Below are 57671 nucleotides of genomic sequence, written 5' to 3' on the forward strand. Positions count from 1 at the left end.
CATGACACAAGAAAAGCTCCCTCACAGGAAGGAGCTTTGTCTACAGTCTGAGGCATACTCGCGTATGCCTTTTTCTACCGTATCATCCTATAATCAACCTTTCATCTGAGCGGCAACTTCTGCTGCGAAGTCTTCGTTCTTCTTTTCCATGCCTTCGCCAACTTCGAAACGAACAACCTTAGCGATGGTCAGAGCCTTGTTAACGCTCTCCAGGTACTTAGCTACGGTCTGCTTGCCATCCTCAGCCTTAACGTAGGTCTGATCTAACAGGCAGATCTCCTTCAGCTGCTTGGATACACGACCGTCTGCCAGACCCTTGAAGATCTTGTCAGATACGATAGCGTCCTTGTCAGCCATAGCCAGCTCAGCCAGAGCAGCTGCAGCTTCTTTGGACAGAAAGTTGAACAGGTAATTCATGTTGCTCTTCTTCTCTTCGTAGATAGCCTTGTCCTCATCGCTCCATGCAGAACTGTTCATAGCCTTGTCGATCAGCTTGTTCAGAATGGGCTTAGGCAGGGATGCAGGATCGTTCAGAGCTGCGTCAACAGTGATCTCCTGTAACTTAGCCAGCTCTTCTGCGGAAATATCATTTCTGCTGATGTAGGTAGGATTCATAGCTGCTACCTGCATAGCGATGTTGGTCAGTGCTTCTCTTGCTGCGTCATCAGATGCGCCGTTAGCTGCAACGATAACACCGATACGGCCGCCACCATGGATGTAGGATACTGCTACATCTCCGGCTACCTTCTCGAAACGGCGAATGGACAGCTTCTCACCGATGGTAGCAGTCTTCTCTACCAGAGCATCCTTAACGGTTGCGCCTTCGAAAGGAACTGCTAACAGTGCTTCAATATCTTCGCCATCCTTGCCACCCTGTAAATCGGAAGCAAGTGCTGCTGCATTAACAGCCTCTACGAAAGAAGTAAAGGTCTCGTTCTTTGCAACGAAGTCGGTCTCGGAGTTTACTTCGATTACGCAAGCGGTCTTGCCGTCTGCGGAGATAGCTGCACGAGCAACACCTTCTGCTGCGATACGGCTTGCTTTCTTCTCAGCCTTAGCCTGTCCGTTCTTTCTCAGGAACTCAACAGCTGCGTCCATATCTCCATTGGTCTCGTTCAGAGCCTTCTTACAATCCATCATACCAGCGCCGGTCATTTCACGGAGCTCTTTTACCATAGATGCGGTAATTGCCATTTTTTTATCCTCTCTTCTTAATTAATATATTATCCTCAAGAACCCAGACCGTAATGACAGGCATCGCAATCTGGGTTCCTATGCTTTTCTTATGGAATCGGATTATTCAGCGTCAGCTGCAACCTCTTCGATATCCTCAGCCTCGGTAGCAACGTCAGCGTCACTGTATACAGCTTCGCCCTGCTTTGCTTCGATCACAGCATCAGCCATCTTGGAAACGATCAGCTTAACGGCTCTGATAGCGTCATCATTACCGGGGATGATGTAATCCAGCTCTTCAGGATCACAGTTGGTATCACCGATACCAATCAGAGTGATGCCCAGTGCATGAGCTTCCTGTACGCAGATTCTCTCCTTCTTGGGATCTACAACGAAGATAGCGTCGGGAACTCTGGTCATGTTCTTGATACCGCCCAGGTTCTTCTCCAGCTTCTCCCATTCTTTCTTTAACTGAATAACTTCCTTCTTAGGCAGTACATCGAAAGTACCGTCCTGAGACATGGTCTCGATTGCATGCAGTCTTGCGATACGGGACTGGATGGTTCTGAAGTTGGTCAGCATACCACCCAACCATCTCTCGTTTACATAGTACATACCACAACGCTCAGCCTCAACCTTTACAGCGTCCTGTGCCTGCTTCTTGGTACCAACGAACAGAATAGTGCCACCCTGTGCGGCGATCTCGGATACTGCCTTGTAAGCCTCGTCAACCTTTACAACGGACTTCTGCAGGTCGATGATGTGGATACCGTTTCTCTCGGTGAAGATGTAAGGAGCCATCTTAGGGTTCCATCTTCTGGTCTGATGTCCAAAATGAACACCTGCTTCAAGTAACTGCTTCATAGAAATAACGCTCATGTCTTTACCTCCATTTGGTTAAAATCTTCCGCATTTCTTTTCTGCCGGGACGCGTTAAGAACCCGGTTAGCTCTGGCGAAGACCTCTGCATTTTGGCAGGAGCACCATCGTCAAATCGAAAGGCGTGTTTTTTGTCACAACAGTGCGATTATAACATAGGAAAACCCCTATGACAAGGGGTTTTTAATGTTTTCCTGTGATTATTTTAGCAATTTCCTCTTCGGAAGTCCCGGGAGCGATCTCATATGTGCCGGGATTGATACTGCGGCTGTAGCCGTTGTTGCATAAATAATTGTCAAATGCCTTTGCATTCTCCACCAGTCCGGCCTCATAGAGCCGTCTGCTGGCACTGCCGGAATCATCGCCTCTCTGGATTGTTATGCTGGCGGTCTGTGTCCGCTGTGGTGCTTCGGTTACTTCTGTCTCTGCGGTTGTCTCCGGTCCCGCCGTCTTTTCAGGTTCCGCCGTCTTCTCAGGCTCTGGCTCTGCTGTAGCTTCCGGTTCCTGAGTTGTCTCCGGTTCCACCGTAGCCTGTGTCTCTGTGGGAACCGTGGTCTCCGGTTCCGCTTCTATATTGTTCTGTTCCTGTGTCTGCGTGGTTTCCTCCGGTGTGCCTTCCGTCGGCTGTTTTTCACTGTTTTGCAGTGCCGCCAGCGTCAGTTCACTGCTGTCCACCATTCCAAGTTCTGCCGCACGCTCTCTGATCTGGTCATCCGTCATGATCTGGGATGTCTGATCCTGCCGGTTGGAAAAACTGATTCCCAGGATCAATGCCGTCACGATCATACCGATTCCGAGACCTCGCAGATAATATTTTAATTTCATCGATATCTCCGTCCTTAATTCACACGATTACTGTCAGGCCTTATACAGGTCGATCACAAGCTTTACTTCACCGACACCCAGCCCCAGTTCCTTGGCAATTGCCACTGTAGATTTGCCCTGTCTGTGCATTTCCAGAATCTTCTCGTTATTGTTCTGACCTTCTTCTGCGGTCTCCCCCATGAATCCGATCTCCGGGGAGCCGGACGGCTCTATCGTCTCTGCCGGTTCCTGTACTTCTGTCAGCTGTTCTTCCGTCACATTCTCCTTCTGTGTCTTCACGTTCTCTTCCGCTTTGACCTTAGCCTTGTCTTCTGCCGCCTTCACTGCCTTATCCATTTTGGATACGGTATCTTTGATATTGGCATGCTTATTGTTCAGCATATCGTATAAAAACATGGCTTCCTCATGGTTCTTGTGAATCTCCTGCAATACCGTATCGGAATATTCACTCACTGCCATGATCTTTTCATTAGTCAGACGTTCCAGGGAACGTTCCGCCTTCTCCAGCGCATCTTCCGAGGTCTCGTCCATTTTATCCTGCATCTGACTGCGAACTGTCTGCATTTCTTCTTCCATAAGACCTTTGATCTCTTCTTTTGCTGCTTCTTTATTGATTCCGCTTTCTTTTCCGGAAGGCAATAAAAAACTTCCTATAAATATTACGATTCCTGCGATCAGCAGAACCACTTCTAATATACCCATACTGCTTTTCCTTTGTATTCTCAGATCTTAATGTCAAATCCCTGATGCTGTTTCGTCACCACCACACCATCTTTTTCGGAATTTTCTTTTTTCCGGTGTTTACCACCGTTACCGGCATACTCATTCTTTCCTTTTTCCTTGGCATCATACTGCCCCGTATACCAGTCTGCATTATCACTGCTGTGCACTTCTCTGGTCCGCTGTTCACTCTGTTTCTGTGCATGCTCTCCCAGCGTCATCTGTTGAAATGCACCCTTATTGTCTTCATTCTGCTTCATCGTCGTGTAATCCTGCGTTCGCGGGATCGACGCAACCTCCAAAGATCCAAACGACATAAGACATTCCTCTTTTCTGCCATTTTCTGTTCCTTAAACAATCTGCTGCCGGTTACAGTGGTGTGGACTTCACATCTCCGTCAATGCGCTCGAACCGGCAATAATGATAGGTACTCTTCACCTGCATGGAAGAATCTCCGATGATGATCGTAGTACCCGGGTACACTTCTCCCCGTACCTGCACCATGGCCCGCTCCTGCGGATTGAACTCCAGCTGCAGTTCCTGCATACGCCGGTTCTTTTCCTCCAGACTCTTATTGAGTGTCTCCATGGAAGCTGCAGTGTTTCTGATATAGTTGATCTGATCCGGTGTAAAACGGACTCCCTTACTCTTTTTTTCTGCAAAATTCGCAAGGATCGGCTGCAGACTGCGGATATTCTTCACAATCTCGGAGACTTCCTTCTGCATCTTCATATATTCTGCCTTTTTCTCCGGATCCACACCAACTTCCACTACCGTCGGCGCTCCCAGCATTGCCCCCAGCGTCTTAACCTCTATCTTCTGTCCGGCACGTACATGACCGCCGGTGATAAATCCTCGCTTGCCGGTTACCTGGATCTCTGTTGCCGCTATCACATTGCTGTGCAGGATCGACTCCGTGCTGACATAGCCTCCGGCACTGGCTGTAGCATTCTCCAGGAATTTTGCCACAATATTGCCCCCAGCTTTCAGCGTACCCTTTGCCATACCATTCATTCCGCGGGCAATGATGATATTGCCCCCAGCCTCAATGTAGGCACCTTCCACGACACCGCTTATGATCACATTGCTGCCTGCCCGGATGACGAAATTGGAGGAAACATTGCCATTTACCTGCACGCTGCCCTCAAAATCAATATTTCCGGTAGACAGATCCACATTTTCCACTTCGTAAACATCCGATACAAACACCTTTCCCTCTACCAGGGAAACATGTCCGTCTACCAGGGAAGTGAGTCTTCTCCGGTCTTCGGAAATCTCTATATTATGGCCGAACTCCAGATGGGCTTTTTTCACCTGTCTGGGCCGGATCTTGGCACCCTGTACGGTAGTTCCGTACTCTCCCTCGTCCTCCGGAATGACCTCTGCCAGCAGCTGTCCCTTTTTACAGGGATTGATCATGTTCAGATGGAAATAATCCACCGTCCCGTCATCTTTCAGTGTCGGCTGTGCGTGAACATCCGTATTAAAATAATATTTGATATAGGCGTCTGTGCCATGTCTGGGTTCTTTTCCCCGGGCCACTACCAGATCGGTGCAATAAATTCCGTCAGACATAAAATGATCCTGCAGAACACTCATCTGGATGCCATAGACGATGCTGTGATATCTCAGATCCTTGATCACACTGTCCATCGTCGCACGTTTTCCGGTCTGGGACGCCGGATAGAAGCGTATGACTGCCTGCATATTATCCTGACTGACTGTGATCTGACAGCTCTCCTCGATCTCCGGGCAATCCTTTCTCTCCAGGAAGCAGACATTATTCTCTTCCGCAAGAATTGCCTTCTTGAGGGACACAGGATCATAAGGTACGGATTGTCTGTCCAGATAATCCATTACCTCCTGCAGTCTTACGTCCTCTCCTCCATCCTTGGGTTGGAAGATCTGTAATCCATAACCTCCCGGTGTTCTCACCACTTGAAAATAGCCATTCTGCATACGCCTTTTCCTCTGCCTTCCCATCCCGCATTCCATTACGGGTCAACGAGGTTCTACAAAAGTCCCATGTAGTCTCCCATTTTTGTCTTCATTTTCTGTAAAGCACGGGTATGTAGCTGGGATACCCTGGACTCCGACACCTCCAGAATGTTACTGATTTCCTTCAATGTCAGATCCTCATAATAATATAGCGTAACTACTTTCTTTTCCTTTTCCGTCAGAAGTTCCAGTGCTTCTCCCAGAACCTTGGTCAGTTCTTCTTTTTCCACACTTTCTTCCGGACCATCAAAACGTGCTGTCGTATGTCTGCTATAATCCTGTGAGACATCACTTCCCTGATCCATATACTCGTTCAGGGATATCAGGCCGGTGATCTTCATCTGTGACTGCCAGTCCAGATATTCCTCTGAAGAAATTCCCAGTCCCGCTGCAATGTCTTCATCCGTTGCACTGCGTCCCGTGGTCTGTTCCACTTCCTTGATGACCGCGTCGATCTTCTTCTGCCGTTGTCTTATCGTTCGGGGAATCCAATCCATTTTACGGATCTGGTCCAGAATGGCTCCCCGGATCCTCAGACTGGCATAAGTCTCGAACTTTACCTCTTTGAGGCAGTCGAACTTGTCAATGGCATCAATCAGTCCAAAAATCCCGTAACTGACCAGGTCTTCGTAATCCACATTATAGCCCAGATACATACTCAGCCGTCCCGCTACTGCCTTGACTAGCGGAGCATACTCCAGTATCAACTGTTCTCTGGTCTCCGGTCGTTTATTAGCAGCATATTCTTCTAATAACCTTTTCTTACCGGCTTCATCCATTCGAATCGCTTACACCCTTCTGCGCTGTGTCCTCCTGTGACCCAGCAGCTTCTTCCTCTTGTAAAGCCTTCTCTTTTTCTTCCTGCTCCTGTTTTGCCTTCTCTTCATTCTGTCTGTCGAACCGGTCCAGCAACAGCCGGATCACACTTCCAAGACAATAAAACAGCAGCATAACAGTAAAAAGTGCCACAAGACTTGCCAGTAACGAATAACTTCTCACCAGCGTTACGATCCAGGTACACGCACCTGCGATCAGCATCAAAAGCAATGGCATATTCTTTCTGTTCATAATTTACCCATCCGGTCATCCATCCTTAAATGATGGACTCACTCTTTCCTACCGCACGAATATGGAACTCTCCGGTCTCCGGATAAAAAGTTACGGTTCTTCCGTAATTCTTACCTGTATCCTGTGCCAAAATAGGAATACTGATCTCTTTCAGTTTCTTCTTCACAGCCTCCACGTTACGGTCCCCCACCTGCATCATGTCGTTTTTCCCCTGAAACGTGAACATAGTAGCCCCGCCAGCAATCTTGGCAACCATTCTCGCTTTTTTGGCTCCCAGCTTCTCCATCTGTCGTACCAGTTCATCGATTCCGGTATCTGCAAATTTTGCAATGTTCTGACTGCTGTTACGGATCGAAGTGCTGTCCGGCAGCATAATATGTGCCAGACCGCCTATTTTTGTCACCGGGTCGCGGATTGCGATTCCCACGCAGGAGCCCAGTCCCAGAGTTGTCACTCCATCTGGGCTTACACAGGTCTTCAGATCCGCCATCCCTACTTTAATAATCTCGCTCATTCTGCTCCCCTTCTTCTGCGCTCCTGAATCTATGCTACAGGTATTCCCAAAGATTTCAGGATCTTCGGGTAGGACTCAATATCGGGAACCAGAATAAAATATCCGTCGATCTCAACTTCATCGTAAAACTGAGACTGTATCAGCAAAATCTTGTCTCCCAATGTTCCGAATTCAATGGCTGGAACGCTGAGAATAGCTCCTGCCATGTCCAGGGTCAGAGACGGCGGGGTAGGAATGATCTTCAGATTCGTCAACGTGGACAGGGAATTCAGATAAGCTCCCGTGATAATATTGCCGATCTCCTGCATGGCAGAAAACTCGATTTCGGAAAAGCCTTCCTGCTGTACCATATCTCCCAGAATCTTATGCAGAAGATGCTTTGCACTGCCCTGTTCTACCAGAAACATCATGCTGCCGGTGATATCTCCTTCCACTCCCAGGAAGACACCGACCATTACCTGCTCTTCTCCTCCCATCAATGCTCCTACTTCGTTGAAATCCAAAAGCTTTACCTGCGGTACCTTCATATCTACCTTACAGTTCAGCATCTGGGAGAGTGCTGTCATAGCGTTGCCCGCTCCAATGTTGCCAATTTCTTTTAAAACGTCCAGATATGTTTCCGAAACTTTCTCTAAACTCAGATCTCCCATGGATCAGTCTCCTTTATGCATTTTCCTCCAATGTGATGGAATTCAGATCCAACAGAGAGATCAGTTCCCCATTGTGTTTGCCTACACCTGTAATAAAGCTCTTTTTACTCTCAGCGGTATTCTGTGATAATTTCTCAATCTCACTGCTTCCCAGAGTCACTACTTCCCTTACTTCATCCACAATGATTCCTACACTGCCCTGCTGTTCCTGCTTCAGAATGATGATTCTGGTAGCACGGGTCAGTTCGTCTGCCTCCAGTCCCATCTTCACGCGAAGACTCATGACCGGCAGAACCTCACCACGCAGATTGATGACACCTTTTAAATATGCGGGTACCTTGGGCACTCTGGTGATATGCTGCATTCTTACAATATTGTCAATGTATCGGATATCGATACCGTACTGCTCATCTCCGAGGCGGATCACAATATACTGGAAAAAATCCTCCTCAACTTTACGCTCGTCTCCGGCCTTTAAAGTTTCTTTCATGCTAAGTTCTTCCATAACTGTCATCTCCCTCCTTACAGTAATGCGTTGGCATCCAGGATCAGTGCTACTTCGCCGTCACCAAGGATCGTTGCACCACTGATGAATTTGCACTGCTTGATGTATTTGCCAAGAGACTTTATAACGATCTCCTGCTGTCCGATCAGTTCGTCGATAACCAGACCTGCCATCTTATCGCCCTTCTTGACAATGACAACGATCAGGTTGTCCTCAGGGGATCTGGTACTCTCTACATCCAGTACCTCGGTCAGACGGATCAGAGGAATCACGGTTCCTCTCAAGTTGATCACTTCTTTGTTCTCTACCAGTTTGATATCGTTGGGAGAGATATCTTCAATCGTCTGGATGGATCCCAGAGAGATCGCATATTTTTCTCCTCCTACGACTACCATCAGTGCCTGGATAATTGCAAGGGTCAGAGGCAGTCGAATGGTCCAGGTACTTCCCTCTCCCCACTTGGATTTCACTTCCACTTCACCGCTTAAGGATTCGATCTTGGACTTAACAACATCCAGACCTACACCTCTGCCGGAAACGTCGGTCACCTTCTCAGAAGTAGAGAATCCAGGCTGGAACAGCAGGTTGATAATATCCTTCTCAGACATATTAGCAGCCTGCTCCGTGGTTACCAGATTACGCTCGATTGCTTTATTCTTAACAGCTTCTACATCAATACCGTTACCATCATCCCTTACTTCGATGACTACGTTATTACCATCCTGATAAGCATCCAGGAAGATAGATCCCTGTTCCGGCTTGCCACGCTGTGCACGTACCTCTGCGGATTCCAGACCATGGTCTGCGGAATTACGAAGCAGATGCATCAGAGGATCTCCGATCTCGTCTACTACGGTACGATCCAGTTCGGTCTCTTCACCACTCATATACAATTCCATCTTCTTGTCCAGCTTCTTGGACAGATCACGGATCATTCTGGGGAACTTCACAACAACGCTCTCAATAGGTACCATTCGTACCTTCATTACAGATTCATGAAGGTTCGTGGTTACGTTTTCCAGATACTCGATCTGCTCATTGAATGCGGAATTATTGCCCTGGTCATTGCTGGACGCAGCTACCAGAGAGTTCTTGGCAATGATCAGCTCACTTACCAGATTCATCAGGGAATCCAGTTTTTCAATATCTACACGCACGGTACGGTTGACGACCGGCTTATTGGCGGGCTTCTTTTCCGGTGCCTTGGCTGCGGCTACAGGCTTCTTTTCTTCCTTCTTGGGCTGTTCTGCAGCCTTGACCTCTGCCACTGCTTCCTTCTTCTCTTCTACGGGTTCGATTGTTTCCTCTTCCGCATGGTAATTCTTGGTCTTCTCCAGTTCCAGTACCGCACCGGTTACCTGTGCGATCTCAGATACGCTCTCTGCGGACTTGATAATATCATCCAGAGAGTAATCAGACAGAACGATCAGTGTGAAGTCCTTGTCGAACTTCTCATCCTCTACATCCTGTGCGCTGGGCATGGATACGATGATCTCACCTTTTTCCTCCACTGCCTTGAATACCAGGAATGCTCTTGCGGCCTTCAGGATACAGCTTTCCTGTACCACTACATTGATGCCGTATACATTTTTACCCTGCTTCATAGCCTCTTTGATCACACGGATCTGGCTGTCATCAAAAGCAATATCATTCCATTTTTCACCACCGTCTGCGCCGGATTCAGCTGCAGGTGCTGTGGCAGTGGGAGCCTCTTCCTTGGCAGCGGGAGCCTCCTCCGTCTTGCCACCGTTTAAAATATCATTCAGGGCCTTGATCAGATTCTCATTGTCGTTGGTTCCCTCATCAGAGGTCTCCTGAATATTGTTCTTGTACTCTTCCAGAGCATCCAGACACTGGAACAATACATCGATCATTTCCGGTTTTACTTTAATATTGCCGTTACGTACTTCCGAGAACACATTCTCCATGTCATGGGTCAGGTTCTGCATACGCTTGTAGCCCATGGTTCCTGCCATTCCTTTCAGGGAATGCGCGGCACGGAATATCTCATTGATATTGTCCATGTTTTCAGGATCTGACTCCAGTTCCAGAATCTGTGTGTTCAAGTTCTGCAGATGTTCATTTGTTTCATCCAGAAAAATTTCAAGATATTGGCTTACGTCCATCTCTTCCTCCATTCTGCCGGTCACGGTATTGCCGGAAACGGCATATATTGCTTGCTACTTTACTACTCCTACATGCAGTATGATCTCCTGGGCGATCTGATCTAACGGTACTACCTGATCTGCCAGCCCGGCTACGATGATACTCTTAGGCATTCCAAATACTACGCTGGTATCCTGATCCTGTGCGATCACATAGGACTTTTTGGAAGCTTTCAGTTTCCCGATTCCTTCCGTTCCGTCCGCTCCCATTCCCGTCATAACAGCACAGACTACCGAATCAAAGCGGCTGGTCTGCAGGGACTCATACATATAATTGGCACAGGGTCTGACACCTTCCCTGTAAGGTTCCTCCGACAGATGCAGCGTATGGCGTCCAGCCGGGGATGTGACAACATTAAGGTGTTTGCCGCCCATGGCGATGTAGACCCATCCCTTTTTCAGTTCTTCTCCCTCTGCTGCTTCCTTTACATGAAGCTGGCTCAAATTATCCAGCCGTTCTGCAAGGGATGCTGTGAATCCCACAGGCATATGCTGTACTACCAGCACCGGTGCATCCAGATTCGCCGGCAATAAGGGAATCACCGACTGGAGAGATTTCGGGCCTCCTGTGGAACTGGCAATGGCTACGACCTTGCTACCCGACACGCTGACCGGATGATGATTGATGATCTTCATCATCTCTTTTACCGTGCCTTTTTCCTCGGTAAGCTTCGCTTCCTCGGCAAATACCGGCAGTTTGCTGTTCGCTACCACATTCAGTGTCCGCAGGAATTCTCTGCGGAAATTCTCACCACGACAGTCTACTGCGCTGTCCGGCTTATGTACAAAATCCAACGCTCCCAGTTCCAGAGCATCCAGAGTGGTTCTGGCGCCTTCCTTCGTATCGGTGCTGGCCATCATCACACGGGCGGGAATCTTGTATTTACGCAGCTCCTGTAAAAGCTGCAGGCCGTTCATACGCGGCATATTCACATCCAGGACAACTGCGTCGTAACTGTTTCGGCTCAACAGATCGAATGCTTCCAATCCGTCTTTTGCCCGGTCAGCCACCTGGAACCTTATGTCAGTATCTATTATATCACACAGCACTCTTCTCATGAGTGCAGAGTCATCAACAACCAGTATTTTTTTTGGCATTAGTCCAATCTCTCCTTTTTACGACTCTTACGCTCTTCTTCAAAAATAAAGCGGATGATTTCTTCTCTTGTATTTACGTCCAGGTTATAGTACTGTACCCGGTGTTCGAACGTCCCCTTGCGTTTCTCCAGTTCTCTTACCGCCAGTACTTTGCCTACCACCTCGTACTTTTTCTGTTCTCCGTCTTTCACCAGATGATAACTGCACAGGATCAGACTGCCGGGTTCATATCGCTGGGTAGACACAAATCGCAGTCCTCCGCCGCTGATGTCCACGATCACGCTGTGTTTCAAAGGAAGTCCCGGCTGCAGTTCATAAGGAGAATTTTTCTCCAGTGCCTGGATCTCTTCTTCCTCCAGATTTCTGGCACACATATCCAGTGCGCAGCTGAAACGATAATATTCTCTTCTCTGATATTTCCGCAGATTGCTGGTCAGTTCCATGACCAGCACATATACGTTGTTGCTTTTGTACCGGTCTATGATCCTTGCAAAGCACTGGTAGAGGCTGTTCTCCTCGAAAAAGATCATGTCGTATTCCGAGTCCACCGGCAAAAGTATCAGTCTGGTCTGCTCCATGGGCATGGAGATCTCCAGAGTATCCTCCGACAGAATCTGCAGCACCCGGCTCTGGTACACCTTTGCCGTGCTTTCTGCTCCCTTTTCCTCCACCCCCCGCTGCAATGCGCGGAGCTCTATTTTCGATCCTTCTTCCACAAATCTGGATAACATAAGTTCATACCTCTCTTATCTGGACTGTTTTGTAGCTCCATTTCTCGTACCTATAATGTGAGAAAAAAATGCTGCCATTCCGCGCCTGGGCTGCTGCTCCTGCGCTGTATCGTCTTCTTTTTCGCACATTCTCTCTGCGATTCTCTGATAAGCCTGGCTTGCCTTTGCTCCCGGATTCTGTATGGATACGGGTACCTGCTGCATCACCGCCTGCATGACCTGAGGATCCTGAGGTACACATCCCATATAAGTCATGGGAATTTTCAGGTATCTGGTCACGACTGCATTCAGCTTGTCGAACAGTACCTGGCCTTCCTTGATATTACTTACCCGGTTGGCCACCATCATCACCTTCGTGAAATCCTCCTGGAATCTCGGATGTCTGTACAGTGCCTTCAGCAGAGAATAGGAATCCGTGATGGAAGTAGGCTCCGGTGTGGTCACCAGCAGCACTTCCCCGCTGGCCACCAGAAATTCCAACACACTGTCAGAGATTCCCGCTCCGGTATCCACGATAATGATATCCGTCAGGGCATCCAGCTCCGCCAGATTCTGTATGATACAGGTCAGGGCATCTTTTCCCAGATTGGCCATCCCGGCAATTCCCGAACCACCAGAAATAAATCCCACTTCCATAGGGCCCCAGGTAATGATATCACTGATGCTCTTGCCCTCGTAAACCAGATCACACAGGTTGTGCTTCGGTATTGCTCCGAACATGATCTCGATGTTCGCCAGCCCGAAATCCGCATCCAGAATGATCACCCGTTTGCCCATTTTGCGGAATTGAATTGCCAGATTGATGGACATATTGGATTTTCCCACGCCACCCTTGCCGGAAGTAACGGTAATGACTCTTGCAGTAGGTCGTATTTGGTTATTTGCTTTAATGATCCTTAGCTGTTCCGCCTGATCCATTTTTCTGCGCCTTTCTGTAAAAGCTTTACTCCTTGCCTCCAAGGATCTGTTTCACCGTCTTCTGTGGGTTGAATATTTCCATGTCATCCGGAACGTTTTGACCACAGGTCACATATGCGATCGGTGCATCCGTATAAAGCTTTATGTTCAGCAGATTCCCCACTGCTTCTGTTTCATCCAACTTTGTAAAAATCAACTCAAACTTTGCGATCTTTCCGTAACAGTCTGCGATCTTCTGGAGATCCCTGTATTTTGTGGTAGCACTTAATACCAGAAATACCTGATAGTCCTCCGGTCTCTTCAGTCCACCCACCATTTCCTTCATTTTCTCCAACTGTTCCGCATTCTGGTGCGATCTCCCCGCTGTATCGATAAAAATATAATCACAGTCCCAGTAATCATCAATGGCGGTCTGCAACTCCTCCGGTGTATAGATCACGCGGAAAGGTGTCTCCAGAATATTGGCATAGGTCCGCAGCTGCTCCGCTGCCGCAATACGATAGGTATCTGCCGTAAGGAGAGCCACCTTTTTCTTGTCTTCCACACAATATTTTCCTGCCAGTTTGGCGATGGTAGTCGTCTTACCCACACCGGTAGGTCCGATGAACCATACGATTCTCGGTCCATCCTCCGCCGGAGTGATTCCTTCGGATTTTCCGAATTTCAACACCATCTTCTGATAAATATTCGCCAGTAGATAATCAAAGGGAAGATCCGCTTTCTTTGTCTTGGAAGCATCCTCCAGAATACTGTTGACATATTTTTCATCCATCTCATTATCCAGCATTTTGTTATACAGCAGACGGATGAACTTATCCTGCTCCGGATTCTGCTCGTCCTCTTTTTCTTCCTGCTTTTCCACTGCCGCTTCCGCTTCGCTGTCCAAAGCTTCTTTCTGTGCTTCCGCTGCCTTCTCCGTATTTGCAGCTACCGGTCTGCTGTTTAACTGACTTTCCAAAAGCGTCTGCAGACTATCCAGCTTTTTTTCTATATTTTCCGTGCTGTTTTTCATCGATACCGTCTTCGCCGTACCTACACCTGCCCCGGAAGCTTCCGTACGATTCAGACTGTTTACCACAGATTTCTGGGGGGACTCATCCTCCAGCGCAGCGGTCACCTCGATCTGCTTCGGTGACAGAAAGGAGAACAGCCCTTTCTTTTTCACTTCACGGACATTCATGATCACCAGTCCGTTTCCCAATTCTTTTTTCGCAGCCTCTGTCGCCTCTGCTTCTGTTTTCCCGGTAAATTTCTTAATTATCATACTGTTCCTCGTTCCTGTGTCGGTTCAATGCGCTTAATATCTTAAGCTGTGACCATACCCACAGACTGTAATTCCACATTCGATTCTACTTCGTTGTAAGACACTACGACCAGATCCGGATAATAATCTTCGGTCAGCCGCTTGAAATACATTCTTACGATCGGTGATGTCATGATAATGGGGGTCTTTCCCATGTTTTCCAGCTTTTTGATCTCTTCTCCCACCGCATTGAGAATTGCTTTGCTTCTGGCGGGATCCAGATTCAGGAAAGCTCCTGTCTCTGTCTGTTTTACGCTTCCCATGACTTCCTGCTCGATCTTTGGATCCAGCGTCAGCACACTGGTAGTCTCGTGGGAAGGGAAATACTTGGTGGAGATTGCTCTCTTTAAGCTCTGTCTCACATACTCCGTCAGGATATCGGTATCCCTTGTCGTCGGTGCATAATCCGCCAGAGTCTCCAGAATCGTCAGCAGATCCCGGATGGAGATTCCCTCCCGCAACAGATTCTGCAATACTTTCTGGATCTCGCCCAGTCCCAACAACTTTGGTACCAGCTCGTCCACCAGAGAAGGATTGTTCTCTTTGACATTGTTAATAAGGTTCTGGACATCCTGTCTGGTCAGCAGCTCCGCAATGTGCTGGCGGATGATCTCCGTCAGATGCGTTGCAATGATGGATGGAGGATCTACTACGGTATAGCCCAGACTCTCCGCCCGCTCTCTCTGACCTTCCGTGATCCAGATAGCCGGCAGATGGAAGGATGGTTCGAAGGTAGGAATACCCGTAATCTCTTCTTCCACATAACCGGGATTCATTGCCATATAATGGTCAAACAGGATCTCTCCCTCACTGACCTGAATACCTTTGATCTTGATGATATACTGGTTCGGATTCAACTGGATATTATCACGCAGACGGATAATCGGCACTACCGTACCAAGTTCCAGCGCGATCTGTCTTCGGATCATAACCACACGATCCAACAGGTCACCACCCTGGTTCACATCCGCCAGCGGAATGATACCGTAACCGAATTCCAGCTCGATAGGATCCACCTGCAGGAGACTGTTGACATTTTCCGGCTGCCGGATCTCCTCCGCCGCAGCTTCTTCGCTGTCCACCTCCTGCTCGATCTGGGCTGCTTCTATCGTACCCTCGATATTTCTTGCTACGATGATAAATACCAGTCCCAGTCCCACGAACAGGATCGTATTCAGTTCCGTCACAAATCCCAGAATTGCCAGCATGGCTCCCACCAGGTACAGACCCTTGGGTACACCAAACAACTGGCTTACCAGTGTCGTACCGAAGTCAGCATCCTTGCTTCCCTTGGTCACCAGAATACCGGTGGACAGTGAGATCAACAGGGAGGGGATCTGGCTTACCAGACCGTCGCCGATAGTCAGGATAGTGTATTTATTCAACGCACTGGTGATATCCATGCCCTGCCTCGTCATTCCCATGATGATACCGCCCACAATATTGATGGTGGTGATCAGAAGACCCGCAACCGCATCTCCTTTTACGTATTTTACAGCACCATCCATGGAACCGAAAAAGCTTGCCTCTTCCTGGATCTTCTCTCTTCTCTTCTTCGCTTCCGCATCTGTAATGGCTCCGGTGTTCAGATCCGCATCAATAGCCATCTGCTTACCGGGCATTGCATCCAGAGTAAATCTCGCTGTTACTTCGGATACACGTTCAGAACCTTTGTTGATGACCATGAACTGGATCAGGATCAGAATAATGAAGATAATGACACCGATGACCAGATCACCGCCACCTACGAACTCACCGAAGGTTTCCACGACATTACCTGCATTACCGTCTCTCAGGATCAGACGGGTGGATGAGGTATTCAGCGCAATACGGAAGATTGTGGTAAACAGCAGCATCGTAGGGAAGAAGGACATATCCAGTACTTCCTTACTGAACATCGTGGCGAACAGGATTGTCAGCGCCACGGAAATATTAATTGCTAACAGAATATCCAGCAGCCAGGAGGGAATCGGCACAATAAACATGATAATGGCAGCCATGATATAAATTGCTACCGCCACATCCGCTTTTTTCATTTTCATCTGTGCCTGACCTCCTTTCTCTTTTTGTGTATTTTCATCTTTTTCTAATATTTATGATTCTTCTTTATACTTTCCCCTGCAGATGATATACAAACGCCAGGACTTCTGCTACCGCCTGGTACAGTTCCGGCGGCACCGCCTGTCCCACATCCACGTTTGCATACAGCATTCTGGCAAGTGGTTTGTTTTCTACGATTTCTATCTGATGCTCCCTGGCGATCTCTTTGATCTTCGCTGCCAGATAATCCTCACCTTTTGCAATCACAATAGGGGCATCCGCCACCTCCGGATCGTATTTGATCGCTACAGCATAATGGGTGGGGTTCGTGATGACCACATCCGCCTGGGGCAGATTCTGCATCATTCTGCGCCGGGAAGCTTCCTGCATCTTCTGCCGGATACGGCCCTTAATCTGCGGATCACCTTCCTGTTGCTTGTACTCTTCCTTGATCTCCTGCTTGGTCATTCGCATGTCTTTGCTGAATTTATACTTCTGGTAGATAAAGTCAGCAGCGGCGATGATCATATAGACCAGCGACACCCGGATCCCCAGATCTGTCACTATTTCACCAATCAATGCAATAGACTGCATCAAATCCATATCATACAATGAAAACAGCAGAGGCCATTTATCCTTCAGATAATTATAACATATGTAAGTGATCAATCCAATCTTCAGAATGGACTTGATCAGTTCCACCAACGCATTGACAGAAAAAATTCTTTTGAAGCCCGAAAGCGGGTTCAATTTACTGAACTTGGGCTGTAGCGGTTTTCCCGTAGGCTTCCAGCCCACCTGTATTACATCGCTCAAAAATGCCACCACTAATCCCAGCAAAAGGATCGGTGCCATAATGATGATGGCTTGTAAAAGCATCTGCCGGAATGCGACTGCGGTATCCTGCTGTGGCATGTTACCGTGCCAGAAAGTCACCACCTCGGGAATTCTCCCGTAAATGACGCTGAACACATTTATAAACTGATACCCCATGTGTCCCACCCATATTTTCAATACCAGAAATACCGTCAGCAGACCCAGCCCGTTGGCAATCTCACGGCTTTTGGCAACCTGACCTTCTTTTCTGGCATCAGACAGCTTTTTCTCGGTAGCAGGCTCTGTCTTCTCTCCGCCCTGTCCTTCTGCTGCGAAGAATTGCAGATCATATTCCAGGATCACATCATACCTCCGATAAAAGATACTACCATCTTTTTCATTTCCTGATAGACAAAATCTGCAGCCCCCGGAAGCATCCCGGTGGTAAGGAACATCGCCGTCAGTCCCGCCAGAACCTTCAGCTGAATACCTACTGCAAACATATTCATCTGGGGAGATACCTTGGCCAGCACTCCCAGGATTGCATTCAGAAGCAATATCACACAAAAAATCGGCAATACAATACGAAAGCCGATCAGGATATAATCACTCATAAATTCTGTCATGGACTGCAGCAGACTGTCTGCGTGGAACACTACCCCGTTCACCGGGATCAATGTAAAACTATCTGCCAAAGCTCCGAAGAGATACCGGTACATTCCGGAAGCGATCAGCATCAGCATAAAAGAATACTGATACAAGACACCGGTAATGCTGGTGGTCTCTTTCGTAGCCGGATCCAGTAACGTAGCCATGGACAGGCCTGTCTCCATGTCAGCAATGGAACCGGCAAAATTCACGACTGCCATACAGATATTGGCCCCGAAACCGATCAGTAGCCCGGCAATTGCCTCTTTCATGACGATCACCGCATATTCCATCACAGTGTCAACAACTACCGCATCCACCGGCGTCAGCGTCTCATATAGCAGCCACGCCGTAAAAAAGCTGATGCCGATCCGGATTCTGGCCGGGGTATCATTCATCCCGAAATAAGGTGCTATATATACAAAGCAGGATACTCTTACGAATATCAGCAGAAAATATTCAAGATCATATATTGAAAAAGAAAGATCTACCATATTTCTTCCCGTCACCTATGTACATACTGGCTGAAACTTGACCACAATTGCACCGTGTACTCCACCATCGTGTTCATCATCCAGTGTCCGATAACCATCAGACACAAAAAGATGGCAACGATCTTCGGTACAAAGGTCAGTGTCTGCTCCTGAATGGAAGTCACTGTCTGGAAAATACTGATGACCAGACCAACAACCAGGGATACCAGCAACACCGGCAGGGATACCTTGATGATCACATATAACGCATTATTCGTCATTTCCGATACTGCATCTATCGTCATAGCAAAACCTCATCTTACGAATCTAATAAAATGTCTGTACCAGTTGCCCTATGATCAGTGCCCAACCGTCTGCCAGTACGAACAGCAGGATCTTGAAGGGCATGGAGATCGTCGTCGGCGGCAGCATCATCATACCCATACTCATCAGAGTGGATGCCACTACCATATCAATTACAATAAAAGGAATATAGATCGTAAAGCCGATCCAGAACGCAATTCGCAGTTCGCTGATCATAAAGCTGGGAACCAGCACGGAATTCGGAATATCCTCCAGGGTTCCGTCCCACTCCTGTCCTGCGATATCCATGAACAGTTCCACATCCTTCACCTGAGTCTGTGGATACATAAATTCCCGTAAGGGTGCCATGCCTTTTTCCAGAGCCTCATCCTGATCGATCGTGCCCTCCTCAAAAGGCTGGATTGCTTCCTCATTGATCCTCGTGATCGTAGGCTCCATAATGAAAAATGTCAGGATCAGTGCCAGTCCGATCAGGATCTGGTTCGGCGGTGCCGTCTGGGTATTCAGTGCAGACCTGGTAAAATGCAGCACGATGATGATCCTCGTAAAAGAGGTCATCATGATAATAATGGTCGGTGCCAGTGCGATCAGCGTCAGAGTGATCAGAATCCGAAGCGCACCGTTGATCTGTCCGTTACCGTTATTGTAGGTAATGCTGACAGTATTCGCCGTATTCAGCTGTCCTACCTCTTCCGGGGTCGTGGCTGTTCCCGCCGGATTGATCACCGTGGAAACTTCCGTATCTCCCGTCAGATGACGCTCCGATGCCTGCACCTTTACCGGCGTACAAATACACAATATGCCTACCGTGACCAGCAGGCATACCATATAGATAATCGTCTTTAATTTTATACTTGCATCAATGATCTTTCTCTTCATTCTCTTTCTTCGCCGCACGTTCCAATAATTCCCGGAACCCGGAAGTACTTTCCAATGTAGTCTTACCTTTAAGTTGTTCTGCAGGAATCTGTCCCAGGGCCGTTACGGTATCCTTGCAGACCGCAATGGCAAAATAAGACTCACCGATCCGGACCAGCTGAATGTATTTGTTATTTGCGATCCGAACGGTCTCTCTCACTTCAATATTGCCTGCCGCTCCCTGTTGTTTCTGGTATCCTGCGATCCATTTCGTTACCAATGCGGTTACCGCCAGTACTGCCACAAAGATGAACAATACTGTAATGAACTGGGCATAACTGTCTGCTTTTCCGGTAAGTATGATCATTAACCCACTACCTTTTTCACAGCTTCAATAACACGTTCTGCCTGAAAAGGTTTTACAATGAAATCTTTGGCACCGGCCTGGATAGACTCGATAACCATTGCCTGCTGGCCCATTGCAGAACACATGATAACCTTAGCGCCACCGTCTAACTTCTTGATCTCCTTCAGTGCCTGGATGCCGTCCATCTCAGGCATGGTGATGTCCATCAGAACCAGATCGGGATTCACTTCCTTGAACTTCTCCACTGCCTTCATTCCGTTCTCTGCTTCTCCTGCAACATTGTAACCGTTCTTGGTCAGAATGTCCTTAATCATCATTCTCATGAACGCTGCATCATCGCAGATCAAAATATTCTTTGCCATTTAATTTCCCTCCATTTGTTTGGTCTATTCTCTGTTTTATTTAATAATTTCTGTAATACGGACGCCAAAGCTTTCTTCAATTACAACAACTTCACCCTTGGCTACAAATTTTCCGTTTACCAGAACATCGATCGGTTCTCCTGCAATACGATCCAGTTCAATGATCGTACCCGGTGAGAACTCCAGAATCTCGGAAATGGATTTCTTCGTTCTGCCAAGCTCTACGGTAACTTCCAAAGGGACATCTTTGATCAGACCAATATTTTCCTGTCCGGAAAGTCCCACGCTGTCATTTGAGAAGCTCTGGAACTGTGCAGGCTGCACATTGACATTCTGCTGCGGCATTCCCATATTGCCCATCTGGTTCATCATGCCCATGCCATTCATCTGTTGCATTCCCATGTTCCCCATCTGCTGCATTCCCATCTGAGGCATACCATTCATCCCCATCTGGTTCATGCTATTCATGTCCATGCCGGGCATCTGATTCATACCCATGCCACCCATCTGGTTCATCATGCCCATGCCATTCATCTGTTGCATTCCTATGTTCCCCATCTGATTCATGCCATTCATATGATTCATAGCCATGGGATCCGGCTGCTGCATATTCATCTGAGTCATATTGTTTGCGCCGGCATTCATCTGTCCTGCATTGTTCTGCGGAGCTGCTGCGGGAGCAGGTATGCTTTCCGGCTGAGTTGCTGCCTGATCGTTGCTTTCCTCCAAGCTTCCCATCTGGGTATTGATAAAGGTCTCTACCAGTTTACGGGCAAAATCGATGGGATACAACTGCATGATAGAACTGTCTACCAGATCATCGATTTGCATACGGAATGCGATTTTTACAAAGGTTCCTCCTAAAAACGGAGATATTTCCTTGCCATCCTTTACCTCTGTCAGATCAAAAAGAGAAGCCTCAGGCGGGCTGATATCAATTACCGTCTGCAACAGTGTGGAAAGGGAAGTCGCTGCGGAGCCCATCATCTGGTTCATCGCCTCGGAAATTGCACTCAGGTGCAGTTCTCCCAGTTCTCCATCTGTATTCGTACCGTCACCGCCCATCATCAGGTCAGTGATAACTTTTACATCATGTTCTTTTAATACCAGAATATTGGTACCGTCCAGTCCCTGGGTATATTTGATCTGAATAAATACACAGGGCTTTTCATAGGCGTCCAGCAGGTTTTTCCATGTAGCCAGCGTAACCACAGGAGTTGTAATATTTACTTTGCGGTTTACCAGTGAATATAGGGTTGTGGCAGAGGATCCCATACTGATATTGGCCACCTCGCCAATCGCATCCTTCTCTACATCCGTCAGTTCCTCTCCGTCACTGACAACCGGTGCTGCGTTCTCCGCAGCTTCATTCTCATTATTATAATTTTCAGCCGTACTGTTCTCCGGTGCCGGATCTGCTGCCGCATCACCGCCATCCGCGGTATCCGACAGATCCATACCTTGCAGCAGGGCATTTATCTCATCCTGAGATAACATCCCATCCATCGTTACTCCTCCTCTCTGATCACCGATGTGATCTGAACAGCATACGAATCTCTATCCGTACCGGGCAGTGCCGTGAACTTTTTAATATTGCCCACATACACATTCATGTCGGTATCGACTCTGGAATCCAGCCGGATACAGTCGCCCACCTGCAGATTCAGGAAATCATTCACCGAAATGGTGCTCTTTCCCAGCACTGCCTTAATCGGAATATCTACTCTCCGGATCATGGACTCAATGTACTCCTCGTAGTGTTCATCGTGATTCTCCTGCATTGTGGAGAACCAGTATTTGGTGTTCAGTTTATCCATCACATCTTCCAGTGTAAAGAAAGGAAGACAGATATTTACCATTCCTTCGACATCCCCGATTTTCATATTCAGGGTAACAATAGCGATCATATCGCTGGGAGCAATTACCTGTGCAAACTGGGGATTCGTTTCCAGCCGGCTTAATACCGGTGAGATTTCAACAACATTTTTCCAGGGCTCACGCATCAGCTGCGTAAACATGACCAAAAGCTTCTGTAAGATTGTCAGCTCTATATCGGAAAAATCTCTGCTCTTTTCCAATGGCTGGCCGCTGCCTCCCAGCATACGATCCAGCATGGCATAACATAGATTGGTTGCAATCTCTATAATAATATTGCCGTTGAGTGGTGCAAAATTAACAATTCCAAGCACCGACGGATTCGAAAGTGCGTTGGAGAACTCACTGAAAGTAACCGTTTCCGAACTTGCTACCGATACCTGCACGTTCTTGCGCAGATATACCGGAAGGTTCGTAGAGATCAGTCGGCTGTAATGCTCGAATATGATCTCCAGGGTTCGTAAATGTTCTTTGGAGAATTTGGTAGGGCGGCTGAAGTCATAGTTTTTGACCTGCTTATCGTCCTCCCCCTGGATCTGGTCTACATCCAGGTCTCCCTCAGACAACTGTTTCAGAAGATTATCAATTTCACTTTGTGAAAGTATATCACTCACAGGCCCTCACCTCCTGTCATCTTATTTTCCCGCTTCATCAGCCGAATTTCACTCCGCTGATTGCGACCTTATAGATGAAGTCGGATTGGAATAGATCCTGAACAGACTTCAGAATCTCCTCTTTTAAGCCTTCCATATCCTCTCTGCACTCATCCTCTGTATGTGCGGAAACGGTAGCCGTGATAGCATCCTTGATCAGGTTCTCATAGCTTGCCAGCGTGTCACTGCTGCCATAGGTCTTATAATCCTTATGCTTCTTGTTGATAGACAAAGATACATCAAACATAATGTAATCCTGTTTTGCTCCTGCTTCGCTCTTCAGAGGAATTGTCATGGAGTCTGCAATATTATATACCTCTGTATCGGTAAGGGCAACATTCGTTGTTTCTTCATCCCCCGGAACGGTAAGTTCCAGATTCATGGCAGTCGTAATATTGTCTACCAGTTGTGCGGTCTTCTTATTCGTACCCACAATGCTCACAAGCATGACGCTGGTCAACACAATGTTCACCACCAGCAGTGCCAGAATCAATACTGTCATCAGATTTTTCTTCATTGGTCTTATGCTTCCTTTCCCTCTCCACACTAATATGTTGTGGATGGATTATAGATTCTGATCTCTACACGCCGGTTCTTGCTGCGCCCCTCTTCTGTGGAGTTATCAGCTACCGGTACACGGTCACCCATCCCTGCGTGTCTCAGATCAGATGGATCCAGAGAGGTAGTCTCTGTCAGATAATAGAACACGGAAAGTGCTCTGGCGCTGCTCAATTCTTCATTATCGGCAAACCTCGCACTGTGAATAGGGACATTATCTGTATGTCCTTCGATTTCTATGGTGGAATTACTTCCGTAACGTTCCAGGATCACTCCCACCTTGTCCAGAACTGCCTTAGCCTGATCCTTCAGGCTGTCACTTCCGGAATCAAACAACAGCGCTCCCTTCATAGATAACTGCACATATTGTGCCGTAAATGACACACTGACCTGATCTGCAAGGCTGTCCTCCACCAGAGCTTCCTGTACTGTTTCAGCCAGTTCTTCGTTGCTCTCCAGATTTTTCTCATTCAGTGCCTCTTCCAAAGCTTCTGCGCTGTCATATTTCTCATAATTATCAGAATCCGTCTCACTGTCTGCGTTTCTTCCGGCATTACTGATATACTCATCCAGATCATTCAACTGGCTGACGCCGTTGCTGATCAGGATACCCTCACCGATTGCCGTGGATCCGGCATTGAAAATGCTAAAAGTGCTGTTCGACATAGCTGCTGCCATTTCGCTGTACTTGGTTGCATCTATCGAAGACATGGAAAACAACATAACAAAGAAGCACAGCAGCAAGTTCATCAGGTCACTGAATGTGGTCATCCATGCCGGGGATCCAGCAGGTGGATCTTCAGGCTTACGTTTTGCCATTATGCTTCACCCCCTGCTTCCTCTTCACCATCTGCACTTGTTCTGTCCTTCGGAGGAAGGAATGACTTCAGTTTTTCTTCGATGACACGGGGATTTTCACCAGCCTGTATGGATAAAAGCCCCTCAATCATAACTTCCTTCTGCTGCATTTCCACAGCATTATCTGCTTTTAATTTATTGGAAACAGGCGTACAAATCCAGTTTGCCAGCAAGGATCCGTACAATGTAGTAATCAACGCCACTGCCATTGCAGGTCCCAGTGTGGACGGATCGTCCATGTGATACAACATATCTACCAGACCGATCAGGGTACCGATCATACCCCAGGCAGGGCCCATGGCCGCCAGTGTATCCCAGAAACCGATCGTCTCTTTATGTCTTCCCTCTACACTTACCAGTTCTGTCTCCATGATGGCACGTACCAGTTCGGGATCGGTACCATCGACGATCAGAAGAATTCCCTTTTTCAGGAAAGGTTCCTCCAGATCCGTTGCTGCTTCTTCCAGAGACAGCAGACCTTCCTTACGTGCCACATTGGAAAGCTCTATGATCTTGCCGATCATCTCGGAAGTATTCAGTGCCGGTGCCTTGAAGATCAGAGTAAAGGATTTCAGACCCGCTATGTAATTCTGTAAGCTCATGGACATGAGGGTACAGGAGAAAGCTCCACCGAATGTAATAATTGCAGAAGCCGGATCCAGATATTCTCTGAATCCTCCGACACCCGCAGAGCTTATGATACCAAATACCAACATGAATAACGCTAATAATATTCCTGCTAAAGATGCTATATCCACTTAAATCACCTGGCATTCTGCAAATTATTTTGCAAAAATATCCTTTCTGTATAATATTACAAGATTTTTTATTTCTTGTCTACTTTCTTTTACAATTATTTTCCTGCCTGTGGTGAGAGTCAGCACCGTATCAGGGGTCTCTTCTACCAGTTCGATCAGATCCGGATTCACCAACACCTTGACCCCATTGATCTTCGTAACTTCTATCATACTGTTTTCTCCTTCCCCATTCATTGTTCAATATCTTCTGTAGTTTATGACTTTTACCACATTCTCCAATTTTGTTATAGTACTTTTTTCCCTTGATCTTTTATACATACAAAAGGGACAGGTAGCATTCCTATCCCCTTTATACGTATATTGCATTTTTAACGTTTTATTAACGCTTCAGATTGGTCAGTTCTTCCAACAAAGTATCGGATACGGTAATGATACGGCTGTTGGCCTGGAAACCTCTCTGAGTGGTGATCATCTCAGTAAACTCGGAAGACAGGTCTACATTACTCATCTCCAGATGACCGGTGGACATGTATCCACCGCCTGCGGTGATGTCTACGCCGATACCATCGAACTCACCGGAGTTCAGGGTTGCAGAGTAAAGGTTGTCTCCCTGCTTCTCCAGGCCGGAAGCATTGGCAAATGCTGCGGTAGCAATCTGGCCTAACAGTTTGGTCATACCGTTGTCATAGCTTGCGTAAATCATACCATCCTTCTGAATGAATACACCGATCATATCTCCCGGACGACGTCCGGTTCCCAGTCCGTCCAGGTCACCACTGGTGGCACCGATGGTGGAAGTACCCTTGTTATCGTAGTTGGTGCATTCGGACAGGTCGATGGTAATATCGGAGAAGTTGCCACCTAACTGTGAAAATGCTGCATTAATGCCCAAGTTTGTAGTAGAACCGCCGACACTTTCCAGTTTACCGGTGTCTTTATTGAATACCACAGTAGTTCCTTCAAAATAACGACCTTCCATGGTAATAGCACTGCCGTCTGCCGGAAGCAGCTGATCTCCGGTACCAGATCTCATATTGCCAAGCAGCTGCTGCATGGTAAGCTGTTGCGTTGTGTCTGTAGGGCTGGTAATATACAAATTCAAAAATTCATTGGTAGATCCCTCATATCCATAAGCTGCTGCAATGGCATCCAAAGCCTCCTGCTGTTCCTTTGCTGCTGTAGCATTGTTTGAAGTATCAATCAGGCTTCCATCAGCATTAAAAATTTTCGTCAGGTCAGCTATATCTTTGGTTCCATCCTTTGTTTTCAGCATCGTTCCATCCCACTTGTAGGCATCGGTATTCAATGTCACCTTAGTCTCCATCTTCTGCTGGGTACGGTTTCCGAAATCCAGTGCGGAAATATCGATCTCTGCTCCGGTGGAATCCAGCAGTTTCGTCAGTTCCATACTATAAACATTGGTGTTCGGTTCGCCAGACTGTTTAAAGGTAAATTTTGCAGTATAACTGTAACCTCTCGCATCGAAGAAGTTCAGGTTTACGGTCTTACCGTTGGCACTGGTCACATCCTTATCGTTCTCATCCAGAATACCGGAAATATTTGCCTGTGTGGTAGCCTCAGGAGGATATGTCATATTTGCCGTACTCATAATACGCAGTGCAGTTACGGTATCCTGCTTGATGTTACCTGTAGTCTTATCCACGCCCCAGCCCATAACATTGTAACCGGTGCTGGTCATTGCCAGGTTGCCGGCACCATCTACATAGAAAGAGCCGTCTCTGGTGAAGAAATTCTCGGAGCCGTTGCTGACTACGAAGAAGTTGTCTCCGGTGATCATGATATCAAAGGGGTTGCCGGTAGACTGCGCGGAACCCTGCGTGGTAATGGCAGTATTGATAGCTCCTGCCTTAACGCCCAGACCGATCTGCTTGGCATTGGTACCGCCGACACCAGTGGTAGCGTTGGCACCACTGGCCTTCTGTGTGGTCTGGCTCATCAGTTCACTGAAAGTCATGGAACTGGATTTGTAAGCTGTTGTGTTGACGTTGGCAATATTATTACCGATTACGTCCATTCTGGTCTGGTGTGTCTTAAGTCCTGCTACGCCAGAATACAATGATCTCATCATAGTGCTTTGTTCCTCCTGTATTGGAACCGTGCTCCCTCTCTGTCATTCAAGGGAGCATGACCTCCATCCCTGGTCCGGTCTACATAATAACGGCTCCGTTAATATTTGTAAATACGTTTTCTTCGGTTTCTCTGCTGTTCATGGCAGTCACCACGGTCTTATTGGGTACATTCACAATAAAGGCCAAGTCATCCACGATCACCAGAGAATCCCTGATTCCCTTCTGTCCCGCTTTTCTTGCTCCGCCATTCAAGCGTTCCAGCTGTGCGTCTGTCAGCTCAATGCCTCTGTTTTCCAGCCGTACGGCGGCATGCTTGGAGAATTTCAGATCCTGCGTTCCGGAAACATTCTGTTCCTGGCTTTTGTTCTGTAGGATCTCCTGGAAAGATACCAGATTTTCCTGTGCTGCTTTTACGGTCTTGCGGCTGCTGTTTAAGTACTGATTTGCCAACTGGTCAATGGACAGAAAACTGTTGTTCTGAATATCCATATCCATCTGCCCCTCTGCGTCAGCTGCTTACTGCATTATACGCTCTCTGTGCTGTCAGTTTCTTCTGACTCATCCTTGCTCTCGGTATCCTTCTTTTCTTCTGCTTCTTCGGCAGCTTTGCGGATCTCCTTGAGACGTTCAATGTACTTATTCAAGCTGTTCACGGTATCTTTTGCCAGGAAGGATTTCTCGTAATCAGTCATATCGTTGTATTCCTTCTCCAGATCATCAATGGTCTTGCCATCACTGGAATCAATGCCGTTTACATTAGGAAGCTTGTTCAGCTTTACGGTAAAGTTGTAAGCCTTGTTGTACGCATTCAGATAATCCGTATCCACTACGGAATCCAGATCATCAATGGAGTACTTCTTTTCGTTGATATAAAGGTAAGCTTTGTTGTTCTCGTAGGACACATAATCCACTTTTCCCTGCACCAGTTTGGTATCGCCGGAGGATGTGGTGGTCTTGATATAGACCTCCTTGCCTACCAGAGAACTTGCTCTCTGCAGATCCATACTGTTGGACATATTCTGCATCTGCTCTACCTGTGAGAACTGTGCATACTGTGCTATGTATTCCGTATTGGACGTAGGCTCCAGAGGATCCTGATATTTCATCTGTGCTACCAGAAGCTGTAAAAATGCTTCCTTGTCCATTCCGCTGCTAGACTTTGCAGCTTTACTCACGGAAGTCTGAGATGCGGTCTCTACGATCTTACCGTTTTCCACGGGTGCAACCAATGCCATTTCCTTTTTCTCCTTTCGTTATTTATTATGCGGTAAAATCCACCGTATTGCCGTTCGCCGACATCATATCTGCTGCGATCCGGTCTTCTTCGGTCTGAGGCTCTTCTTCTGCAAATGCTGCGTTCAGATTGATCCTGCGGGTACGCTTTCTACCTGCACCCGTTTCATTTGCCGTATTACTGTTATTGCCTCTTCCCTGCTCCAGATTCTGTTCGAACTGGTGGGTCTGAACGGTAACTTCAATAGCTTCTACCTTGACACCCTGCTCTGCAAAGTTTTCCTTCAGCTGTACCATCTGACTTTCCAGTGCTGCCTTGACTGTTTCATTCTGTGCAATGAAATTGGCCGTAACCACACCGTTTCTGGATGCCATCTGTATATGCAGAGTTCCCAGGCTCTGGGGATGAAGCTGCATTTCCAGTTCAGAGCTGTCCGCCTTGACGGATACTTTCATATAATCCATGATCTGACGCATAATGTCCTGCGTATCTGCGGTTCTTGCTTCTTCTGTCTGTGCCGTCTGCTGTAACTGTGCCAGGAAATTGTCTTCCTTCAGATTCTGTAATAACAGATTGCCATGCTGTCCACCGTCGTTGTGTTCCTGTCTGCTGCCGGAATCTTCGGTCTTGTTCTCCTGTGCGTTCTGTACGGGAACTTTTTCCCCGCTGTCAGGTACCTGTGTCACGGTTGCTTCTGTGGTATCCACAGTAGATTCTTCCGTAGTAACGGCCACATTCTCTGTTTTATCTGTTTCCACGGTGATCACCGGTTCCGCCACAGTTTCCTGTGTGATCTGTGTTACCGCTTCCTGCCATTTTTCAGGAGATAGCTGTAACTCCTCCTGCGCCTGCCCTGTCAGTTCCTTCTGCAGATCCATAATTCCTTTTACATCATTGTACAGATTCTCATCCGTCAGTAATGCGAACGAATCCTGTGCTCCGCTGACTGCCATCAGCAATTCATTCAGTTTCCCGGGATCTGTCAGATCCACTTCTGTCATTCCCAGATCTTCCATGGTGGCCTGCAGTTCTTCTTCACTGACGGAAAATGTATCCGTGATCTGTTGGATCAGGTTCTGTACCACCGTTCCCACAACTTCCTGAACTTTCTCCAGATCCTTTGCATCCAGGCTGTCATCTTCCATCGTCTTGTTTCCATCAGAGACATCCGCTACATTGTTGCGTTGTCTGCCGCCGGCTCTCAAAGATTCACCACGTCTGACATCGTTCCGTCCCGCCTGGGTGCGGTCCCCGTCGGCTGCATTAGTTGTCTGGGCATTGCTCTGGGTCTTATTCCATACCGCCTGGAAGCTGGTTCCCGCATTCTGCTTCGCTGCTGTGACCATATCCGGTATCTGCACATTGCCGCTGTTACCGACACCTTTAATTGTCGTTCCTGCCATAACTCCTCCTTTCCCAGGCCCCTTTTACCACCTTATGACGGTCTATGACCTGTAATTATACTACAAATCATGTATCGGATCTTTTCTGCTTTTTCTTAAGATTCCGGATCCATAATTTTAGTAATCTTTGCCGCTACTTCTGAATTCATAGCTCCCAGGATGGCACCTCTGTCATCCGCACTCATGACCTTCAGAATTCTGGCTGCCAGATCCAGATTGTTCGTCATCTGTTCAAAAATTGCCGCTGCCTGCTTCGGCTTCATGGCTGAATAAGCGGCCGCATAATCCTGCACTTCCTGACTCTCCTGCAGCTGAGTCACTACCTGTTTGTAAATATATTCCGCAGTGGCCGGATCCATGGACTCATAATATTTCTTATATTCTTCCGCTCCGGGTCCCTTATCGGAATAAACGACCTCGTCATAGAATTCCTTCTGAATCCGTTGGAATTCCACCTGCTGATTTTCGAATTCCTTCAGCCTGAGAACTTCGGCTTTCAGCTGATCCAGTTCTTCGTCCTTGGCGGAAGATGCATTCTGTATCTGCTCCAGCTGTAGTTCCAGACTCTTGATCTGATCCACCGCATCCTGTAAGCTGGTATAGCCGCCGTAAGCACCGGAATTCGTTGTCTCAGTCACAGAGTTGCCGGGAAGAATCCGGTTAAGTACCGGAACATCCTTTAAGATCGGTGTTACTACCGAGCTTCCGAAGCCGCCGATATCCAGCTTGATGATTACACAGATTACAGCAAGCCACAATGCCACGATCAGGATCGTGGCCCCGAAGGTCAAAAGGCTGTTCCCCTCATTCCCGTCCTCCAGTTCATCTTCCTGTTTGGCAATTTCCCTTGCCCGGCGCTTTGCTTCTTTTCGCTGGGCCTGCTGTTCTTTCTTTAAAATTTTTTTCTCTTCCACCAGCTGTTTTCTCTCGTTATCCGCTGCGTTTTCTTCCGGAGTTTTTTCTCTTGCCATACTAAACCTCATGCCTTTCCATCACCTGCCGGCTTTTCGCCCCGCATCCCCGTTCTAGCGGTTCTTCTGTCCGTAGGTGTAACTGGTCAGTTCATCAATTGCTTTACTTTCCGCATGGTTTTCTTCCTGCAGAAAAGCCTCAAATGCCTTCTCCCGCAGTGTCTCATGCATCTTTCTTTCCTTCATGGCCTCTGCCATCCGTTCTCTGGCAGCTTCCACATTTTCCTTTGCTTTTTCCACCCGGATTGCCTGCGTTGCCACAATGCTGTCCATTTTCAAAAGTGCTTCCTTGTTCTCTTCAATGGCCCGCAGATCCAGCTTTCCTTTTAACAGCCCCGCAGATTGCTCTTCATACTCTCTTCTGCGTTCTTTCAAGCGCTCCAGATGTTCTGTTTCCACATTCAGAGCCGCCTGCGCCGTTCCGAATTCCTGTTTCGCCTGTGTTTCCATTTTTTCTTTGATATTCAGGATGTTTTGCAGAGAATATCTGAATCTCGCCATTTATCTCACCCCTGATCTGCGAACAGCTCTTCCAGCATCTGTACGGTCTCTTCAAAGGTAAATTTTTCATCCGTACCCTGGCATAGGAAGCCGTTCACAGCATCGATTCTGGAGATTGCATAATCAATATTCGGGTTGCTGCCCTTTTTGTATGCACCGATATTGATCAGATCCTCCGCCTCATTATAGGTTGCCAGTACATTTTTCAGCTTGTTGGCTGCCTGTTTGTGTTCCCTGGTGGCGATCTGGCTCATGCATCGGGAAATGCTCTGCAAAATATCGATAGCCGGGTAATGGTTCTTATGTCCCAGCTTTCTGTCCAACATAATATGACCGTCCAGAATGCTTCGGGCGGTATCTGTAATGGGCTCGTTAAAATCATCGCCGTCTACCAGAACTGTATACAATCCGGTAATAGAGCCTACTGCGGCTCTTCCGGCTCTCTCTAACAGCTTCGGCATCTCCGAGTACACACTGGGAGGATATCCTCTGGTCACCGGCGGTTCTCCGCTGGCCAGTCCAATCTCCCGCTGGGCCATGGAAAAACGGGTCAGGGAGTCCATCATCAGCAGGACATCCTTGCCCTGATCTCTGAAATATTCCGCGATAGCGGTAGCTGTCTTGGCCGCCTTGTTACGCTCCAGAGCCGGCCGGTCGGAGGTTGCCACAACCACAACAGATCTGCGCATACCTTCTTCACCCAGATCTCTCTCAATAAATTCCCGTACCTCTCTGCCTCGCTCGCCGATCAGTGCTATGACATTGATATCCGCTTTGGTATTGCGGGCGAACATACCCATCAGGGTGGATTTGCCCACACCAGAGCCGGCAAAGATACCAATTCTCTGACCTTTTCCTACCGTGATCATGCCGTCTACCGCCTTGACTCCCAACGGCAGTACCTGATCGATAATAGTTCTGGACATAGGATCGGGAGGTGCTGCCTCTACCGGATAGGCGGCTCCATTGATCATTTCGCCGTCAATAGGCACGCCCAGTCCGTTCACCGTCTTGCCCAGCAGTTTGTCGTTTACCGTGACCTTCAGGGGATCTCCGGTATTTTCCACCACACATCCCAATCCGATACCATCTACGGAATCATAGGGCATAAGCAGTGTCTTCTTGTCACGGAAGCCTACCACTTCTGCCATGATGGGCCTTGCCCCTTCCGCATCCGGAAGGATCCGGCACAGATCCCCCAGTTTGGAATCCGGTCCGGCGGACTCTATGGTCAGACCTACCACATTGACCACTTTCCCCAGCTTACGGTAAAAGCTCTTTTCTGCCATTTTATTATATTTTTCAAAATCAATGTTCTTAATGACCATTTATCAGCCTTCGTAGGATAATAATTTTAGTTTCTGACGCAGTTCCGACAGTTGAGTCCCCAGTCCACAATCAAAAATGCCGCTTTCGGTCTCGATCATGCACTCACCTTTGCCCAGGGTCATGTCCTCAACGATCTCCACCGTACTGTTCGGTGCAGTTGCCCCTGCCATGATCTGCTTTTTCTGCATGCTGACATAGGGATAATCTTCTTTGGAAACATGTACGAGAAAGCTCCGGTTGTCCTCTGTTTTTCTCATGGTAGCAGAAATCAGATAGCAGAGCACTTCTCTGTAAGAATGCAGATCCACATCAAAAATATGCTCGTAAATACCCGTAATGGTATCTACGAACTGGGGCTCCAGTTCATCCATTCTCTTCTGATATTCCGCATCCAGTCCGGCAGCTTTTTTCTGATATTCCGCTGCTCTCTGGGCCTCTGCGCGTTCAGCCTCCGCTTTTGCTTCCTGCTGTCCCTGCCTTCTGGCCTGCTCCAGTGCGTCTGCTTTCTGTGCTTCTGCCTGTGCTCTGGCATCCGCCAGAATGCTCTCAGCCTTTGCTTTGGCATCCTCTATGATCTTCTGAGCCTCTGCTTCGGCTTCCTCTTTTAATTTCTGCAGATCTTCTCCGGCCTTGATCACATTGCCGGAAGTCTGCGGATTCTCTTCGCCATCCCCGGTGTCCGTCACCAGTGCCTCTACTTTATCTGCCGCCAGTCCGGAGATAAATCCGGTTCCTTCGTCCTGCTGCATTTTGGCAGCCAGTTCCCGGATCCTTTTCGCTACCAGATCGTTGGTATCGATCACCCGGGCATCTTCTTCCACAAGCTGTGTAAATCCCCGTTTTAAAAGATTACTAGACAACGATCTCGTCACCTCCACCTCTGGAAATGATGATCTCTCCGGAATCCTCCAGCTTACGGATAATATTGACGATCTTCTGCTGTGCTTCTTCTACATCCTTCATACGAACAGGACCCATGAATTCCATATCTTCCTTGATCATAACAACCAGACGTTTGGACAGGTTGTTGAAGATAGCATTCTGTACCTGCTCGTTGGCACCCTTCAGTGCCACTGCCAGATCGTTGTTGTCCACGTCACGCAGCACACGCTGAATTGCCTTGTCGTCCAGGAGCAGTATGTCCTCGAAAACGAACATCTTTTTTCGGATCTCGTCTGCCAGTTCGGGCTCTTCGATCTCCAGAGTCTCCATGATATGTTTCTCGGTACCACGGTCTACAGTATTCAGGATATCCACCACTGCATCCACACCACCGATAATGGTGTAGTCCTGATTCACCAGACTTGCCAGCTTGGACTCCAGTACTTTTTCCACTTCCTTGATGACATCCGGACTGGTACGATCCATGACTGCAATACGTCTGGCTACCTCTGCCTGGCTGTCGGGTGGCAATGCGGAAATGATCAACGCCGCCTGGCTGGGTGACAGATAAGACAGAATCAGAGCAATGGTCTGCGGATGCTCGTCCTGAATGAAGTTGATCAGCTGGCTGGCATCCGTCTTACGCACAAACTCGAAGGGCCTTACCTGTAAAGATGCAGTCAGCTTGCCGATGACATCCATAGCCTTGTCGGAACCCAGTGCCTTTTCCAGCAGTTCCTTTGCGTAGTTGATACCACCCTCGGCAATATACTGCTGTGCCAGACACACTTCGTAAAATTCGTTGATCACTTCTTCTTTGACCTGAGGAGTCACACTTCTGGTATTGGCGATTTCCAGGGTCAGTTCTTCGATTTCTTCTTCTTTTAAGTGTTTAAAAATTCCGGCGGATCTCTCCGGTCCCAGAGAGATCAGGAGGATTGCAGCTTTCTGCAGTCCCGATATTCCACCTTCTGCTTTTGTCCTTGCCATAGTTACTCCGTTTCTTAGTTCCAGTCCTCGTTCAGCCAGTTACGCAACAATGCCGCTGCGGATTCCGGATTCTCATCTACGAATTTTTCAATCATCTTACGTGTCTCAGACTTAGATTCCACATCAATATCTTCCAGCTCTGCTTCAGGGGTAGACTGCAGCATATTCTCCACAGATACCTCTTCCTCCTGCTGTACCGCCTGTCTGGTACGCATACTGTGCAATATCACAAATGCCAACAGTCCCAGGATCAACAGCAGCATAAGCACGCTCAACACATTCTGTGCCGTAACCGGGCTGCTTTCCTTATCGTAAAAAATAGGACTTTCGTAAGCAATAATCGTAATATTACTCTCATTGATACCGGTGGCATTGGCTACCAGGCTGTACATATCCTGATCAACTGTCATCTTGGTATCTGCGCTGTTCTGGGATTTGTATTCATCCCAGGTAGTGCCATCCAGAAGCCCCTGTCGTTTTACATCCTCATAATGAATTTCTTTATAAGTAATTGCTGCAATAGATATGGAGGAATTAGTGTAGTTGATTCCTCCTGCCGGTGTCACAGTATCCTTAATAGACTCATTCGGCAGATAATCCCGGCTGGTTTCGGAAGTAGAGGAAGAACTGTTGCTGCTGTCCGGAGATACATAGGTAGCATTTCCGCTCTCCCCGTTGGAAGTTGTCCCCGGTACACCGCCGCCGTCATTGGTATTCTCGCTCTCATAAGTCTCCTCATGGGAAAGCATACCTTCATCTCTGCCGGAGTTTGCATAATACTCTTTTACGGTCTCCTTATAATCAGAGAAATCCATGCTCAGGTGGCTGGTAACGGCCGCATCATTATACTGTTTTGTTCCCAGCAGTACCTTCTTGACCTGATTGGCGATCATGGATTCCGCCTGATTCTGCAGCTCCTGCATAGAATTAGCAATTCCTGCGGTAGAATAATCATCTCCACCTGCAAACAGCAGGTTGGAATCTGTATCCATAATAGTGATATTCGCCGTAGTATCGTTGCGCAGCCAGGTAGCCACACATTTTGCCAGTGCCGCAGCATTGGCGGAGGTAAAGGTGCCGTCCAGTTCCAGTTGGATGAAGGCAGACGCCTCTTCCTTCTGTGCTGCCAGAGTTCCGTTATCTTTCGGGAAACTCAGATGTACCTTGGCTGATTTTACTGCGCTCTGTGCTTCTATGGTCTGTGTTATGTATTTTTCCAGATAGGAATTGTAAAGTCTCTCTTTGTCAGTGGCGGTCGTAGACATACTACCGCCCAGATAATCATTCAAATCTAACGCATCTGGTACATATCCTGCGGAACCCAGTGCCAAGTTTGCCGCACTCTGTTGGCTGCTCTCTACATCGATCTTCAGTCCGTCATTGGATTCTTTATGTGCAATTCCCGCACTGTCCAGAGTATCTATGATCTCCGAAGCCTGTGATGTTGTCTCACAGGTGATCAGCCGTACATACTGGGGCTTACTCATAACGTACATGATGATTGCAAATGCAAATATCACAACCGCCGCCGCTCCAATGATGATGCTCTTCTGCCTGGTGGTGAATTTGTTCCACCATTCCAGTATTTTTGCAGGTATTTCTTTTAATTTGTCTGCCATTGCAGCTCTCTCCTCTTACGTCAAGAATAAAAATACTTCTTTAGATCTGGATCTGCATCAGTTCCTTGTATGCTTCCATCACCTTATCGCGGATGGCTACGGTATACTGCAATGCAGTCGAAGCCTTATCCATAGCAATAGTAAGGTCGTGGGTGTTGTCGGTCTCACCCAATGCAAATCGTATCTTCTCATTCTCGGCATCCGAGAGATAACTGTTGGTGATCTTCACATTGTCGATTGCTGTATTCAGAAAAGTTTCGAACATAGTGCCTTCTGCCTTTTTCTCCTTCTCCGCCAGCATTCCGGTCAGAGAAGTGGGAGATACTGTGGCAGTACCGTTTACACTGTTCAAAGCTGTAATTGCTGAAATATCCATTTTAATAAACCATGTCCTTCCTCACATATATTCCGGCGCCGCTATCCGGAGCCCGGTAATAAAGACCCGTCAGCTTACTGACCGATCTCCAGTCCTTTTAATGCCATGGACTTGCTGGCGCCAAATGCCGTGGAATTGGCTTCATAGGATCTGCTGGCATCGATCAGATCCGTCATTTCCTGAACAATATTTACATTCGGATATGTCACATAGCCGTTCTCATCCGCATCGGGATGGGAAGGATCGTATACCATATTCATCTCCGTAGTAGTATCTTCAAAGATCTGGCTTACCTTCACGCCGCTGCCGGTATAACTGCTACTCACATTGTGCAGCACCTGACTGAAAGTCTGCTGCTGCCCCTTCTGCTGGAAAGTAACGATCTTGCGGCGATAGGGGGTGCCATCCTCGGTTCTTGTAGTACTGGCATTGGCAACGTTTTCGGAGATCACGTCCATACGAAGTCTCTGGGCAGTAAGTCCCGATGCCGTAACATCAAATGCTGAAAACATACTCATACGCTAATTCCTCACTTCATCACTGTCTTTAAATTAGTAAATTCCTGATTAATGCTGCTGATCAGTCCCTGGTATTTCAGCTGGTTCTCCGCCAGCATTACATTTTCATTTTCAATATCCACGTTATTGCCATCCAGGCGATAGGAATAATTGGCATAGTCCACGTAAGCCCTGCCCCGCAGTCGGCTCAGATCCACATTGGCCACCTTATCATCCATGGACTCATATCTGTTATTGCCAAGAGCCTGCTGCAATACCGATTCGAAAGCCACATCCTGCCTCTTGTAGCCCGGAGTATCCACATTGGCGATATTATTGGAAATGGCTTCGTTCCGCTGCCAGGCTGCGTCCGCTGCCCGGTCCAGAACATTGATATAATCAAATGCGTTTGTCTGTATCATATTACCTCACATTCCGCGGTCTTCTGACAATAGCGCCCAAAAACCGCCTTCTACCATATACCCATTTTATTTTATTATAAAGTATTTCGACAAAAACACAATAGTAAAATAAACTCACTCAGAATAAATATAAAGAAAAGAGACTATTTTTCGCAATAGTCTCTTCTTCCTAAATTTTTCTTATTCTTGCAAATTCTTACATTTTTCATTTAATTTCTGCCGTTCTGACGCTTCAGTTCCTCGATCTCATCGAATACGGCATCATTCAAAACTTTAATATAGGTTCCTTTCATACCGGAGGAACGGGATTCAATCACACCGGCACTTTCGAACTTCCGCAGGGCATTGACGATCACAGATCTGGTGATACCGACTCTGTCAGCGATCTTGCTGGCCACCAGGATTCCCTCCATGCCGTTCAGTTCGTCGAAAATATGGGTGATGGCTTCCATCTCTGAGAAAGAAAGAGTGCTGACTGCAGATTTTACGACAGCCACCTTACGGCTCTCCTCCGCACTCTCTTCATTCACAGCCCGCAACATTTCCAGTCCCACCACTGTGGTACCATATTCGCAAAGGATAATATCATCAATATCATACTGTTCATTGCATTTGTAAATGAAGAGGGTTCCCAAACGCTCTCCGGCAATCTCGATCGGAGTGATGATCGCCTGAAATTTTCTCGTATCGGTATTTTCAAAGCCAAGAGTCTCCAGGTTGACGTTCTCTTTCGTGGATAATACGCCCAGCAGTCTCTCGTTTAACATCGGATCAATAAATCCACCGATATTGTCATCCAGCAGTTCTGTGATCGGCTCAATTCCATCGGATTTTCCTACGCCGAGGACCTTTCCTTTCCGGCTGATCACCAGTACATTGGAATTCAGAATTTCCCGCATCACCTTACAGATGTCGCTGAATACCACTTTGCTGGAGTTATTGTTGTGTAACAATTTCCCGATTTTACGTGTTTTGTCCAACAGTTGTACGCTACTCATCTATTTTCCTCCGTCTACACATACTAAGAAACTACCAGATGTTATGCACATTGTAGCACATGTAATTTCAGATTACAATGAAAATAGCGTTAATTTATGAGAAAATTCTGACAGTATATAAAACTACTTCTCTTCCGTCGGTTTATTTTTCACATAGCCGCACTGTTCGTCCATGCAGACCAGTTTGTTGCCTTTTTCCAGCAGCAGCTTGCCACAGCGGGGACACTTCTCTCCCGAAGGCTTCTGCCATACCATGAAATCACACTCCGGATTATCGATACAGCCATAATATTTTCTGCCTTTTTTGGTCTTTTTCATGACAATATCCTTGCCACACTTGGGGCAGGCTACACCGATCTTTTCAAAATAAGGCTTGGTATTACGGCATTCCGGGAATCCAGGACATGCCAGGAATCTGCCGTGGGGTCCGTATTTGATCACCATCCGTCTGCCGCACAGTTCACAGACCTCATCGGATTCCTCGTCCGCAATGGTCACCTCTGCCAGGTCCTTCTCCGCTTTTTTTACTGCTTCATCCAGATCAGGATAGAAATTGGACACGATGGTCTTCCATTTTACCGTGCCTTCTTCCACACCATCCAGCAGAGCTTCCATGTTGGCCGTGAAATTCACATCCACGATGGAGGGGAATGCTTCCTTCATCATATTGTTGACCACTTCCCCCAGTTCCGTAACGTAGAGATTGCGGTTCTCCTTGGCAATATATCTCCTGGCAAGGATGGTGGTAATGGTAGGCGCATAGGTACTGGGACGTCCGATGCCCAGTTCTTCCATGGCACGCACCAGACTGGCTTCGGTGTAATGTGCAGGGGGCTGGGTAAAATGCTGTTTCGGATCAAAGCTCTGGAATTCCAGCACGCTGTTCTCGTCCAGATTACCGCCGAGCACATTTTCTTCTTCCTTATCATCTTCCTGGGTGTAGACACTCATGAATCCATCGAAACGCATTCTGGAAGCTGCCAGAGTAAAAATCTGGTCCTTTGCCTGAATCTTCACAGAAGTGGTATCATACTGTGCAGCACTCATGCGGCTTGCCACAAATCGTTTCCAAATCAGCTGATACAGACGGAACAAATCCCTGGGAAGCTGCTCCTTGATAGCAATAGGCATCCGGTTCAGATCCGTGGGACGGATAGCTTCGTGGGCATCCTGAATCTTCTGGCTGTTCTTCTTCTCCGTTGCTGCAGCGGTCTTGTATTTTTCACCGTAATGAACATCAATAAATTCCGCTGCCTGTGTCTCCGCCTCTTCGGATACACGGGTAGAATCGGTACGCAGGTAGGTGATCAGACCAACAGTGCCCTCTCCCTTGATATCCACACCTTCATATAACTGCTGTGCCAGACGCATAGTCTTCTGGGTAGAGAAATTTAATACCTTGCTGGCTTCCTGCTGCAATGTGGAAGTCGTAAAGGGAAGCGGCGCTTTTTTCACACGTTCGCCGTGACGCACTTCTTTTACTTCGAATTTTGCGCCATTCAGGGAATCCATAATGCTGTCTGCCTGTTCCTTGCTGGTAATTCCCTGTTTTTTTTCGGTGGTACCGTAATATTTTGCACAAATAGGCTTCTTCTCGCCTTTTACTTTCAGATTCACATCCAGAGACCAATACTCTTCCGGAATAAATGCGTTGATCTCGTCCTCTCTGTCACAGATGATACGGAGTGCCACAGACTGTACACGGCCGGCGCTTAAGCCTCTCTTGATCTTTGCCCACAGAAGTGGGGAGATCCGATAGCCCACCATACGGTCCAGCATACGTCTTGCCTGCTGGGCATCCACCAGATTCATATCGATCTCTCTGGCGTTTTTCAGAGATTCCTTTACCGCATTCTTGGTGATCTCATTGAAGGTAATACGATATACTTTTTTGCTTTCCAGTTTCAAGGCATAATACAGATGCCAGGAAATAGCTTCTCCTTCACGGTCCGGGTCGGTTGCGAGATAAATCTTATCTGCCTTTTTTACTTCTTTGCGCAAAGAAGCAAGAAGGTCTCCCTTTCCGCGGATGGTAATATATTTCGGTTCATAATCATGTTCCGGATCAAATCCCAGCTGACTCTTGGGCAGGTCCCTCACATGCCCCTGGCTGGCCATAACTTCATAATTTGCTCCCAAAAACTTTTTGATTGTCTTCACCTTGGCCGGTGACTCTACAATTACTAAATATTTTGCCATATGCACTCCCATCTATCCGTCTGTCTACGGACCTACGGCATCCGGTTCCCGCCTCTTTGCCGTATTTTCCCCTGCTTTGAGTAATCGTGAACCACTATACAACAAAAAAATGGGAATGGCAAGAAGATTTTTCATTTGCCCAGCCCCAGACAGTATAAAAAAAGAGCCAAAAAGCAATTTTCTATGCTTTCCGACACTTTTCAGGGTTGGGCTATTCTATTAAAGAATAAGCAGCTGATAGGGGAATCGAACCCCTGTTTTCGCCGTGAGAGGGCGACGTCTTAACCGCTTGACCAATCAGCCATAGGTTACTTACGAACCTTGTTCAGTATAATACATTCTTTTGAAAATTGCAAGTATTTTTTGAAAAATTTCTACAATTTTCAAAGAGCAGCTGATAGGGGAATCGAACCCCTGTTTTCGCCGTGAGAGGGCGACGTCTTAACCGCTTGACCAATCAGCCACAAAAACAGTACTTGCATAGTATAATCGAGTTGTCGAAAAAATGCAAGCACTTTTTTTAAAAATTTTTAGACCAGCTCAGCCCACGGCCAATTCATAAAAGCGGCTGCTGCGCAGTCGGCGCCGCTTGCGCGGCTCATCTTTTATTTCATTGACCTGGGCGCTCCGCTCATACCATGTCAAATGCGCAGCTTTGTACGCAAGCGTCCAAGCCGTGCATTCGTCATGGTATGGCTGAGCTGTTACACCAGGTCAAATATACTGATCTGATTGGACTCCGGGAGGTCGCCCAATAATCCCAGGGAATCCATCAGGTCGATGATGGTCTTGGAGACTTTGGTTCTCTGGCGGAAATCATCTTTAGACAGGAAGGGGCCGTCTTTTGCCGCTTCCACGATGGCATCCGCCGCCTTCTCTCCCAGTCCGTCGATACTGTTTAAGGAAGGCATTAATTTGCCATCCACGATCTGGAAGGATCTGGACTGGGCTCTAAAGATATCAATTGGCTCGAATTCAAAGCCTCGTGCATACATTTCCTGCACGATACGCATATCACCCATGGCATCCTTCTCCTTATTGGAAAGCGTATCCTGTCGCTTTTTGTAATCCACCATAACGCTCTCTAAATGCTTCTGTCCCTGACACATAATTTCATAAGAAAATGCCTTGGCACGAATACTGAAAAACGCTCCGTAATAGGCTAACGGATAATGGATCTTACAATATGCAATACGCCATGCCATCATAACGTATGCCGCCGCATGGGCCTTCGGGAACATGTACTCGATCTTCTGACAGGATTCAATATACCACTGGGGTACATTGTGGGCCAGCATGTCTTCTTTCCACTCTTCCCACATGGCGCATCTGCCCTTCGCCACCATGCCTTTACGCACGGCCTCCATGATCTTGAAGGACTTCTCCGATTCCACACCCATCTGGATCAGATACAGCATGATATCGTCACGGGTACAGATGGCGGTGGAAATCGTTGCCACGCCGCTCATGATCAGATCCTGTGCATTTCCCAGCCATACGTTGGTACCGTGGGATAGGCCGGAAATACGCACCAGATCGGAAAATGCCTTGGGCTTGGCATCGATAACCATCTGCATGGCGAAATCGGTACCAAACTCCGGGATACCCAATGCCCCCAGCTTTGTTCCGCCGATCTGCTCCGGAGTAATGCCCAGCGCATCCGTATTCTGGAACAGACTCATGACATCCTGTCCGTCTAAGGGAATCGTCAGAGGATCTCTCCCTGTCAGGTCCTGAAGCATACGGATCATGGTAGGATCATCGTGTCCCAGAATATCCAGCTTCAACAGGTTATGGTCAATGGAATGGTAATCAAAGTGTGTGGTTATGGTATCCGTGGTCATATCGTTGGCGGGATGCTGCACCGGGGTGAAGGAGTTGATATCCTGTCCTAAGGGCAGTACGACGATTCCGCCGGGATGCTGACCGGTACTGCGTCGTACTCCGGTACATCCGGAAGCAATACGGTCAATCTCGCTGGTCCGCTTGTGAATGCCACGTTCTTCAAAATAATTCTTCACGTAACCGAAGGCCGTCTTATCCGCCAGGGTTGCAATGGTTCCGGCACGGAAGGTCTGTCCCGCGCCGAAGATAACCTCAGTATATTTATGAGCCTTGGACTGGTACTCACCGGAGAAATTCAGGTCGATATCCGGCTCCTTGTCTCCCTTAAATCCCAGGAACGTCTCAAAAGGAATATCAAATCCGTCTTTATGGAGCTTTTCTCCGCACACCGGGCACAGCTTGTCCGGCATATCGATTCCCGCCTTACCGGCATAGGCCTTAACCTCATCACTGTCAAAGTCCACATAATGGCATTTGCTGCAATAATAATGGGGGCTCAAGGGGTTAACCTCCGTGATTCCCGCCATGGTCGCCACAAAGGAGCTTCCTACGGATCCACGGGAGCCTACCAGGTATCCATCCTCCACCGACTTCCATACCAGCTTCTGCGCAATGATGTACATTACGGCAAATCCGTTCTTGATAATGGAGTTCAATTCCTTCTCCAGTCTTGCCTCTACGATCTGAGGCAGATCTGGTCCGTAAATTTCATGGGCTCTGTTATAACAGATCTCCGTCAGTGTCTTATCACTGTCGGGAATGACCGGAGGACATTTGTCCGGGCGCACCGGTGCAATAGTCTCGATCATGTCTGCAATCATATTGGTATTGGTAATAACGATTTCTTCCGCCTTATCACTTCCCAGATAAGAGAATTCTTCCAGCATCTCTTCCGTGGTATGTAAATACAATGGTGCCTGATCATCCGCATCATCGAATCCTCGTCCCGCCATGATGATACGGCGGTAGACCTCATCCTCTGGATCCAGGAAATGCACATCACAGGTAGCCACTACCGGCTTGTGGAACTGTTCTCCCAGGGACACGATCTTCCGGTTGATATTCTGAATATCCTCAATGGAATTTACATTCCGTACACGTTCCGAAGCGATCATGAATTTGTTGTTGCCGCAGGGCTGGATCTCCAGATAGTCATAGAATTTCACCAGTCTGGCAATCTGGGCATCCGACTGTCCGTCCAACAGTGCCCGGTACAGTTCTCCCGCCTCGCAGGCACTTCCCAGTATCAGTCCTTCTCTGTACTTCATCACCAGACTCTTGGGAATCCGGGGATGTTTGTTAAAATAGGTCAGATGCGACTGGGACACCAGACGATACAGGTTGATACGCCCCAGATCATTTTTCGCCAGAATAATGGCATGGTAAGAGGGCATCTTCTTCACGGCATCCACACTGGAAGCTCCCAGTGCATTGACTTCCGTCAGATTATGAATGTCCTGCTCTTCCAGCATTTTAATAAATTTCACGAAAATATGGGCCGTGCACTCCGCATCATCCACGGCTCTGTGATGATTCTCCAGGGAAATCCCCAGGGTCTTGGCCACCGCATCCAGCGTATGCTTCGACTGGTTCTTCAAAAGTACTCTGGAAATGCCCACGGTATCCACATAGGTAAACTCCTGCGGATAGCCCAGTCTTCTGCAATTCTCCATAATGAAACTCATATCAAAGCTGGCATTGTGAGCCACCATGATACAGCCTTCACAGAACTGCAGAAACTGCGGCAGGATCACGTCGATCTGAGGGGAGTCCATGACATCCTCATCCCGGATACTGGTCAGCTTTTCGATCTCGAAGGGAATGGGCACATCCGGATTGACAAAGGTGGAAAAACGATCCACGATCTCTCCACCGGATACCTTTACCGCACCGATCTCAATAATGCGGTTGTTGACCGGGGAAAATCCCGTGGTCTCGATATCGAATACCACATAATCCTCATGCAGACTCTGTCCCTTATCATTCGTCACTATCTCTTTCAGATCATCCACCAGATAGGCTTCCACACCGTAAATGATCTTGAAGAAATCCTGCTTGTCCGGATTCTCGTCTCCGGCTTCTTTCCGCTTGCCTTTTTCTGCTTTCCACAGGTCATCCCAGACATGGTTTGCATCGGTAAAACTCTGTACCACGCCGTGATCCGTGATGGCAATGGCCCGATGTCCCCATTTGTAGGCGCGCTTTACAATGTCCTTGGCCTCGGAGACACCGTCCATATCACTCATCTTTGTATGACAGTGCAGCTCCACACGCTTTCTGGCGGAGGTATCCATTCTCGTATTGGTAAAATCAGGGATCTTCTTGATTCCCGCAATGGAACCGATAGCCAGCTCGTGATCGAACTTATCCATCATACAGATTCCCTTGACCTTTAAGAAAGCTCCCGGCTTGATGTCCCCGGTCACTTCCTTCACCTGCTCGGTACGCACGAACATCTTGATGGTCATGGTATCGGTAAAATCAGAGATATTGAAAATAATAATCGTCTTCTCGTTCTTGATGTCACGGGTATCCACGGACAGCACCTTACCGCGGATGACCACCTCACCCATCTCTCCGATGAGTTCCTCAATCTTCATGGCCTCTTCTTCGAAATCACGCCCGTAGATGACATCCGGATTGTCTGATCTCTTCAACGCACCTTTTTCAAAGTTACCACCCTTACGAAACTCGCCCTTTTTGAATTCTCCACGCTTGAATTCACCGCGGCTGCCACCCTGAAAGCTCTTGGTCACGCCACCGGCATTCTCGGTCTTCGGCTTTTGTGCGGTCTCTGCAGCCTTGCCGGTTTCCGGATCCTGTGCTGTACTTTGCCCGCTTTCTTCCGCCGATGCAGTCTGCTCTCCTTCTTCTCTTCTGCCTTTCGTACGACTGTAAATGGCATCCACCTTCAGGCGGATCTTTGCTTCCTCTTCCTCCTGGAAACGCCCGGTCTCTTTTTCCACATAAGCCGTATGGATCTTCACGGAGAATCCACAACGTTCCACCAGAATCTTCTCCAGAATCTGCAGGATTTCCCCTTCCATACTGTGATTTAATACCGTATCTTCCAGCGTTAAAAGCATTTCATTTTCCGAAGGATACTCGATTTTCGCCGTCTTCAGGGCATTATACTGGATATGGCTGTACTCCCGGAATTCCTCCAGAATACTTTCCTTATAAATATCCATCAGCTTTTCCGGATTGTACTGGGAAGACAATTCGAACTTTTCGTATATTTTCACTGTCAGGTTGGCCTGAGGGAACAGCTGCTTCTTGATCTCCTGTTCCGTGGTCCAGATGTCCGCTTTCTGGATCAGGCGGGTACTTTTTAAGTACACCCGAAGAAAGTCTCTGCGTTTTGTCGCCGAGACTCTCTCCACTTCTGTCTGCCCCATCAGGTCACGAATGTCCGTATTCAACTGTAACGAAGGAAATACCTCAAAAAACGGTTTACTCATTTATTTTAACTCCAATGATCCAATTCCTCTTTCAAGGCGGGGAGCAGCTGATCCTCCGGAAGCTTTTTTACGATCTCGCCATGCTTGATCAGCAGACCTTCTCCGATACCGCCCGCAACTCCCAGATCCGCTTCTTTTGCTTCTCCGGGGCCGTTTACCACGCAGCCCATGACAGCCACTTTGATATCCAGCGGGTAATCCTCTACCATTTTCTCCACTTTAGTGGCCAGATCGATCAGATTGATCTGGGTTCTTCCACAGGTGGGACAGGATACGACCTCAATGCCGCCCTTGCGCAATCCTAATGTACGCAGGATCAGCTTTGCGGATTTGATCTCCTCTACGGGATCTCCTGTCAGGGATACCCGGATGGTGTCACCGATGCCCTGGCTTAAGATCAGGGACAGACCGATGGCTGACTTGATATTACCGCTGTTCACAGTACCGGATTCGGTAATGCCCACATGCAGAGGGTACACCGTACGGCCTGCCAGCAGTTCATGGGCTTTCACGCACATCAGCACATCCGAAGATTTGATACTGATGACCAGATTGTCATATCCCAGATCTTCGATCATGTGTACCTTGTCCAGTGCGCTCTCCACAATACCTTCCGCAGTCACTCCACCGTATTTTTCCACCAGCGGCTTCTCCAGGGAACCGCTGTTCACTCCCACACGGATCGGGATATTCCTCTCTTTTGCTGCATCTACCACAGCCTTTACCCGCTCCGGATTTCCGATATTCCCAGGATTGATGCGGATCTTGTCGGCACCGTTCTCAATGGCTGCCAGTGCCATACGGTAGTCAAAATGGATATCCGCCACTAAAGGAATGTGGATCTGCTTCTTGATCTCCCGGATAGCTGCTGCCGCCTCCAGCGTCGGTACTGTGCAGCGGATGATCTCACAGCCTGCCCTCTCCAGACGCAGGATCTGCTCTACGGTTGCCTTCACATCCTCGGTCTTCGTATTGGTCATGGACTGGATGGCGATAGGATTGCCGCCGCCGATCTTCCGGTCTCCGATCTGTATTACTTTGGTATGCATTCTGTAAGTATCTTTATCGTTCATAAGGGCACCTGACCTTTCTCGTCATTCTCATATGTCTATTACTATACCCCTTTTCCGAAAGCCTTGTCAATTCGCAGAAGTGCTGAAATATCCCGGACTGTTCTGTCTGGCATATCCCAAAAGTTCCAGTTCCATCAATGCCCGGTTCAGTGCGGAAATGTCCGTATATTCTCCCTTCTCCCAAAGTTCCTGCAACAGCGTCTCCGATGTCTTTGGCACAGGTTCCAGACATTCCAAGATCTTTTGCAGGGATTCTTTGGGCAATTTTACTTTTGCCGTATTTCTGCCGGTTTCCCTATTATTTTTCCGCCCGTTCTTTCCTCCGGAGCCATCTGCGGAAAGTCCCTGTTTTTCCTCCCAGCTCCGCAAAAAATCCTCTGCAAAACTCTCCGGAGATAAAAACACTCCCGCTCCCTGCGTCAGCAGATGATTGCAGCCGTCACTGAGCCTGTCCGTAAGCCTGCCCGGCACCACATAGACGTCCCTGCCCTGTTCCAGTGCCATATCCACTGTGATCAACGTCCCGCTCTTCTGTCTGGCCTCAATGACGATCAGAGCATCCGACAGTCCGCTGACAATACGGTTTCTTGGTGGAAAATACTGGGGCAGCGGCTTTGTTCCCGGCGTATAGGTGGAGAGCAATCCCCCTTTTTCCAACAGTTCTTCATACAATCTTCGATTCTGTGCGGGATAACAGATATCCACTCCGCATCCCAGCACACCATAGGAAGTTCCTCCCGCAGATAACGCTGCCTGCTGGCTGATCCCATCAATCCCCCGGGCCATTCCGCTGATGACCTGTATTCCCGCTCTTCCCAGATACTGTCCCAGTTCCTCGGCCACATATCTGCCGTATTCCGAACACTCTCTGGCACCGATGACCGCCACCGCCGGTTCGTTCTCATCCGGCAGTTTTCCCCGGTAAAAAATGCCGTAAGGCGAATCCGGAATTTCTGCCAGTTTCCCGGGAAATCCTTTCTCCTCCCGCAAAAGAAAGTGGATCTGTTGTTCCGAAAGCTGTCCATATTCCCGTTCCCACTCTCCGCTTTTCTTCTGCCGTTCCAAGGCTTCCGCCGCAGAATTGCCCACGCACTCCCTCCATTCCTCTGTCTCCGCCTCATATACCGCCCGGGGTGACCCGAAGCGTGCAAGCAGCCGTTCTGCCCGCACGCCCCCGATTGTATAGGTGCTGCACAAAAAATATGCATATTTTCTCTCTTCCTCCGCCATAAACATACCTGTCCCTTTCCCTGTTTTCACACAGCCCGCACGTTTTCCGTTATTTTCGTACCGGCCCCTTTTTCTTGCCGGACACTTAATGTACCCGGTTCCGGCACACAATTAATTCCAATACGTCTCCGAAGGTCGATAACACGCCGCCTCCAGCAAATGTTCCCCCGTGATCTCTTCCCGGTCCTCCAAATCAGCTATGGTTCGGGCAGTTTTGAGAATCCGGTGATAAACTCTGGCACTGAGCTGCAGCGTACGATACAGCTGTTCCATGACTTTCTGCCCCTCCTCTCCCAACGGGCAATATTCTTCCACCTGTGCAGACCGGATGTCCCCATTGAAACGGCAATCCGTTCCTGCAAAACGCTCCGCCTGCCGTTCTCTTGCATGCCGGATCTGCCGCTTCATATCTTCACTGCTTTTTTCCGTTTTCGTTTTCTGCAGATGCAGAATATCCACGGGATGCAGTTCCACACACAGATCAATCCGGTCTAAAATCGGTCCCGATATCTTTCCCAGATATTTCTCGATCTGGGGCTGGGTACAGCGGCATTTATTCCGGTCCGGATAATACCCGCAGGGACAGGGATTCATAGCCGCCACCAGAATAAAGTCCGACGGATAAGTGACCATCCCGGCACTTCTGGCGATCTGCACTTTACGCTCCTCCATAGGCTGTCGCATGCCATCCAGCACGTTTTTCCGGAATTCCGGAAGCTCGTCCAGAAACAGTACACCCCGATGGGCCAGCGATACCATACCAGGTCTTGGGATGCCGCTTCCCCCGCCGATCAGTGCTGCCTGTGTCACAGTATGGTGTGGTGCATAAAAAGGCCTCCTTGTGATCAGTGCCTGTCCCGGCGGCAGAAGTCCCGCCACACTGAAGATTCCTGTCACCTCCAGACTTTCTTTCAGTGTCAGAGGCGGCAGGATTCCGGGGATTCGCCCGGCGACCATGGATTTTCCCACCCCGGGCGGCCCTATCATCAACAGATTGTGGAATCCCGCCGCAGCGATCTCGGCACCCCGTTTAGCATTCTCCTGTCCCGCCACTTCCCGGAAATCTCCCGTATCCTGTCCGGTTCCTTCCCTTAGCAAGTCCTCCGCCCGGATCCTCGGCTGATACACTTTTTCAGTTTCCAGCTCCGGATGGTTCAGTGCCGCCAGCAGATCGTTCAGACAGTTCACACCCCAGACCGTGATCCCCGGTATCACCGCAGCCTCCATGGCATTTTCTCCGGGCACCACCACCCTTCGGATACCGCTTTTTGCCGCCTCCTGAACAATGGGAAGTACACCCTTCACCTTCTTGATCTCCCCATTCAGGCCCAGTTCTCCCAAAAACAATGTATCCTGCAGCGCTTCCTCCGGTACCAGTTCCATATCCCGCAAAAGTCCCACAGCTATAGGCAGATCAAAGGCGGTACCATCTTTACGTCGACCTGCCGGAGCCAGATTTACTGTGATATGTGCCGGTGGGATCTGGAAACCGGAATTTTTCATGGCCACACTTACCCTCTCCCGGGATTCCTTCACCTCACTCCCCAGCGACCCCACCAGCTGAAACGATGGTAGTCCCCCTGCCAGATCCACTTCCACGCGGACCAGATATGCCTGCAGACCATAGACTGCAGCCGAACAAACTGTAGTAAACATAAAATACCTCCTTTAAAATGTTTTATTTATTATGGAAATAACAGTGAAACAAAACAGAAACAGATAAAACGAATGAATCTGACAAAAATAATCAGACTTAACAAAACAATTCATACAATGGGTAATCATAAGAGCCCGCAAAAGGGCAGTGAAACTACCGGAATCTTCTTAGAATTAATATCAGAAATTTTAAATGAAAACGTCTTTTGGTGAAAAATCCTCCGGAACCTCACTACAGATTCACAAAACCGTACGCTTTCCGCTGCGTCGTCTGGTCTGCTCCTATATAGCCGGTTCCGGATCATTCCTTTAAATTTTATTTTCCATGCTGTCGGGATCCTGAGCGAACTGGATCGCATGTTCCCTGTCGATCTTGCCTTCAAAATACAACTGAACAATAGCCTCATCCATGGTGATCATACCCAGTTTCCGGTTGGTCTGCATGACGCTGGCCAGCTGGTGGGATTTGCCCTCACGGATCAGGTTGCGGACCGCATGATTGGCATGCATGACCTCAAAAGCTGCCACACGGTGCTTGCCGTCCGCTGTCGGGATCAGCTGCTGGGATATGACTGCTTCCAGTGTGTTGGACAGCTGGACACGGATCTGTTGCTGCTGATGTGGTGGGAAGACATCGATCACACGGTCTACGGTGCTGGCTGCACCGATCGTATGCAGGGTGGACAATACCAGATGTCCGGTCTCCGCTGCCGTAATAGCTACACTGATGGTCTCGAAGTCACGCATCTCTCCGACCAGAATGACATCGGGATCTTCACGGAGTGCCGCTCTTAAAGCATTGGCATAATTATTGGAATCTATGCCGATCTCACGCTGGTTGACCATGGACATCTTATGCTGATGCAGATACTCGATAGGGTCCTCCAGAGTGATGACATGGGCATCTCTGTTGTTGTTGATCTTGTCGATGATGGCGGCAAGCGTCGTGGATTTACCGCTTCCGGTAGGTCCGGTGACCAGTACCAGACCACGTTTGCGCTGATACAGTTCCACCACGGATTCCGGTACACCCAGCTCTTCCGGAGAAGGCACCACGGTTCCTACCAGTCGGAACGCCAGAGCCACGGAACCTCTCTGCTTGTAGGCATTGACACGGTAACGTCCGCAGTTGGGAATAGAGAAAGACATATCGTATTCTCCCCGTTCCTCAAAACGTTCTCTCTGCACTTCCGTCATGATATTGACTAGTACTTCCAGCGTGTCTGCCGGAAGCATCCTGGGATAATCCATGGTGATCAGATTGCCGTTTACACGCATTTTGGGTGGGATACCTACCGTCAGATGTACATCACTTGCTCCCGCTTCCTTGGCGGCTCTGAGTATTTCTTCGATTGTTGGCATAATTGCTCCTCACTATTTATTGAATATGTACCGGTTGTCCATGGTCTTCATGACATCCACGATCTGGATGTCCTCATTCCCGGGAAGGGACAGATCCAGGATACTGTTATCCCGGAAGCTTACCACTGTCGGCCGCAGTACACTTTCTTCATTTTCATTCAATACCAGTGCTTTCTCTCCCGTACTGAGTTCCACGCTGGCACCGGGCGGAAGGATATTGATGGAACGGATCAATGCCCGTACCGTCTCCGGATCATATACCTCCGGGTGCTCCAGAAGTTCCTGAAGAGCCTTCACCTCAGACTGTGCCGTTCCCTGTAATGTCATGGCCGTGATCTCATCATAACGGTTCGCCACCAGCAATACATTGGCTCCGGCCAGCATTTTATACCTGCTCTTCTCTCCGTCTTCCGGGAACAGGTCCAGCTGTTTTCTGGCTGCCTGCTGGCAGATCCTGCGGATGCCGGATCCGTCGGTGGCAAAAGCCTCCTCGATGATACCGTAGGCCTCTTCCTGCGTCTCGCAGTTCCGCAGCATATCCTCTCTGGTATAAGGTGCCCCGTAATACACGTCATCATGTTTTTTCACTTTTCCCATATCGTGAAGGATGGCAGCACATACGGTATGATACTGTTCTTCCCGTCTGATATTCATCACATGGGTAACCATGGCACAGAGTATTGCCACGTTCAGGGAATGTCTGGAGAAATAATCCTCCCGGCTTCTCAGATTCTGGTAGAAATTGATTTTCTCATCCAAGTGTCCGTAATTGCGGATGACCATATCTGCGATGGACTGGGTACGGTTCTGCTTTCTGGTCTTCAGGATACGATCCTGTTCCTCTTCGATGGCACTGACCGCCTGAATCTGAAACCGTTCGAACTCCAGGTCCTCCTGAGTCAGGGGTGGAAGCGGTTCTGCCGGTTCCAGTACATAGACACCGATCAATCCGAAATTACGAATACTTTCTATTGCCTGTAATGACAAAAGGGAATTTCTGTCAAACAAAAGAATACTCTTCTTATTATAAACAGGTCTTGCCAGACGCATTCCCGTCTTCAAGTCTTCCGTTCTTACAAAATGCATCCCTGTCCCCCCCTTATCTTTAGTCACTTATAGAAATAAATATATCACAGTGTTCCTTAATTGACAAGGTGATGTTTAGTCCTCACGCAGGGCCTCCGCCAGCTTATGCAATGCTCTTTTTTCCATGCGTGAGACATAGCTTCTGGAAATTCCGAGGACATCTCCCACCTCCTGCTGTGTGTGTTCTTTACAGCCCAGGATCCCATAACGCATCACCAGAATCCGATACTCCCGCTCCGTAAGACAGTGGTCCAGAGCCAGGAACAGGCGCCTGATATTTCTGTCAAGTTCCAGATCCTCCACCACGTCCTTCTGCTTCTCTTCGATCACGTCCAACAGATGGATGGCATTTCCTTCCTTATCCTGTCCGATAGGTTCATACAGGGAGACTTCCCTGGAAAGTTTTTTGCGGCTGCGCAGCATCATCAGAAGTTCGTTATCAATGCATCTGCAGGCATAGGTAGCCAGTCTTCCTTTTCCTGAGTCAAAAGAATTCACTGCTTTGATCAATCCGATACATCCGATAGAGATCAGGTCCTCCATGTCCTCCTCAACATTCTGGTATTTTTTGGCAATGTGTGCCACCAGGCGCAGATTCCTCTCCACCAGGATCTCCCTGGCCTGTCTGGATTCTTCCACGGTACCTTCCCTAAGCAAGCGGATATAATACGCTTCTTCTCCTGCGGTTAATGGCTGCTGAAAGGTCTTCAAAAAATCCCTCCGTGGACAGTTGCTTATGATAGTTTATGTGATTTTCTGTCCACAAGTGCCTGTCAGTCTCCCACGTTCCTCAGAATAAAAACTGCGCCATCACGTAATTGCTCAGATCCAGCCCTCTCTTTGTCAGTGCCAGGAACCGGTCTTTTTTCTGATTCTCTTTCCTCTCCGTAACGGTCAAAAGACCATCCGCCACATTCCGTGCGATCACTTCTCCGTAGACTTCCTCCACAGTCCTGCCGTATTGTTCTGCAAAATCCACACAGGATACTCCTCTTGTCAGCCGCAGTCCCAGAAACATGGTCTCCTCCATCCGGTCCTGTACCGTCAGTGTCTGCTCCTCTTCCCTGCTTTCCAGCGGATGTGCCAGATAAGCTCCCAGACTCTTTTCGTTCTGAAACCGCACATTATCGATAAGGGATGCCGCACCGATACCGAATCCCAGGTAATCCCTGCGGATCCAATAGCCCACATTATGTCTGCATTCATAACCATCCCTGGCATAGTTGGAAATCTCATACCGATGGAACCCATACTTTGCCAGCACCTCTATGGTCTCCTCATACATGGCACGCTCCGTCTCTTCCTCCGGCAAGGGCAATTCTCCCCTCTCTGCCATGGCCGCAAAAGGGGTTCCCTCCTCCACGATCAGGCTGTAGGCAGAGATATGCTGCGGCATGGGTTCTAAGTGTAGCACCTTTTCCAGCGTGTCCCGATAGCTTGCAAGCGTCTGTCCCGGCAGTCCGCTCATGATATCCACATTGATATTCGTAAATCCTGCCTCCACGGCCTCCCGGTACACCTGGCAGAAACCTTCAAAATCATGGATCCTGCCCAGATTTTTCAGTTCTTCTGCCTGGGCAGACTGCATACCGATACTGAGACGGTTGATTCCTGCCGTGTAAAAATTCCGAAGTTTCTCTGCGCTGGCCGTCCCCGGATTCACCTCCATGGTGATCTCTGCGTCCTGTGCCATTGCGAACTGCTCTCCGATACGGTCCATCAACTGCCCGATCTGTTCCCCGGACAACAACGACGGCGTACCTCCTCCGATAAATATACTGGTCACGGTACGGTCACTGTAATCTTTTGCTCTTCCCCCGATCTCTGCAAAAAGTGCAGCCATATAGGCTTCCCTTGTCTGCTCCGTGGCAGGGGCAGACAGGAAATCACAATAGCTGCACTTTCTTACGCAAAAGGGAATATGAATGTATAATTCCAGTTCCTTTTTATTCATATTGCTCCTTCAATTACTTCATCAGTTTTTATCATCCAGCTTCAGAACACTCATAAATGCCTTCTGCGGGATCTCTACATTGCCGAACTGACGCATACGCTTTTTACCCTCTTTCTGCTTCTCCAACAGCTTCTTCTTACGGGTAATATCACCGCCGTAACATTTCGCCAGCACATCCTTACGCATGGCCTTTACCGTTTCTCTGGCAATGACCTTGCCGCCGATGGCTGCCTGGATAGGAATCTCGAAGAGGTGTCTGGGAATCTCGTCCTTCAGCTTTTCACACATCTTACGTCCTCTCTCGTAAGCAGAATCAGCACAGACGATAAAGGACAGGGCATCCACTTCCTCGCGGTTGATCAGAATATCCAGCTTCACCAGATTCGATCTCTCGTAACCCTTCAGATCATAATCAAAAGATGCATAACCACGGGAACGGGATTTTAAAGCATCAAAGAAATCATAAATGATCTCGTTCAGGGGCAGTTCGTATTTCAACAACGCTCTGGTACCCTCGATGTATTCCATGCCGAGGTATTTGCCGCGGCGCTCCTGACACAGTTCCATGATAGAACCGATAAATTCGGAAGTCACCATGATCTCCGCATTTACCACCGGCTCTTCCATATATTCGATCTCCGAAGGATCCGGCAGGTTGGAAGGATTGGTCAGCTCGATCACTTCCCCGTTGGTCTTGTGTACCTTATAGACAACGCCGGGGGCGGTAGTCACCAGATCCAGATTGTATTCTCTCTCCAGTCGTTCCTGAATGATCTCCAGATGCAGCAGTCCCAGAAATCCGCACCGGAAGCCAAATCCCAGTGCCACAGAAGTCTCCGGTTCATAGAACAGGGACGCATCGTTCAACTGTAACTTCTCCAACGCATCTCTCAGATCCGGGTACTTGGAACCGTCTGCGGGATATAATCCACAATATACCATGGACTGTACCTTTTTATAACCGGGCAGAGGTTCTGCGCAGGGATTGTTGTCGTCCGTTACGGTATCACCCACTGCAGTATCCTTTACATTCTTGATGGAAGCCGTGATGTAGCCTACCATTCCGGCAGAAAGCTCGTCACAGGGGATAAACTGTCCCGCTCCGAAATAACCGACCTCCACGACCTCTTCCTTCGCTCCGGTAGCCATCATGCGGATCATGGTACCCTTTTTCACTGTGCCTTCCATGACACGGCAGAAAATGATAACACCCTTATAGGAATCATATACAGAGTCAAAGATCAATGCCTGTAAAGGGTTGTCCGGATTCCCCTTGGGGGATGGGATCTTTTTCACGATCTGCTCTAAGACTTCCTCAATACCGATGCCGTTTTTCGCGGAGATCAGCGGAGCATCCTGTGCCTCGATACCGATGACGTCCTCGATCTCTTCAATGACTCTCTGGGGATCTGCGCTGGGCAGATCGATCTTGTTGATGACCGGGAAAACATCCAGATCATGATCCAGTGCCAGATAGACATTGGCCAGTGTCTGTGCCTCAATGCCCTGTGCCGCATCCACCACCAGAATGGCGCCGTCGCAGGCCGCCAGAGAACGGCTGACCTCATAATTGAAATCCACATGGCCCGGAGTATCGATGAGGTTGAAAATGTATTCCTCTCCGTCCTGTGCTTTATATACGGTACGCACGGCCTGTGCCTTGATGGTAATGCCACGCTCTCTCTCCAGGTCCATATTGTCCAGGACCTGTGCCTGCATCTCTCTGCTGGTGAGCAGACCGGTCTTCTCAATGATACGGTCCGCCAGGGTGGATTTGCCGTGATCTATGTGTGCCACAATACAAAAATTGCGGATTTTGCTCTGATCTATTACTGCCATACTACTGTCCTTTCCTGACATATTCTTGCATCTAACGATTGTAGCATAAATTCCGCATTCTTGTCTATGATTTTACTTCGATTCGTTGTCTTATCCTGCTTTTATGTATCGCTACTCTCCCTTAAGCACCATATCCAGAATATGTGCCAGAGGATCACAGGCATTTATGGCCTCCTCCACAGTATTGTTCTGGGCTCCCAGTTCCACCAGAAGTGTCCGGGGACGCAGATGCATATTGTAGCGGTAGCCCTTCAGATAGATCCTGCGGGTCAGTCCCGGGTAATACTCCGCCGCCTTCAACTGCATCTGAAAAGAAAATGCCAGATTGGCCTCCTGGTTCTCGTTGGCCAGGTAGTCAATATCTCCCGTCTTGCGGGTCCTGCTCAGACCGTTAAAGAACATAAATCTTGCCGTGGGTCTCCCTTGAATATCCGTCACCAGCTTTGTCTCTTCCGCCACCTCATCCCGGTGCAGATCGATGATCACCTGGATAGAGGGATTCTCCGCAAGGATCTGTTCCACTGCCGGAAGTGCCCGGGAATACGCATTGTCTCTGGTCTCCACATCATATTGACCGGTATGGTGCAGCACCCGGTAACCATATTGTTCTGTCAGGATCTTGGTCAGACACTCTCCCACTCCCACGATACCGGTGTTCACATCTCCCGGAACCGAATCCGCAAAAGCCTCCTGGGAATGGGTGTGATAGATCAGGATCTGTGGTCCGTCACCTTCCTGTGGCAACGTCATATCCATTCCCAGCAGTTTTTCCACGGATAACTGATCGCTGCCTGCCATGGTATTGGCATCTATGGCATAAAAATTCCGTACCAGTGTCTCATAATCCGCAAGCTGTGTGCGGTCAATCTGCACCTGTTGTACCGCCGGACGAAAATTGCTCAATGCAGTCCCGGCTGTTGCCTCCACACTCTCCGGGATAAGGGCCGTCTGCTGCGTTTCCTCCGATTGCGGAAGGAGAAGTTCTTCGCTGATCAGATCTTCGGTGGTCAGGGTCCGGCAGGTAGTCTCATCCTCCTCCGGATTCTGTGTCCCCTGCTGCTCCACAATACCATAGCCTAACAGCGGTACTACTTCCCACATATTCTGCTGCAGCAGTAATCCGGTACTGCCGCTTTCTCCTGACAAAGCTTCGGAACAGGCAAATACCGGAAACTCATTTTCTCCCCGATCCGCCATCAAAAGCCCACAGATAACTGTCAGCAAAAACAGTGCGATCCGCCAGACAGTATTTTTCGGATTCTTCACGGTCCGCGCTCTCCTTCCGCACTTTTTTTGTTACGACAGTTCAGCCCTCGTCGGTCACAAAGTCGCCTTGACCTGCTCTTACGTCACTTCGTGACTACCTTTGCTCGTAATCCGGTGCTCAACTCATGAACTGTTACCCTATATATATGCAGTTACGCCCAGTTTTTTTCCATGGCAATATTGATTCCCTCGGAGACCGTGTAGCTGACCCGTTTGATCACAGAATCGATATCCTTTCCGGTCATATACAT

At 48.4% G+C, this 57671-nt stretch carries 55 protein-coding genes and 2 tRNA genes (1 of these 57 cut by a window edge); all 57 read right to left on the minus strand.

What is annotated here, in order from left to right:
• Positions 1 to 93: 93 nt before the first annotated feature.
• The gene (gene tsf / locus DW835_RS03255) at positions 94 to 1194 is read right to left on the minus strand and encodes a translation elongation factor Ts (RefSeq protein ID WP_022313053.1); all 1101 of its coding nucleotides are present in this window, start codon (positions 1192 to 1194) and stop codon (positions 94 to 96) included.
• 102 nt (positions 1195 to 1296) lie between these two features.
• Positions 1297 to 2052, minus strand: a complete 756-nt coding sequence (gene rpsB, locus DW835_RS03260) for a 30S ribosomal protein S2 (protein WP_022153930.1) — start codon at positions 2050 to 2052, stop codon at positions 1297 to 1299.
• A gap of 183 nt (positions 2053 to 2235) precedes the next feature.
• Positions 2236 to 2877: a hypothetical protein gene (locus tag DW835_RS03265; RefSeq protein WP_118730684.1), complete on the minus strand. Its 642-nt coding sequence runs from the start codon at positions 2875 to 2877 to the stop codon at positions 2236 to 2238.
• Between the two features lie 33 nt (positions 2878 to 2910).
• On the minus strand, positions 2911 to 3579 hold the full coding sequence (locus DW835_RS03270; RefSeq protein ID WP_118502488.1) for a DUF6115 domain-containing protein: 669 nt from the start codon (positions 3577 to 3579) through the stop codon (positions 2911 to 2913).
• A gap of 20 nt (positions 3580 to 3599) precedes the next feature.
• Positions 3600 to 3914, minus strand: coding sequence for a hypothetical protein (locus tag DW835_RS03275; protein WP_022313056.1), 315 nt, complete (start codon positions 3912 to 3914; stop codon positions 3600 to 3602).
• A 52-nt stretch (positions 3915 to 3966) separates the two neighbouring features.
• On the minus strand, positions 3967 to 5556 hold the full coding sequence (locus DW835_RS03280) for a FapA family protein (RefSeq protein WP_182430224.1): 1590 nt from the start codon (positions 5554 to 5556) through the stop codon (positions 3967 to 3969).
• 53 nt (positions 5557 to 5609) lie between these two features.
• Entirely contained in the window at positions 5610 to 6374 is a 765-nt protein-coding gene (locus tag DW835_RS03285) for a FliA/WhiG family RNA polymerase sigma factor (RefSeq protein ID WP_117467244.1), read from the minus strand.
• The gene (locus DW835_RS03290; protein ID WP_022313059.1) at positions 6367 to 6663 is read right to left on the minus strand and encodes a hypothetical protein; all 297 of its coding nucleotides are present in this window, start codon (positions 6661 to 6663) and stop codon (positions 6367 to 6369) included. The genes DW835_RS03285 and DW835_RS03290 overlap by 8 nt, the downstream gene beginning before the upstream one ends.
• Positions 6664 to 6688: 25 nt before the next feature.
• Entirely contained in the window at positions 6689 to 7177 is a 489-nt protein-coding gene (locus tag DW835_RS03295; RefSeq protein ID WP_117467246.1) for a chemotaxis protein CheD, read from the minus strand.
• A 29-nt stretch (positions 7178 to 7206) separates the two neighbouring features.
• Positions 7207 to 7827: a chemotaxis protein CheC gene (locus tag DW835_RS03300; protein WP_117467248.1), complete on the minus strand. Its 621-nt coding sequence runs from the start codon at positions 7825 to 7827 to the stop codon at positions 7207 to 7209.
• Between the two features lie 13 nt (positions 7828 to 7840).
• Positions 7841 to 8332, minus strand: coding sequence for a chemotaxis protein CheW (locus DW835_RS03305; RefSeq protein WP_022313062.1), 492 nt, complete (start codon positions 8330 to 8332; stop codon positions 7841 to 7843).
• A gap of 17 nt (positions 8333 to 8349) precedes the next feature.
• Positions 8350 to 10458: a chemotaxis protein CheA gene (locus tag DW835_RS03310; protein ID WP_118730685.1), complete on the minus strand. Its 2109-nt coding sequence runs from the start codon at positions 10456 to 10458 to the stop codon at positions 8350 to 8352.
• Positions 10459 to 10512: 54 nt separating this feature from the next.
• The gene (gene cheB, locus DW835_RS03315; protein ID WP_117467250.1) at positions 10513 to 11595 is read right to left on the minus strand and encodes a chemotaxis-specific protein-glutamate methyltransferase CheB; all 1083 of its coding nucleotides are present in this window, start codon (positions 11593 to 11595) and stop codon (positions 10513 to 10515) included.
• Positions 11595 to 12326, minus strand: a complete 732-nt coding sequence (locus tag DW835_RS03320) for a flagellar brake domain-containing protein (protein ID WP_022313065.1) — start codon at positions 12324 to 12326, stop codon at positions 11595 to 11597. Before DW835_RS03320 ends, cheB begins: the two co-directional genes overlap by 1 nt.
• A gap of 15 nt (positions 12327 to 12341) precedes the next feature.
• On the minus strand, positions 12342 to 13244 hold the full coding sequence (locus DW835_RS03325; RefSeq protein WP_118730686.1) for a MinD/ParA family protein: 903 nt from the start codon (positions 13242 to 13244) through the stop codon (positions 12342 to 12344).
• 25 nt (positions 13245 to 13269) lie between these two features.
• Positions 13270 to 14508 carry a flagellar biosynthesis protein FlhF gene (gene flhF / locus DW835_RS03330; RefSeq protein WP_118730687.1) on the minus strand — a complete coding sequence of 413 codons (1239 nt, stop codon included), beginning with the start codon at positions 14506 to 14508 and terminating at the stop codon, positions 13270 to 13272.
• Between the two features lie 41 nt (positions 14509 to 14549).
• Positions 14550 to 16589 carry a flagellar biosynthesis protein FlhA gene (gene flhA / locus DW835_RS03335; protein ID WP_118730688.1) on the minus strand — a complete coding sequence of 680 codons (2040 nt, stop codon included), beginning with the start codon at positions 16587 to 16589 and terminating at the stop codon, positions 14550 to 14552.
• A 64-nt stretch (positions 16590 to 16653) separates the two neighbouring features.
• Positions 16654 to 17766, minus strand: coding sequence for a flagellar biosynthesis protein FlhB (gene flhB / locus DW835_RS03340; protein ID WP_347559351.1), 1113 nt, complete (start codon positions 17764 to 17766; stop codon positions 16654 to 16656).
• A complete protein-coding gene (gene fliR / locus DW835_RS03345; RefSeq protein ID WP_117467258.1) occupies positions 17763 to 18545 on the minus strand; it encodes a flagellar biosynthetic protein FliR in 783 nt (260 codons plus the stop codon). The genes flhB and fliR overlap by 4 nt, the downstream gene beginning before the upstream one ends.
• Before the next feature lie 11 nt (positions 18546 to 18556).
• Positions 18557 to 18829 carry a flagellar biosynthesis protein FliQ gene (fliQ, locus tag DW835_RS03350; protein WP_022313070.1) on the minus strand — a complete coding sequence of 91 codons (273 nt, stop codon included), beginning with the start codon at positions 18827 to 18829 and terminating at the stop codon, positions 18557 to 18559.
• A 22-nt stretch (positions 18830 to 18851) separates the two neighbouring features.
• Complete coding sequence (fliP, locus tag DW835_RS03355; RefSeq protein ID WP_243037028.1) at positions 18852 to 19727, minus strand: flagellar type III secretion system pore protein FliP; 876 nt, start codon at positions 19725 to 19727, stop codon at positions 18852 to 18854.
• Positions 19708 to 20073, minus strand: a complete 366-nt coding sequence (locus DW835_RS03360) for a flagellar biosynthetic protein FliO (protein ID WP_022313072.1) — start codon at positions 20071 to 20073, stop codon at positions 19708 to 19710. Before DW835_RS03360 ends, fliP begins: the two co-directional genes overlap by 20 nt.
• Entirely contained in the window at positions 20073 to 20435 is a 363-nt protein-coding gene (locus DW835_RS03365; protein ID WP_022313073.1) for a response regulator, read from the minus strand. The genes DW835_RS03360 and DW835_RS03365 overlap by 1 nt, the downstream gene beginning before the upstream one ends.
• A gap of 36 nt (positions 20436 to 20471) precedes the next feature.
• Positions 20472 to 21941 carry a flagellar motor switch phosphatase FliY gene (gene fliY, locus DW835_RS03370; protein WP_117467260.1) on the minus strand — a complete coding sequence of 490 codons (1470 nt, stop codon included), beginning with the start codon at positions 21939 to 21941 and terminating at the stop codon, positions 20472 to 20474.
• Positions 21942 to 21943: 2 nt separating this feature from the next.
• Entirely contained in the window at positions 21944 to 22924 is a 981-nt protein-coding gene (gene fliM / locus DW835_RS03375; protein ID WP_117467261.1) for a flagellar motor switch protein FliM, read from the minus strand.
• Positions 22925 to 22961: 37 nt separating this feature from the next.
• Complete coding sequence (locus tag DW835_RS03380) at positions 22962 to 23480, minus strand: flagellar basal body-associated FliL family protein (protein ID WP_022313076.1); 519 nt, start codon at positions 23478 to 23480, stop codon at positions 22962 to 22964.
• Positions 23481 to 23509: 29 nt separating this feature from the next.
• Positions 23510 to 24340 carry a flagellar motor protein MotB gene (locus DW835_RS03385; RefSeq protein WP_118502502.1) on the minus strand — a complete coding sequence of 277 codons (831 nt, stop codon included), beginning with the start codon at positions 24338 to 24340 and terminating at the stop codon, positions 23510 to 23512.
• Positions 24340 to 25095, minus strand: coding sequence for a motility protein A (locus DW835_RS03390; protein ID WP_118502504.1), 756 nt, complete (start codon positions 25093 to 25095; stop codon positions 24340 to 24342). The genes DW835_RS03385 and DW835_RS03390 overlap by 1 nt, the downstream gene beginning before the upstream one ends.
• Before the next feature lie 66 nt (positions 25096 to 25161).
• Entirely contained in the window at positions 25162 to 25347 is a 186-nt protein-coding gene (locus tag DW835_RS03395; RefSeq protein WP_117464810.1) for a flagellar FlbD family protein, read from the minus strand.
• A 169-nt stretch (positions 25348 to 25516) separates the two neighbouring features.
• Positions 25517 to 27226, minus strand: coding sequence for a flagellar hook-basal body complex protein (locus DW835_RS03400; RefSeq protein ID WP_117464788.1), 1710 nt, complete (start codon positions 27224 to 27226; stop codon positions 25517 to 25519).
• A gap of 79 nt (positions 27227 to 27305) precedes the next feature.
• Positions 27306 to 27722 carry a TIGR02530 family flagellar biosynthesis protein gene (locus DW835_RS03405; RefSeq protein ID WP_347559352.1) on the minus strand — a complete coding sequence of 139 codons (417 nt, stop codon included), beginning with the start codon at positions 27720 to 27722 and terminating at the stop codon, positions 27306 to 27308.
• A 29-nt stretch (positions 27723 to 27751) separates the two neighbouring features.
• Positions 27752 to 28462: a flagellar hook capping FlgD N-terminal domain-containing protein gene (locus DW835_RS03410; RefSeq protein WP_022311829.1), complete on the minus strand. Its 711-nt coding sequence runs from the start codon at positions 28460 to 28462 to the stop codon at positions 27752 to 27754.
• 25 nt (positions 28463 to 28487) lie between these two features.
• Positions 28488 to 29864: a flagellar hook-length control protein FliK gene (locus DW835_RS03415; protein ID WP_117464787.1), complete on the minus strand. Its 1377-nt coding sequence runs from the start codon at positions 29862 to 29864 to the stop codon at positions 28488 to 28490.
• 95 nt (positions 29865 to 29959) lie between these two features.
• Positions 29960 to 30835 (minus strand): hypothetical protein, encoded by an 876-nt coding sequence (locus DW835_RS03420; RefSeq protein WP_118730689.1) that lies wholly within the window; start codon positions 30833 to 30835, stop codon positions 29960 to 29962.
• Positions 30836 to 30889: 54 nt separating this feature from the next.
• A complete protein-coding gene (gene fliJ, locus DW835_RS03425; RefSeq protein WP_117464786.1) occupies positions 30890 to 31336 on the minus strand; it encodes a flagellar export protein FliJ in 447 nt (148 codons plus the stop codon).
• Between the two features lie 5 nt (positions 31337 to 31341).
• On the minus strand, positions 31342 to 32625 hold the full coding sequence (gene fliI / locus DW835_RS03430; RefSeq protein ID WP_347475406.1) for a flagellar protein export ATPase FliI: 1284 nt from the start codon (positions 32623 to 32625) through the stop codon (positions 31342 to 31344).
• A 42-nt stretch (positions 32626 to 32667) separates the two neighbouring features.
• Positions 32668 to 33525, minus strand: a complete 858-nt coding sequence (locus tag DW835_RS03435; RefSeq protein WP_117464785.1) for a FliH/SctL family protein — start codon at positions 33523 to 33525, stop codon at positions 32668 to 32670.
• Complete coding sequence (fliG, locus tag DW835_RS03440) at positions 33518 to 34537, minus strand: flagellar motor switch protein FliG (RefSeq protein ID WP_117464784.1); 1020 nt, start codon at positions 34535 to 34537, stop codon at positions 33518 to 33520. Before fliG ends, DW835_RS03435 begins: the two co-directional genes overlap by 8 nt.
• Before the next feature lie 14 nt (positions 34538 to 34551).
• Positions 34552 to 36156 carry a flagellar M-ring protein FliF C-terminal domain-containing protein gene (locus DW835_RS03445; RefSeq protein WP_118730690.1) on the minus strand — a complete coding sequence of 535 codons (1605 nt, stop codon included), beginning with the start codon at positions 36154 to 36156 and terminating at the stop codon, positions 34552 to 34554.
• Between the two features lie 40 nt (positions 36157 to 36196).
• Positions 36197 to 36532 (minus strand): flagellar hook-basal body complex protein FliE, encoded by a 336-nt coding sequence (fliE, locus tag DW835_RS03450; protein WP_117464782.1) that lies wholly within the window; start codon positions 36530 to 36532, stop codon positions 36197 to 36199.
• A gap of 74 nt (positions 36533 to 36606) precedes the next feature.
• Positions 36607 to 37050 (minus strand): flagellar basal body rod protein FlgC, encoded by a 444-nt coding sequence (flgC, locus tag DW835_RS03455; protein WP_117464781.1) that lies wholly within the window; start codon positions 37048 to 37050, stop codon positions 36607 to 36609.
• A gap of 11 nt (positions 37051 to 37061) precedes the next feature.
• The gene (gene flgB, locus DW835_RS03460) at positions 37062 to 37451 is read right to left on the minus strand and encodes a flagellar basal body rod protein FlgB (RefSeq protein ID WP_117464780.1); all 390 of its coding nucleotides are present in this window, start codon (positions 37449 to 37451) and stop codon (positions 37062 to 37064) included.
• A gap of 209 nt (positions 37452 to 37660) precedes the next feature.
• Complete coding sequence (gene codY / locus DW835_RS03465; protein WP_022311840.1) at positions 37661 to 38449, minus strand: GTP-sensing pleiotropic transcriptional regulator CodY; 789 nt, start codon at positions 38447 to 38449, stop codon at positions 37661 to 37663.
• A 123-nt stretch (positions 38450 to 38572) separates the two neighbouring features.
• Positions 38573 to 40648: a type I DNA topoisomerase gene (topA, locus tag DW835_RS03470; RefSeq protein WP_118502677.1), complete on the minus strand. Its 2076-nt coding sequence runs from the start codon at positions 40646 to 40648 to the stop codon at positions 38573 to 38575.
• A gap of 231 nt (positions 40649 to 40879) precedes the next feature.
• Positions 40880 to 40951, minus strand: a tRNA-Glu gene (locus DW835_RS03475).
• Positions 40952 to 41039: 88 nt separating this feature from the next.
• A tRNA-Glu gene (locus DW835_RS03480) sits at positions 41040 to 41111 on the minus strand.
• 241 nt (positions 41112 to 41352) lie between these two features.
• Positions 41353 to 45954 (minus strand): PolC-type DNA polymerase III, encoded by a 4602-nt coding sequence (locus DW835_RS03485; RefSeq protein ID WP_118730691.1) that lies wholly within the window; start codon positions 45952 to 45954, stop codon positions 41353 to 41355.
• A 5-nt stretch (positions 45955 to 45959) separates the two neighbouring features.
• Positions 45960 to 47027, minus strand: coding sequence for a flavodoxin-dependent (E)-4-hydroxy-3-methylbut-2-enyl-diphosphate synthase (gene ispG / locus DW835_RS03490; protein ID WP_022311818.1), 1068 nt, complete (start codon positions 47025 to 47027; stop codon positions 45960 to 45962).
• A gap of 66 nt (positions 47028 to 47093) precedes the next feature.
• Complete coding sequence (gene dprA, locus DW835_RS03495) at positions 47094 to 48263, minus strand: DNA-processing protein DprA (protein ID WP_147353698.1); 1170 nt, start codon at positions 48261 to 48263, stop codon at positions 47094 to 47096.
• A gap of 105 nt (positions 48264 to 48368) precedes the next feature.
• Entirely contained in the window at positions 48369 to 49913 is a 1545-nt protein-coding gene (locus DW835_RS03500) for a YifB family Mg chelatase-like AAA ATPase (protein WP_117568723.1), read from the minus strand.
• A gap of 309 nt (positions 49914 to 50222) precedes the next feature.
• Complete coding sequence (locus tag DW835_RS03505; protein ID WP_022311815.1) at positions 50223 to 51275, minus strand: type IV pilus twitching motility protein PilT; 1053 nt, start codon at positions 51273 to 51275, stop codon at positions 50223 to 50225.
• A 12-nt stretch (positions 51276 to 51287) separates the two neighbouring features.
• Entirely contained in the window at positions 51288 to 52361 is a 1074-nt protein-coding gene (locus DW835_RS03510; protein WP_118730693.1) for an HD domain-containing phosphohydrolase, read from the minus strand.
• Positions 52362 to 52436: 75 nt separating this feature from the next.
• On the minus strand, positions 52437 to 53072 hold the full coding sequence (gene sigK / locus DW835_RS03515; RefSeq protein ID WP_022311813.1) for an RNA polymerase sporulation sigma factor SigK: 636 nt from the start codon (positions 53070 to 53072) through the stop codon (positions 52437 to 52439).
• A gap of 79 nt (positions 53073 to 53151) precedes the next feature.
• Entirely contained in the window at positions 53152 to 54315 is a 1164-nt protein-coding gene (hemW, locus tag DW835_RS03520; RefSeq protein WP_118730694.1) for a radical SAM family heme chaperone HemW, read from the minus strand.
• Between the two features lie 21 nt (positions 54316 to 54336).
• Positions 54337 to 56154: a translation elongation factor 4 gene (lepA, locus tag DW835_RS03525; protein ID WP_118730695.1), complete on the minus strand. Its 1818-nt coding sequence runs from the start codon at positions 56152 to 56154 to the stop codon at positions 54337 to 54339.
• A gap of 111 nt (positions 56155 to 56265) precedes the next feature.
• On the minus strand, positions 56266 to 57420 hold the full coding sequence (locus tag DW835_RS03530) for a stage II sporulation protein P (protein WP_243037032.1): 1155 nt from the start codon (positions 57418 to 57420) through the stop codon (positions 56266 to 56268).
• Positions 57421 to 57572: 152 nt separating this feature from the next.
• Positions 57573 to 57671: the final stretch of a GPR endopeptidase gene (gene gpr, locus DW835_RS03535; protein WP_117464776.1), read on the minus strand. The gene runs 822 nt beyond the window's last position; only the last 99 of its 921 coding nucleotides appear in the window; its start codon lies beyond the right edge, outside the window; it ends in the stop codon at positions 57573 to 57575.

This window comes from Clostridium sp. AM34-9AC, assembly GCF_003480225.1.
In the GTDB taxonomy this organism is placed as follows: domain Bacteria; phylum Bacillota; class Clostridia; order Lachnospirales; family Lachnospiraceae; genus Acetatifactor; species Acetatifactor acetigignens.

Excerpts from the sequence above, each read along its gene's own strand:
- DW835_RS03420 (WP_118730689.1), bottom strand. The coding sequence starts at position 30,835 with ATGGCAAGAGAAAAAACTCCGGAAGAAAACGCAGCGGATAACGAGAGA.
- flhF (WP_118730687.1), bottom strand. The coding sequence starts at position 14,508 with ATGATAATTAAGAAATTTACCGGGAAAACAGAAGCAGAGGCGACAGAG.
- fliQ (WP_022313070.1), bottom strand. The coding sequence starts at position 18,829 with ATGACGATAGATGCAGTATCGGAAATGACGAATAATGCGTTATATGTG.
- DW835_RS03505 (WP_022311815.1), bottom strand. The coding sequence starts at position 51,275 with ATGCCAACAATCGAAGAAATACTCAGAGCCGCCAAGGAAGCGGGAGCA.
- DW835_RS03510 (WP_118730693.1), bottom strand. The coding sequence starts at position 52,361 with ATGCATTTTGTAAGAACGGAAGACTTGAAGACGGGAATGCGTCTGGCA.
- codY (WP_022311840.1), bottom strand. The coding sequence starts at position 38,449 with ATGAGTAGCGTACAACTGTTGGACAAAACACGTAAAATCGGGAAATTG.
- DW835_RS03280 (WP_182430224.1), bottom strand. The coding sequence starts at position 5,556 with ATGCAGAATGGCTATTTTCAAGTGGTGAGAACACCGGGAGGTTATGGA.
- DW835_RS03325 (WP_118730686.1), bottom strand. The coding sequence starts at position 13,244 with ATGGATCAGGCGGAACAGCTAAGGATCATTAAAGCAAATAACCAAATA.
- fliR (WP_117467258.1), bottom strand. The coding sequence starts at position 18,545 with ATGGTAGATCTTTCTTTTTCAATATATGATCTTGAATATTTTCTGCTG.
- DW835_RS03300 (WP_117467248.1), bottom strand. The coding sequence starts at position 7,827 with ATGGGAGATCTGAGTTTAGAGAAAGTTTCGGAAACATATCTGGACGTT.
- flhA (WP_118730688.1), bottom strand. The coding sequence starts at position 16,589 with ATGAAAATGAAAAAAGCGGATGTGGCGGTAGCAATTTATATCATGGCT.
- ispG (WP_022311818.1), bottom strand. The coding sequence starts at position 47,027 with ATGAACGATAAAGATACTTACAGAATGCATACCAAAGTAATACAGATC.
- DW835_RS03275 (WP_022313056.1), bottom strand. The coding sequence starts at position 3,914 with ATGTCGTTTGGATCTTTGGAGGTTGCGTCGATCCCGCGAACGCAGGAT.
- fliE (WP_117464782.1), bottom strand. The coding sequence starts at position 36,532 with ATGGATATTTCAGCAATTACAGCTTTGAACAGTGTAAACGGTACTGCC.
- lepA (WP_118730695.1), bottom strand. The coding sequence starts at position 56,154 with ATGGCAGTAATAGATCAGAGCAAAATCCGCAATTTTTGTATTGTGGCA.
- DW835_RS03270 (WP_118502488.1), bottom strand. The coding sequence starts at position 3,579 with ATGGGTATATTAGAAGTGGTTCTGCTGATCGCAGGAATCGTAATATTT.
- dprA (WP_147353698.1), bottom strand. The coding sequence starts at position 48,263 with ATGTTTATGGCGGAGGAAGAGAGAAAATATGCATATTTTTTGTGCAGC.
- hemW (WP_118730694.1), bottom strand. The coding sequence starts at position 54,315 with ATGAATAAAAAGGAACTGGAATTATACATTCATATTCCCTTTTGCGTA.
- DW835_RS03365 (WP_022313073.1), bottom strand. The coding sequence starts at position 20,435 with ATGGCAAAGAATATTTTGATCTGCGATGATGCAGCGTTCATGAGAATG.
- DW835_RS03400 (WP_117464788.1), bottom strand. The coding sequence starts at position 27,226 with ATGATGAGATCATTGTATTCTGGCGTAGCAGGACTTAAGACACACCAG.
- DW835_RS03285 (WP_117467244.1), bottom strand. The coding sequence starts at position 6,374 with ATGGATGAAGCCGGTAAGAAAAGGTTATTAGAAGAATATGCTGCTAAT.
- DW835_RS03485 (WP_118730691.1), bottom strand. The coding sequence starts at position 45,954 with ATGAGTAAACCGTTTTTTGAGGTATTTCCTTCGTTACAGTTGAATACG.
- flgC (WP_117464781.1), bottom strand. The coding sequence starts at position 37,050 with ATGAGTATGTTTTCAGCATTTGATGTTACGGCATCGGGACTTACTGCC.
- tsf (WP_022313053.1), bottom strand. The coding sequence starts at position 1,194 with ATGGCAATTACCGCATCTATGGTAAAAGAGCTCCGTGAAATGACCGGC.
- DW835_RS03360 (WP_022313072.1), bottom strand. The coding sequence starts at position 20,073 with ATGATCATACTTACCGGAAAAGCAGACAGTTATGCCCAGTTCATTACA.
- DW835_RS03320 (WP_022313065.1), bottom strand. The coding sequence starts at position 12,326 with ATGTTATCCAGATTTGTGGAAGAAGGATCGAAAATAGAGCTCCGCGCA.
- topA (WP_118502677.1), bottom strand. The coding sequence starts at position 40,648 with ATGGCAAAATATTTAGTAATTGTAGAGTCACCGGCCAAGGTGAAGACA.
- DW835_RS03385 (WP_118502502.1), bottom strand. The coding sequence starts at position 24,340 with ATGGCAAAACGTAAGCCTGAAGATCCACCTGCTGGATCCCCGGCATGG.
- DW835_RS03410 (WP_022311829.1), bottom strand. The coding sequence starts at position 28,462 with ATGGCATTGGTTGCACCCGTGGAAAACGGTAAGATCGTAGAGACCGCA.
- DW835_RS03500 (WP_117568723.1), bottom strand. The coding sequence starts at position 49,913 with ATGTTTACTACAGTTTGTTCGGCTGCAGTCTATGGTCTGCAGGCATAT.
- cheB (WP_117467250.1), bottom strand. The coding sequence starts at position 11,595 with ATGCCAAAAAAAATACTGGTTGTTGATGACTCTGCACTCATGAGAAGA.
- DW835_RS03415 (WP_117464787.1), bottom strand. The coding sequence starts at position 29,864 with ATGGCAGGAACGACAATTAAAGGTGTCGGTAACAGCGGCAATGTGCAG.
- fliJ (WP_117464786.1), bottom strand. The coding sequence starts at position 31,336 with ATGGCGAGATTCAGATATTCTCTGCAAAACATCCTGAATATCAAAGAA.
- DW835_RS03380 (WP_022313076.1), bottom strand. The coding sequence starts at position 23,480 with ATGAAGAAAAATCTGATGACAGTATTGATTCTGGCACTGCTGGTGGTG.
- fliG (WP_117464784.1), bottom strand. The coding sequence starts at position 34,537 with ATGGCAAGGACAAAAGCAGAAGGTGGAATATCGGGACTGCAGAAAGCT.
- DW835_RS03390 (WP_118502504.1), bottom strand. The coding sequence starts at position 25,095 with ATGTTGGTATTTGGTATCATAAGCTCTGCGGGTGTCGGAGGATTCAGA.
- fliP (WP_243037028.1), bottom strand. The coding sequence starts at position 19,727 with ATGAAGAGAAAGATCATTGATGCAAGTATAAAATTAAAGACGATTATC.
- rpsB (WP_022153930.1), bottom strand. The coding sequence starts at position 2,052 with ATGAGCGTTATTTCTATGAAGCAGTTACTTGAAGCAGGTGTTCATTTT.
- DW835_RS03310 (WP_118730685.1), bottom strand. The coding sequence starts at position 10,458 with ATGGACGTAAGCCAATATCTTGAAATTTTTCTGGATGAAACAAATGAA.
- flgB (WP_117464780.1), bottom strand. The coding sequence starts at position 37,451 with ATGATACAGACAAACGCATTTGATTATATCAATGTTCTGGACCGGGCA.
- DW835_RS03265 (WP_118730684.1), bottom strand. The coding sequence starts at position 2,877 with ATGAAATTAAAATATTATCTGCGAGGTCTCGGAATCGGTATGATCGTG.
- DW835_RS03305 (WP_022313062.1), bottom strand. The coding sequence starts at position 8,332 with ATGGAAGAACTTAGCATGAAAGAAACTTTAAAGGCCGGAGACGAGCGT.
- DW835_RS03295 (WP_117467246.1), bottom strand. The coding sequence starts at position 7,177 with ATGAGCGAGATTATTAAAGTAGGGATGGCGGATCTGAAGACCTGTGTA.
- DW835_RS03290 (WP_022313059.1), bottom strand. The coding sequence starts at position 6,663 with ATGAACAGAAAGAATATGCCATTGCTTTTGATGCTGATCGCAGGTGCG.
- DW835_RS03405 (WP_347559352.1), bottom strand. The coding sequence starts at position 27,722 with ATGGATATGGATATTCAGAACAACAGTTTTCTGTCCATTGACCAGTTG.
- fliI (WP_347475406.1), bottom strand. The coding sequence starts at position 32,625 with ATGGCAGAAAAGAGCTTTTACCGTAAGCTGGGGAAAGTGGTCAATGTG.
- DW835_RS03445 (WP_118730690.1), bottom strand. The coding sequence starts at position 36,156 with ATGGCAGACAAATTAAAAGAAATACCTGCAAAAATACTGGAATGGTGG.
- fliY (WP_117467260.1), bottom strand. The coding sequence starts at position 21,941 with ATGGATGGGATGTTATCTCAGGATGAGATAAATGCCCTGCTGCAAGGT.
- DW835_RS03395 (WP_117464810.1), bottom strand. The coding sequence starts at position 25,347 with ATGATAGAAGTTACGAAGATCAATGGGGTCAAGGTGTTGGTGAATCCG.